The organism is Streptomyces sp. DvalAA-43 (genome assembly GCF_900091725.1).
Taxonomy (GTDB): domain Bacteria; phylum Actinomycetota; class Actinomycetes; order Streptomycetales; family Streptomycetaceae; genus Streptomyces; species Streptomyces pulveraceus.
On record NZ_FMBW01000039.1, the window covers coordinates 1 to 55058 of the forward strand.

The 55058-nt window shown below is 70.9% G+C and carries 52 protein-coding genes and 9 pseudogenes (1 of these 61 running past the window's edge); 33 read left to right on the plus strand and 28 right to left on the minus strand.

Translation table 11 applies throughout. From position 1 onward, the window contains the following. Positions 1-71: 71 nt before the first annotated feature. The 8 genes and pseudogenes from GA0115234_RS11460 to GA0115234_RS11495 form a co-directional block, all read left to right on the plus strand. Positions 72-215 (plus strand): annotated as a pseudogene (locus GA0115234_RS11460) (transposase); the annotation flags it as partial. Positions 216-628: 413 nt separating this feature from the next. Beyond that, on the plus strand, positions 629-2254 hold the full coding sequence (locus GA0115234_RS11465) for a sulfite oxidase (RefSeq protein ID WP_093540802.1): 1626 nt from the start codon (positions 629-631) through the stop codon (positions 2252-2254). Positions 2255-2354: 100 nt separating this feature from the next. Further along, positions 2355-3014 (plus strand): fasciclin domain-containing protein, encoded by a 660-nt coding sequence (locus tag GA0115234_RS11470; protein ID WP_093540803.1) that lies wholly within the window; start codon positions 2355-2357, stop codon positions 3012-3014. 209 nt (positions 3015-3223) lie between these two features. Beyond that, positions 3224-4534: an NAD(P)/FAD-dependent oxidoreductase gene (locus tag GA0115234_RS11475; RefSeq protein ID WP_093540804.1), complete on the plus strand. Its 1311-nt coding sequence runs from the start codon at positions 3224-3226 to the stop codon at positions 4532-4534. Further along, entirely contained in the window at positions 4531-5262 is a 732-nt protein-coding gene (locus tag GA0115234_RS11480; protein WP_093540805.1) for a DUF1365 domain-containing protein, read from the plus strand. The genes GA0115234_RS11475 and GA0115234_RS11480 overlap by 4 nt, the downstream gene beginning before the upstream one ends. Next, positions 5259-6545, plus strand: a complete 1287-nt coding sequence (locus tag GA0115234_RS11485) for a class I SAM-dependent methyltransferase (protein ID WP_093540806.1) — start codon at positions 5259-5261, stop codon at positions 6543-6545. The genes GA0115234_RS11480 and GA0115234_RS11485 overlap by 4 nt, the downstream gene beginning before the upstream one ends. Beyond that, positions 6542-7858 carry an SAM-dependent methyltransferase gene (locus GA0115234_RS11490; protein WP_093540807.1) on the plus strand — a complete coding sequence of 439 codons (1317 nt, stop codon included), beginning with the start codon at positions 6542-6544 and terminating at the stop codon, positions 7856-7858. Before GA0115234_RS11485 ends, GA0115234_RS11490 begins: the two co-directional genes overlap by 4 nt. After that, positions 7855-8664: a DUF1295 domain-containing protein gene (locus GA0115234_RS11495; RefSeq protein WP_093540808.1), complete on the plus strand. Its 810-nt coding sequence runs from the start codon at positions 7855-7857 to the stop codon at positions 8662-8664. The genes GA0115234_RS11490 and GA0115234_RS11495 overlap by 4 nt, the downstream gene beginning before the upstream one ends. A gap of 47 nt (positions 8665-8711) precedes the next feature. Here the strand turns inward: GA0115234_RS11495 and GA0115234_RS11500 are convergent, their stop codons facing one another. Beyond that, entirely contained in the window at positions 8712-9461 is a 750-nt protein-coding gene (locus GA0115234_RS11500) for an anti-sigma factor (protein ID WP_093540809.1), read from the minus strand. Beyond that, positions 9458-10042 carry a sigma-70 family RNA polymerase sigma factor gene (locus GA0115234_RS11505; RefSeq protein WP_093540810.1) on the minus strand — a complete coding sequence of 195 codons (585 nt, stop codon included), beginning with the start codon at positions 10040-10042 and terminating at the stop codon, positions 9458-9460. Before GA0115234_RS11505 ends, GA0115234_RS11500 begins: the two co-directional genes overlap by 4 nt. An 841-nt stretch (positions 10043-10883) precedes the next feature. On the opposite strand from GA0115234_RS11505, the gene GA0115234_RS11510 reads away from it, so the two are divergent. Further along, positions 10884-11213 carry a transposase gene (locus GA0115234_RS11510; protein ID WP_256088707.1) on the plus strand — a complete coding sequence of 110 codons (330 nt, stop codon included), beginning with the start codon at positions 10884-10886 and terminating at the stop codon, positions 11211-11213. 20 nt (positions 11214-11233) lie between these two features. Here the strand turns inward: GA0115234_RS11510 and GA0115234_RS11515 are convergent, their stop codons facing one another. Then, entirely contained in the window at positions 11234-12877 is a 1644-nt protein-coding gene (locus tag GA0115234_RS11515) for an alkaline phosphatase D family protein (protein ID WP_093540811.1), read from the minus strand. A 478-nt stretch (positions 12878-13355) separates the two neighbouring features. On the opposite strand from GA0115234_RS11515, the gene GA0115234_RS11520 reads away from it, so the two are divergent. From GA0115234_RS11520 to GA0115234_RS42785, 6 genes are all read left to right on the plus strand, one after another. Then, a complete protein-coding gene (locus GA0115234_RS11520) occupies positions 13356-13949 on the plus strand; it encodes a PadR family transcriptional regulator (RefSeq protein ID WP_161275585.1) in 594 nt (197 codons plus the stop codon). Next, on the plus strand, positions 13946-15712 hold the full coding sequence (locus GA0115234_RS11525; RefSeq protein ID WP_093540813.1) for a sulfatase: 1767 nt from the start codon (positions 13946-13948) through the stop codon (positions 15710-15712). Before GA0115234_RS11520 ends, GA0115234_RS11525 begins: the two co-directional genes overlap by 4 nt. Positions 15713-15824: 112 nt before the next feature. Then, positions 15825-17165 carry an MFS transporter gene (locus tag GA0115234_RS11530; RefSeq protein WP_093540814.1) on the plus strand — a complete coding sequence of 447 codons (1341 nt, stop codon included), beginning with the start codon at positions 15825-15827 and terminating at the stop codon, positions 17163-17165. 161 nt (positions 17166-17326) lie between these two features. Then, positions 17327-18169 carry a formylglycine-generating enzyme family protein gene (locus GA0115234_RS11535; RefSeq protein WP_237541296.1) on the plus strand — a complete coding sequence of 281 codons (843 nt, stop codon included), beginning with the start codon at positions 17327-17329 and terminating at the stop codon, positions 18167-18169. Between the two features lie 28 nt (positions 18170-18197). Continuing rightward, positions 18198-19040, plus strand: a complete 843-nt coding sequence (locus tag GA0115234_RS11540) for an SGNH/GDSL hydrolase family protein (protein WP_093540816.1) — start codon at positions 18198-18200, stop codon at positions 19038-19040. A 462-nt stretch (positions 19041-19502) separates the two neighbouring features. Continuing rightward, the gene (locus GA0115234_RS42785) at positions 19503-19676 is read left to right on the plus strand and encodes a hypothetical protein (RefSeq protein ID WP_202553610.1); all 174 of its coding nucleotides are present in this window, start codon (positions 19503-19505) and stop codon (positions 19674-19676) included. Positions 19677-19916: 240 nt separating this feature from the next. On the opposite strand, the gene GA0115234_RS11550 is transcribed toward GA0115234_RS42785, so the two are convergent. Next, positions 19917-20846, minus strand: coding sequence for a helix-turn-helix domain-containing protein (locus GA0115234_RS11550; RefSeq protein ID WP_093540817.1), 930 nt, complete (start codon positions 20844-20846; stop codon positions 19917-19919). A gap of 172 nt (positions 20847-21018) precedes the next feature. On the opposite strand from GA0115234_RS11550, the gene GA0115234_RS11555 reads away from it, so the two are divergent. Beyond that, a complete protein-coding gene (locus tag GA0115234_RS11555; protein ID WP_093540818.1) occupies positions 21019-21999 on the plus strand; it encodes an aldo/keto reductase in 981 nt (326 codons plus the stop codon). Positions 22000-22349: 350 nt separating this feature from the next. Here the strand turns inward: GA0115234_RS11555 and GA0115234_RS42790 are convergent, their stop codons facing one another. Then, entirely contained in the window at positions 22350-22541 is a 192-nt protein-coding gene (locus tag GA0115234_RS42790; protein ID WP_093540819.1) for a cyclase family protein, read from the minus strand. A gap of 509 nt (positions 22542-23050) precedes the next feature. Between GA0115234_RS42790 and GA0115234_RS11570 the strand changes: the two genes are divergently transcribed. Beyond that, positions 23051-23428, plus strand: coding sequence for a nuclear transport factor 2 family protein (locus tag GA0115234_RS11570; RefSeq protein ID WP_024757633.1), 378 nt, complete (start codon positions 23051-23053; stop codon positions 23426-23428). 156 nt (positions 23429-23584) lie between these two features. On the opposite strand, the pseudogene GA0115234_RS11575 reads toward GA0115234_RS11570, so the two are convergent. From GA0115234_RS11575 to GA0115234_RS11590, 4 genes and pseudogenes are all read right to left on the minus strand, one after another. Next, positions 23585-24034: pseudogene (locus GA0115234_RS11575) on the minus strand (transposase); the annotation flags it as partial. A 137-nt stretch (positions 24035-24171) separates the two neighbouring features. Continuing rightward, positions 24172-24294, minus strand: a pseudogene (locus GA0115234_RS44305) (transposase); the annotation flags it as partial. Between the two features lie 27 nt (positions 24295-24321). Beyond that, positions 24322-25233: an IS3 family transposase gene (locus GA0115234_RS11585; RefSeq protein WP_093540820.1), complete on the minus strand. Its 912-nt coding sequence runs from the start codon at positions 25231-25233 to the stop codon at positions 24322-24324. Next, positions 25230-25559, minus strand: coding sequence for a transposase (locus tag GA0115234_RS11590; RefSeq protein ID WP_093540821.1), 330 nt, complete (start codon positions 25557-25559; stop codon positions 25230-25232). Before GA0115234_RS11590 ends, GA0115234_RS11585 begins: the two co-directional genes overlap by 4 nt. Before the next feature lie 102 nt (positions 25560-25661). Here GA0115234_RS11590 and GA0115234_RS44310 point away from each other — a divergent pair. Continuing rightward, positions 25662-26197 (plus strand): annotated as a pseudogene (locus GA0115234_RS44310) (hypothetical protein). Positions 26198-26261: 64 nt separating this feature from the next. On the opposite strand, the pseudogene GA0115234_RS44315 reads toward GA0115234_RS44310, so the two are convergent. The 3 genes and pseudogenes from GA0115234_RS44315 to GA0115234_RS11605 form a co-directional block, all read right to left on the minus strand. After that, positions 26262-26699, minus strand: a pseudogene (locus GA0115234_RS44315) (transposase); the annotation flags it as partial. Beyond that, complete coding sequence (locus GA0115234_RS43365) at positions 26645-26941, minus strand: transposase (protein WP_237541278.1); 297 nt, start codon at positions 26939-26941, stop codon at positions 26645-26647. The gene GA0115234_RS43365 and the pseudogene GA0115234_RS44315, both read right to left, overlap by 55 nt. A 266-nt stretch (positions 26942-27207) precedes the next feature. Then, a complete protein-coding gene (locus tag GA0115234_RS11605) occupies positions 27208-27711 on the minus strand; it encodes a GNAT family N-acetyltransferase (protein WP_093540822.1) in 504 nt (167 codons plus the stop codon). A 279-nt stretch (positions 27712-27990) separates the two neighbouring features. On the opposite strand from GA0115234_RS11605, the pseudogene GA0115234_RS43370 reads away from it, so the two are divergent. Further along, positions 27991-28394: pseudogene (locus tag GA0115234_RS43370) on the plus strand (DUF5959 family protein). Here GA0115234_RS43370 and GA0115234_RS42795 read toward each other — a convergent pair. Continuing rightward, positions 28376-28615 (minus strand): annotated as a pseudogene (locus GA0115234_RS42795) (transposase); the annotation flags it as partial. The pseudogenes GA0115234_RS43370 and GA0115234_RS42795 sit on opposite strands and share 19 nt — an antisense overlap. On the opposite strand from GA0115234_RS42795, the gene GA0115234_RS11620 reads away from it, so the two are divergent. From GA0115234_RS11620 to GA0115234_RS42265, 5 genes and pseudogenes are all read left to right on the plus strand, one after another. Beyond that, a complete protein-coding gene (locus GA0115234_RS11620; RefSeq protein ID WP_343335940.1) occupies positions 28613-28921 on the plus strand; it encodes a hypothetical protein in 309 nt (102 codons plus the stop codon). The pseudogene GA0115234_RS42795 and the gene GA0115234_RS11620 overlap by 3 nt on opposite strands. Positions 28922-29131: 210 nt before the next feature. Next, entirely contained in the window at positions 29132-29782 is a 651-nt protein-coding gene (locus GA0115234_RS11625) for an antibiotic biosynthesis monooxygenase (protein WP_093540824.1), read from the plus strand. A 140-nt stretch (positions 29783-29922) separates the two neighbouring features. Next, on the plus strand, positions 29923-30354 hold the full coding sequence (locus GA0115234_RS11630) for a pyridoxamine 5'-phosphate oxidase family protein (RefSeq protein WP_093540825.1): 432 nt from the start codon (positions 29923-29925) through the stop codon (positions 30352-30354). Then, positions 30353-30541, plus strand: a pseudogene (locus GA0115234_RS43375) (hypothetical protein); the annotation flags it as partial. The gene GA0115234_RS11630 and the pseudogene GA0115234_RS43375, both read left to right, overlap by 2 nt. A 122-nt stretch (positions 30542-30663) precedes the next feature. After that, complete coding sequence (locus GA0115234_RS42265) at positions 30664-31392, plus strand: hypothetical protein (protein WP_176729139.1); 729 nt, start codon at positions 30664-30666, stop codon at positions 31390-31392. A 3-nt stretch (positions 31393-31395) separates the two neighbouring features. Here the strand turns inward: GA0115234_RS42265 and GA0115234_RS43380 are convergent. Both GA0115234_RS43380 and GA0115234_RS11645 read right to left on the minus strand, forming a co-directional pair. After that, positions 31396-31889 (minus strand): annotated as a pseudogene (locus GA0115234_RS43380) (energy-coupling factor transporter transmembrane protein EcfT); the annotation flags it as partial. Between the two features lie 7 nt (positions 31890-31896). Next, complete coding sequence (locus GA0115234_RS11645; protein WP_093540826.1) at positions 31897-32220, minus strand: hypothetical protein; 324 nt, start codon at positions 32218-32220, stop codon at positions 31897-31899. Between the two features lie 843 nt (positions 32221-33063). On the opposite strand from GA0115234_RS11645, the gene dhaK reads away from it, so the two are divergent. Genes dhaK through GA0115234_RS11665 form a run of 3 tightly spaced genes read left to right on the plus strand, consistent with a single transcriptional unit; the run spans position 33064 to position 35124 of the window. Then, positions 33064-34056 carry a dihydroxyacetone kinase subunit DhaK gene (gene dhaK / locus GA0115234_RS11655; RefSeq protein WP_093540828.1) on the plus strand — a complete coding sequence of 331 codons (993 nt, stop codon included), beginning with the start codon at positions 33064-33066 and terminating at the stop codon, positions 34054-34056. A gap of 46 nt (positions 34057-34102) precedes the next feature. Next, entirely contained in the window at positions 34103-34717 is a 615-nt protein-coding gene (gene dhaL / locus GA0115234_RS11660) for a dihydroxyacetone kinase subunit DhaL (RefSeq protein ID WP_093540829.1), read from the plus strand. Continuing rightward, positions 34714-35124 (plus strand): PTS-dependent dihydroxyacetone kinase phosphotransferase subunit DhaM, encoded by a 411-nt coding sequence (locus GA0115234_RS11665; RefSeq protein WP_093540830.1) that lies wholly within the window; start codon positions 34714-34716, stop codon positions 35122-35124. Before dhaL ends, GA0115234_RS11665 begins: the two co-directional genes overlap by 4 nt. A 55-nt stretch (positions 35125-35179) precedes the next feature. Here the strand turns inward: GA0115234_RS11665 and GA0115234_RS11670 are convergent, their stop codons facing one another. Continuing rightward, positions 35180-38611 (minus strand): phosphodiester glycosidase family protein, encoded by a 3432-nt coding sequence (locus tag GA0115234_RS11670; RefSeq protein ID WP_093540988.1) that lies wholly within the window; start codon positions 38609-38611, stop codon positions 35180-35182. Between the two features lie 314 nt (positions 38612-38925). On the opposite strand from GA0115234_RS11670, the gene GA0115234_RS11675 reads away from it, so the two are divergent. Further along, on the plus strand, positions 38926-39480 hold the full coding sequence (locus GA0115234_RS11675; RefSeq protein ID WP_093540831.1) for an NUDIX domain-containing protein: 555 nt from the start codon (positions 38926-38928) through the stop codon (positions 39478-39480). 54 nt (positions 39481-39534) lie between these two features. Here GA0115234_RS11675 and GA0115234_RS11680 read toward each other — a convergent pair whose 3' ends face one another. Continuing rightward, on the minus strand, positions 39535-40479 hold the full coding sequence (locus GA0115234_RS11680; protein WP_093540832.1) for a M56 family metallopeptidase: 945 nt from the start codon (positions 40477-40479) through the stop codon (positions 39535-39537). Then, entirely contained in the window at positions 40476-40808 is a 333-nt protein-coding gene (locus GA0115234_RS11685; RefSeq protein WP_237541299.1) for a BlaI/MecI/CopY family transcriptional regulator, read from the minus strand. The genes GA0115234_RS11680 and GA0115234_RS11685 overlap by 4 nt, the downstream gene beginning before the upstream one ends. Before the next feature lie 255 nt (positions 40809-41063). On the opposite strand from GA0115234_RS11685, the gene GA0115234_RS11690 reads away from it, so the two are divergent. Continuing rightward, the gene (locus GA0115234_RS11690; RefSeq protein WP_256088709.1) at positions 41064-41732 is read left to right on the plus strand and encodes a DedA family protein; all 669 of its coding nucleotides are present in this window, start codon (positions 41064-41066) and stop codon (positions 41730-41732) included. After that, positions 41732-42337: a phosphatase PAP2 family protein gene (locus tag GA0115234_RS11695; RefSeq protein ID WP_093540835.1), complete on the plus strand. Its 606-nt coding sequence runs from the start codon at positions 41732-41734 to the stop codon at positions 42335-42337. Before GA0115234_RS11690 ends, GA0115234_RS11695 begins: the two co-directional genes overlap by 1 nt. Before the next feature lie 34 nt (positions 42338-42371). Here GA0115234_RS11695 and GA0115234_RS11700 read toward each other — a convergent pair whose 3' ends face one another. From GA0115234_RS11700 to GA0115234_RS11735, 8 genes are all read right to left on the minus strand, one after another. Next, positions 42372-42695, minus strand: coding sequence for a DUF6191 domain-containing protein (locus GA0115234_RS11700; RefSeq protein WP_093540836.1), 324 nt, complete (start codon positions 42693-42695; stop codon positions 42372-42374). 120 nt (positions 42696-42815) lie between these two features. Further along, positions 42816-43856 carry an NAD(P)-dependent alcohol dehydrogenase gene (locus GA0115234_RS11705; RefSeq protein WP_093540837.1) on the minus strand — a complete coding sequence of 347 codons (1041 nt, stop codon included), beginning with the start codon at positions 43854-43856 and terminating at the stop codon, positions 42816-42818. A 58-nt stretch (positions 43857-43914) separates the two neighbouring features. Further along, positions 43915-44688 carry an SDR family NAD(P)-dependent oxidoreductase gene (locus GA0115234_RS11710; protein ID WP_093540838.1) on the minus strand — a complete coding sequence of 258 codons (774 nt, stop codon included), beginning with the start codon at positions 44686-44688 and terminating at the stop codon, positions 43915-43917. Continuing rightward, entirely contained in the window at positions 44685-45356 is a 672-nt protein-coding gene (locus GA0115234_RS11715) for a TetR family transcriptional regulator (RefSeq protein ID WP_093540839.1), read from the minus strand. The genes GA0115234_RS11710 and GA0115234_RS11715 overlap by 4 nt, the downstream gene beginning before the upstream one ends. Positions 45357-45443: 87 nt before the next feature. Further along, entirely contained in the window at positions 45444-46658 is a 1215-nt protein-coding gene (locus tag GA0115234_RS11720) for a PP2C family protein-serine/threonine phosphatase (protein WP_093540840.1), read from the minus strand. Positions 46659-46833: 175 nt separating this feature from the next. Then, positions 46834-47592, minus strand: coding sequence for a GNAT family N-acetyltransferase (locus tag GA0115234_RS11725; RefSeq protein ID WP_093540841.1), 759 nt, complete (start codon positions 47590-47592; stop codon positions 46834-46836). Beyond that, on the minus strand, positions 47589-48509 hold the full coding sequence (locus tag GA0115234_RS11730; protein ID WP_093540842.1) for an NADP-dependent oxidoreductase: 921 nt from the start codon (positions 48507-48509) through the stop codon (positions 47589-47591). Before GA0115234_RS11730 ends, GA0115234_RS11725 begins: the two co-directional genes overlap by 4 nt. A 212-nt stretch (positions 48510-48721) precedes the next feature. After that, positions 48722-49489: a hypothetical protein gene (locus tag GA0115234_RS11735; RefSeq protein ID WP_202553613.1), complete on the minus strand. Its 768-nt coding sequence runs from the start codon at positions 49487-49489 to the stop codon at positions 48722-48724. A 452-nt stretch (positions 49490-49941) separates the two neighbouring features. Between GA0115234_RS11735 and GA0115234_RS11740 the strand changes: the two genes are divergently transcribed. Both GA0115234_RS11740 and GA0115234_RS11745 read left to right on the plus strand, forming a co-directional pair. Then, entirely contained in the window at positions 49942-50850 is a 909-nt protein-coding gene (locus GA0115234_RS11740) for a SigB/SigF/SigG family RNA polymerase sigma factor (RefSeq protein WP_093540843.1), read from the plus strand. 546 nt (positions 50851-51396) lie between these two features. Further along, positions 51397-52365, plus strand: coding sequence for a TauD/TfdA dioxygenase family protein (locus tag GA0115234_RS11745; RefSeq protein WP_093540844.1), 969 nt, complete (start codon positions 51397-51399; stop codon positions 52363-52365). A gap of 33 nt (positions 52366-52398) precedes the next feature. On the opposite strand, the gene GA0115234_RS11750 is transcribed toward GA0115234_RS11745, so the two are convergent. Then, positions 52399-53307: an NAD(P)-dependent oxidoreductase gene (locus GA0115234_RS11750; RefSeq protein WP_093540845.1), complete on the minus strand. Its 909-nt coding sequence runs from the start codon at positions 53305-53307 to the stop codon at positions 52399-52401. A gap of 55 nt (positions 53308-53362) precedes the next feature. Continuing rightward, the gene (locus GA0115234_RS11755) at positions 53363-54070 is read right to left on the minus strand and encodes an adenosylcobinamide amidohydrolase (RefSeq protein WP_237541280.1); all 708 of its coding nucleotides are present in this window, start codon (positions 54068-54070) and stop codon (positions 53363-53365) included. Positions 54071-54518: 448 nt separating this feature from the next. Between GA0115234_RS11755 and GA0115234_RS11760 the strand changes: the two genes are divergently transcribed. Next, positions 54519-55058 carry the 5' portion of a PRC and DUF2382 domain-containing protein gene (locus tag GA0115234_RS11760; protein WP_093540846.1) on the plus strand. It continues 489 nt past the right edge of the window, so the window shows 540 of its 1029 coding nt (coding positions 1-540); its start codon is at positions 54519-54521; its stop codon lies beyond the right edge, outside the window.

A 55058-nucleotide genomic window follows, 5' to 3' on the forward strand; every position in this document is an offset into this window, starting at 1 on the left:
CATCATCGGGCTGAAACGCTCGGCGATCGGCACCCTGGCCGACCGCACCACCAGGTTCACCATGCTGATCCACCTGGGACCGCGGCAAGGAACTGTCCGCACACGCGGCGTTCAAGGTCGAAACCGGCATTCCCGTCTACTTCGCCGGCCCCCACAGCCCCTGGCAGCGCGGCACCAACGAGAACACGAACGGGCTGTTGCGCCAGTGCTTCCCGACTTGTATTGGGGCTAACTGTGTCGTGATCGGGTTGGCCGCCCGTAACGTGCCGCAGGACGCCGGGCAGGCTGACTCGAGTACTTCCTGCCGCCCTCGCGGGCTGGCTCTCTTTGAGTGTGTCGCCCTGCCCGGCGCCCGTTCGCGGCTTGACTCAACAGAGGCATGACCATCGGCTACCCCACGTTTCTCGAAGTCGGGATGTCAGCTGCGGATTCCACTGACCCGACGTCCGAGGAAGGGGACTGCCGATGCTGATCGGCATCGTTCCCCGTCATGGCAGGGACGGCGAGGTCCGTCGGTGTTCGAACGGGTAATCCGTTGCGGAATGGGGTGGTGGACTGGTCCGAGATCTTTTCTCACCCGATCAGGTCCGAGACCAATCCGCCAGGCAGGCAGAACCGGATTCCCCGCGTGAGGGACGAAAAGAAGGATCAGCGAGCAAGGCCGGGTCTGCCGCGTCTGGCGCTGGGTGCGCTGAGCGGGGCGCTGGCCGGCTTCGCCGCACTCGCGGTGGCCGAACTGGTGGCGGCGGCGGTGCGCCCGCAGGCCAGTCCGGTCATCGCGGTGGGAGGCGCGTCCATCGACGCGACGCCCGCTCCGGTCAAGGACTGGGCGATCCGCCACTTCGGTACCGACGACAAGCTCATACTGCAGCTCGGCATCCTGGCCGTGCTGGCGGTTCTGGCCCTGGTGCTGGGTGCGTCGGCGGTGCGGTTCCGGCGGGTCGGAGCCGCCGGGATCCCTCTCTTCGGGGTCATCGGGGCGGTGGCCGCCGTCAGCCGACCCGACTCCAGCAGCTTCACCGACGCTCTCCCCTCCGTCGTGGGGGCCGTTGCAGGAGCTCTGCTTCTCTACGTCCTGGTGGGCCGCCTCACCGCGCCTGCCCGACCGGAGGCCGCCGGGTCCCGCACCGTGAGCGGGGAAGCGGCAGATCCTGTGTCCGCGAGGTGGGACCGGAGGGGATTCGTTCTCGCCGCCGCGTCTGCCGCAGCGGCCTCCACCGCGGTCGGCGCGGTCGGGCGGTCGCTGAATGGCGCGAGCAGCCGGGGTGTGGTCGCCTCGCGCGCCGAGGTCGTTCTCCCCCTCCCCGGCTCACCGGCCCGACCGGTGCCCAGGAGAGCCGGGCCGCGTGTCGCCGGGATCAGCCCCTTCGTCACCCCGAACAAGGATTTCTACCGTGTGGACACCGCCCTGGTGGTACCCAGGGTCGACGCGACTGGCTGGCGCCTACGGATTCATGGCAAGGGCGTCCACCACCCGGCCACTTACTCCTTCGACGACCTGCTGCGCCGGGAGTTGATCGAGCGGGACATCACTTTGACGTGCGTCTCGAACGAGGTCGGCGGCCCGTATGTGGGCAACGCCCGCTGGATCGGCGTGCGGCTGGCCGATCTGCTCACCGAGTGCGGGGTGAAGGCTCCGTCCCGCGGTGGCCGGGCGGATCAGTTGGTGTCCCGGTCCGTGGATGGTATGACGATCGGTAGCCCGGTCGAGGACATCATGGACGGCCGGGACGCGATGCTCGCGCTCGGCATGAACGGCGAGCCGCTTCCCTTCGAACACGGCTTCCCCGTCCGCATGGTCGTGCCTGGCCTGTACGGCTTCGTCTCGGCCTGCAAGTGGATCGAGGACATCGAGCTCACCACCTTCGATTCCTACGACCCGTACTGGGTCAAGCGCGGCTGGGCCCGCAGGGCTCCGGTCAAGACCGAGTCCCGTATCGACACCCCCAAGCCGTTCGCCCGGCCCAAGGCCGGCACGGTGATGATCGCCGGGGTCGCCTGGGCCCAGCACCGGGGCATCGACAAGGTCGAGGTCCGTATCGACGACGGCGCCTGGCAGGAGGCCCGGCTGGCCGCCGAGGACACCCGGGACACCTGGCGTCAGTGGTCCTTCCCCTGGCAGGCGACCAAGGGCGGTCACACCCTCACGGTGCGCGCCACCGACCGTACCGGTGCCGTGCAGACCGACGAACGCACCCGCACGATCCCCGACGGCGCCAGCGGATGGCACTCGGTCGTCGTGACCGTCGACTGACCGACTCCCTTCCGGCAAAGGCCTCGTGCCCTGTCCGAACCACCTTTCCGCAACACCCCCGAACGCAGCAGAGTGCTGCACCGTTCAACAGGAGAACATGATGAGCACCCGTATCCGCCGTACCGCAGGTCTTCTCGCCGCCGCCGTGCTGCCTCTGGCCCTGACCGCTTGCTCCAACGGCAGCGGTGACTCGGGCAAGTCCGACGCCTCCGGCAAGGCGTCGGCCCCGGCCACCGGGAGCAGTGACGACATGGGCGGCTCGGACAACAGCGCGAGCAGCATGGACCAGCCGTTCGGCGCCGCCTGCTCGGCCGTGCCGAAGAACGGTGCCGGCTCCTTCGACGGCATGGCCAAGGACCCGGTCGCCACCGCCGCCTCCAACAACCCTGCGCTGTCCACCCTCGTGGCGGCGGTGAAGAAGGCCGGTCTGGTCGACACCCTCAACAACGCCCGGAACATCACCGTTTTCGCGCCGACCAACGACGCCTTCGGCAAGATCCCCGAGGCCACCCTGAACAAGGTCCTCAACGACAAGGCCCAGCTGACGAAGATCCTCACCTACCACGTCGTCGGCCAGAAGCTGACCCCGAAGGACCTGGAGCAGGGCTCCTTCGACACGCTGGAGAAGTCGAAGGTGATGACCTCCGGTTCGGCCGAGTCCTACACGGTCAACGACTCCGCCAAGGTCGTCTGCGGCAACGTCAGGACCGCCAACGCCAACGTCTACATCGTCGACACCGTGCTCATGCCCAAGAGCTGACACCTGCGGGGCCTGGGGGGCACGCCCCTGTCCGGTCGCTTCGACAGGAGCGACCGGGCGGCGCGCGTGTCCTTCGCGCCCGTGCATCCGCCAAGGGCCCGACCGGCAGGGCCCGGCGGGTGCCCACCTCAGGGCCGGGCGGGAAGGTGTCGCCGCCTGCCGACCGGCCCTGAGGAGTTCTTCATCCGGCCGGGGAGGGAATCAACACCATGCAACGACCATCCCGCGCGACGTCGGGCGAACCGGCAGCGGGCACCACGAGTCCACGCCGTACGGCCGTCATCGGCAGCGGAGTGGCGGGACTGACCGCCGCACACATCCTGGCCCGCGCCCACCACGTCACCCTCTACGAGGCCGACGACCGGCTCGGCGGCCACGCCCACACCCACGACCTGACCGCCCCCGACGGGCGCACGCACCGCGTCGACTCCGGCTTCATCGTGCACAACCGCCGCACCTACCCGAACCTGCTGCGCCTCTTCTCCGAACTCGGTGTCGCCACGCAGGAGTCGGAGATGAGCATGTCCGTGCGGTGCGAGGGCTGTGGTCTTGAGTACGCCGGCGCTCGGGGGCTGCGCGGACTGTTCGCCCAGCCGCGCAACACCGTGCGCCTGCCTTACCTGCGCATGCTGGCCGAGGTGTCGCGCTTCCACAGGACCGCCCGCCGCCTGCTGCACCGGTCCGGATCCGACGACATGCGCACGCTTGGTGAGTTCCTGGACGAGGAGGGCTTCTCGCCGTACTTCCGAGCCCATTTCATGACGCCGGTGGTGTCCGCCGTGTGGTCCTGTGACGCGGCTACGGCACTGCGGTTTCCGGCTGCCTATCTATTCCGGTTCCTCGCCCACCACGGCATGCTCTCGGTGAGCGGATCACCGGTGTGGCGGACCGTCACGGGCGGGTCGGGAACGTACGTCGACCGGATCGCGGCCGGACTGCACGAGGTACGCGTCGGCACACCCGTACGGTCCGTGCTCCGGCACACGGACAGCGTGGACGTGACCACCGACGACGGGACCACCTCCTACGACCACATCGTCCTCGCCACCCACCCCGATCAGGCGCTACGGCTGCTCGCCGACGCCACCCCGGACGAGAAGGAGGTACTCGGCGCCTTCCGCCACTCCCGCAACGACACGCTCCTGCACACCGACACCACCCTGCTTCCGCGGACGAGCGGAGCCCGCGCCTCCTGGAACTACCTGATGCCCGGCTGCCGGGCGGGCGCCGACCGGGTGCGGGTGAGCTACGACATGAACCGGCTGCAACGCCTGGACGCCACGCAGACCCATGTCGTCACCCTCGGCGGCCAGGACCGCGTCGACCCCGCCCGGGTGCTGGCCCGCATGACCTACGAGCACCCGGTGTACACACCCGAGTCGGTCGCCGCACAGCGCCGGCTGCCGGAGCTGACGACGGCCGTCAACGCCTTCGCGGGTGCCTACCACGGCTGGGGGTTCCACGAGGACGGCTGCCGTTCGGGCGTCGAGGCCGCCGCCGCCCTGGGGGTGAGTTGGTGACCGCTCACTCCGCCCTCTACCCGTGCGCGATCACCCACGTACGCCGGGCACCACAGCGCTACGCGTTGCGGCACCGCACCTATCTGTGGCTGGTCGACATCGATCACCCGCCCGTGCTGCCGCGTCCGCTGAGGCCGCTCGCCCGCTTCCGCGCCAGCGACCACTTCACCGGGCGGGCCCCGTCGATCAGGGCCGCCCTCGACGGTTTCCTGAGCGAGCACGGCATCGACCTGCGGGGCGGCCGGGTGCTGATGCTCGCGCACGCCCGGATCCTCGGGCATGTCTTCAACCCGCTCACCCTGTACTGGTGTCACGGCCCCGACGGCGCCCCGCGCTGTGTGGTGGCCGAGGTCCACAACACCTACGGCGAGCGCCACGCCTATCTGCTGCACACCGACGCGGCCGGCACCGCCGCGGTCGCCAAGGACTTCTACGTGTCGCCCTTCCACCCGGTCGACGGCCACTACGAGATGCGGCTCCCGCCGCCCGATGAGCGCCTGCGTCTGTCCGTCCGCCTCCAGCGGCCCGGCAGCCCGCCCTTCACGGCCGCGGTCCACGGCACGCGCCGCGAAGCGACGGTCCCTGCCCTGCTGTGCCTGGCCCTGCGCCGTCCCTGGTCGACCCTGACGGTGTCGGCCGCCATCCGTTTCCACGGTATCCGCCTGTTTCTGCGGGGCCTGCCGGTGCAGCCCCGCCCAGGCCGCCGCACCCCGGAGAGTGCGTCATGACCACAGTCGGACCTCGTCCCGCCGCCCGCCGCCGCGCCGACGACCGTCGAACCGCCCCCGTCGACGCCGAGCACTGGCCCGATGTGGCCGCCGTGCCGAGGGCGTCCTGGCCGGTGCGAACCGTCACCACGTCCGTGGTGGAACGCGCCCTGCGGCGCCTGCCCCTGCGCGTACGGTTCGCCGACCGCGCCGCCCTCGGTCTGGGCGGACCGCTGATGGAGGTACGCGACCCGAAGGCGTTCTACGCCCGCATCGGCACCCGCGGCCTCATCGGTTTCGGTGAGTCGTACATGGCGCGGGAGTGGGACGCTCCGGATCTGGTCGGTGCGCTCACCGTGCTCGCCGCGCACGCCGCCGACCTGGTTCCGCCCCGGCTGCAGCGGCTGCGGAGCCTGTGGGCACGGCGTCAGCCTCATGCGCAGCGCAACACTCCGAACGGGTCGCGTACCAACATCAGCCGTCACTACGACCTCTCCAATGACCTGTTCGCAGTGTTTCTGGACGAGACGCTCAGCTACTCCTCGGCCATGTTCCGCGGTTTCCCCGCCGATTGGCCCCTGCTGGCGGCCGCCCAGCAGCGCAAAGTGGACCGTCTGCTGGACCTGGCCGAGGTACGCGAGGGCACACGGCTGCTGGAGATCGGCACGGGCTGGGGCGAACTGGCGCTGCGGGCCGCCGCCCGCGGCGCGCACGTCACCTCGCTCACCCTGTCGAAGGAGCAGCGTGAGCTGGCGCTGGAACGCGTGCGGCGGGCCGGGTACGCCGACCGCGTCTCGATCGAGCTGTGCGACTACCGCGAGGCCCGCGGCACCTACGACGCGGTCGTCAGCGTGGAGATGATCGAGGCCGTCGGTGCCGAGTTCTGGCCCGTCTACTTCCGCACCCTGGACGAGCGACTGGCACCGGGCGGCCGGGTGGCCCTTCAGGCCATCACCATGCCCCACGAGCGGATGCTGGCCGCCCGCTACACCCACACCTGGATCCAGAAGTACGTCTTCCCCGGCGGTCTGATCCCCTCGACGCAGGCCATCGAGGAGACGGCGCACGAACACACCTCACTGACCACCGCCCGGCGCGACGGCTTCGGGGCGCACTACGCCGAGACGCTACGCCTGTGGCGCGAAAGGTTCACCGAGCGCACCGACGACATCGCCGCTCTCGGTTTCGACGAGACGTTCCGCCGCCTGTGGACCTTCTACCTGGCCTACTCCGAGGCCGGATTCCGCTCCGGGTACCTCGATGTCCAGCAGTACCTGCTCACCAAGGAGGCCCCACCGCGATGACCACTGCCCGCACCCCAGGCCGTGCCGGTGCCGCGCAGCGGCTCGCCGCCCTCGCCGAGAACGCGCTCGGCGGCCCGCTGCCCGTACGGCTGCGCACCTGGGACAGCAGCGAGACCGGCCCGGCCGGCGCCCCCGTGGTCGTCGTTCGCTCCCGGCGCGCACTGCGCCGCCTGCTGTGGCAACCCGGCGAACTCGGCCTGGCCCAGGCATACGTCACCGGCGAGCTGGACGTGGAAGGAGATCTGGCGCAAGGACTCCGCACGATGCGGGCCGCTGTGCGCGACCGGGGCCCACACGCTCCGAGGCTCTCGGCGGCCGACTGGACACGTGCGATTGCTGAGGCGGTGCGGCTCGGTGCCGTCGGCCCGCGCCTGCCCGCCCCCGCCACTCAGGCGCGCCTGCGGGGCGGCCTGCACAGCAAGACCCGTGACCGAGCGGCCATCAGCCACCACTACGACCTGTCCAACGACTTCTACCGCCTTCTCCTCAACGACACCATGGCCTACTCCTGCGGCTACTGGACCGACGAGGACCCCGGACTCACCCCCGCCGGCGCCCAGCGCGCCAAGCTGGAGCTCATCTGCCGCAAGCTCGGCATCGTCCCCGGCGCCCGCCTGCTCGACATCGGCTGCGGCTGGGGGTCACTCACCCTGTACGCGGCCGAGGAGCACAAGGCGCAGGTCACCGCCGTCACCCTGGCCGGGGAACAAGCCGCGTACGTACGCGAACAGGTCCGTGAACGACGGCTGGAGCACCGGGTCGATGTGGTGTGCCAGGACTACCGGGACATCACCGGCTCCGCCTACGACGCGGTGGCCACCGTCGAGATGGGCGAGCACGTCGGGGACCACGAGTACCCCGCCTTCACCGCTACCCTGCACCGGCTGGTCCGCCCACAGGGACGCGTACTGGTCCAGCAGATGTCCCGCGGCGCCAACGCACCGGGCGGCGGCGCGTTCATCGAGGCGTACATTGCCCCGGACATGCACATGCGGCCGATGGGCGAGACCGTCGGCCTGCTGGAGGCGGCCGGCCTGGAAGTCCGGTCGGTGGAGTCGATGCGCGAGCACTACGTGCGCACCATCGACGCCTGGCACCGCACGCTGGAGGAACGGTGGGCGGAGTTCGTCCTGCTCGTCGGCGAGGAGACGGCCCGCGTGTGGCGCCTGTACCTGGTCGGTGGGGCCCTGGCCTTCGAGGAGCGGCGCATGGGCGTGGACCAGTTCCTCGCCGTACGCCCGAAGGACAGCGGTGACAGCGGCCTGACGGGAGCGGAGGCGGCTGACTGGTACCGGCACCTGGAGGAGCGGTGAGCCCGTTCGCCTGGAGCATGTTCGCCGCCAACCTCGGCTGGGCGGCGGCAACTGCCCTGGTGGTGATGCTCGGCTCGTTCGCGCTCGGACTGAACCTGGGTGTGCACCGTGTCGTCGATGCCACCTGGGGGGTGGCCTTCGCCGCCGTGGCCGTGGCAACCTTCGGCCTCTCGGGGGGCCAAGGTGACCCGGGCAGGCGCGCGCTGGTGGCCGGCCTCACTGTCGTCTGGGGACTGCGACTCGCCGTCCACATCGCGCGCCGGGGCAGCGGCCACGGCGAGGACCCGCGGTACGAGGCGATGCTGGCCCGAGCACGAGGGAACCGGAACCTGTACGCCCTGCGGATGGTCTATCTGTTGCAGGGTGCCCTGGTGTGGCTGGTGTCCCTGCCGGTACAGGCAGCCCAGTACACACCCCGGCCGCTGTCCGCCCTGGCCTGGGCCGGGACAGCCGTCTGGGCTGTCGGCCTGTTCTTCGAGGCCGTCGGAGACGCCCAGCTGGCCCGCTTCAAGGCGGACCCGGCCAACCGTGGCCGCATCATGGACCAGGGACTGTGGCGGCTGACCCGGCACCCCAATTACTTCGGGGACTTCTGCGTGTGGTGGGGGCTGTTCCTCGTCGCCTGCGACGGCGGATGGCAGGCGACGGCGGTGTCCGCCGCCTCACCGGTGGTGATGAGCGTGCTGCTGATCAGCGGAAGCGGGAAACGGCTGCTTGAACGGCATATGGCCGGCCGCCCCGGTTGGGACGCGTACGCGGCACGCACCAGCGCCTTCTTCCCCCGGCCACCGCACCGGCACCCATGAACGAGTGGGGGAGCCCGTCGATGGGCGGTCTCCCCCACGCGTATGGGTCACGTCGGTACGCCGAGCAGGGCGACCGGTGTCGAGGTGGGCTGCTCGGACCCACCGGCCGGCTCCACCGTGATGCCGATACCGGAGGCGCCGTCGACCCCACCTTGCATGAGCACGGCCTGGCTGCTGCGGTCAGGGTCCATCAGACCGGCGGGGCGCATCTTCCCGCCGTCGGCGAACCACAGCTGGTACACCCTGCCGCGCGGCGGTGCCGCCATCTTCGACACGACGAACACGGCCCGGTCCCGGTCGGCGGAGACCACCAGTGTGCCCGCACCGCCCGCCACCTTCGCCGTACGCGACCTGGCGTCGGGCGCAGCCAGCACTCCCGCCACATCCTCGGCGTGCCGCTCCGCTCGCGTCGCCCGGCCCTGAGCGTCCTGCGCGCGTTCGTACTGCCATACGGTGGTGCCGCCGAGGGCAGCAGCAGCGGCCACGCAGGCAGCGAGCGTCCACCGTGTCAGGCCATGTCCGCGCCGCACGCCACGGCGTACCCGCTCCAGGGGCGTGACACCTGGAGGGACCTGCCGCACGGTGGTGATGCGCTGCAGTACCCGCTCCCGCATGACGGGGCGTGTGTGCACCGTGGAGGCCAGGGCCAGGCGTCCGGCAGTGGCCGTGAACTCTGCGACCTCCTGCGCGCAGGCGTGGCACTCGGCCAGGTGACGTTCGAAGGCGGCACGCTCGTCGCCGTGCAGCGCGTGCATCGCGTAGGCACCTGTCAGAGCATGCGGATCGGTCGTGGTCATGCGGTCACCCCCAAGCAGTCACGGAGTCGGATGAGTCCGTCGCGCAGCCGGGTCTTGACCGTGCCGAGCGGCAGCGCGAGTGCCTCGGCAACCTCCCGGTAGGTCAGGCCGCGGTAGTACGCGAGAGTGACCGACTGACGCTGTAGCTCGGTCAAATTGCCCAGGCAGCGCCGTACCTGCTCCTGCTCCAGGCGAGTCTCCACCTGCTCGCTCACCTCGTCGTACGCCGGCTGGTGCTCAAGCAGCGCGGCCTTGGTGTCACGGGCGGCTGCAGCTTCCACCGACCGGACCCGGTCGACCGCCCGCCGGTGAGCGAGGGTGAGGATCCAGTTGATGGCCGTGCCCAGCTCGGGCCGGTAGCGGGGGGCCGTGCGCCACACCTCCACCAGCACCTCCTGCGCCACTTCCTCCGACTGCGCCTGGTCACGCAGGACTGCCCGAGCGACCCCGAGGACGGAGCCGGCCACCGCGTCGTAGACGGCGGCGAACGCCTCCTGATCCCCCAGCGCCACCTCGTGCAGCAAGTGCTGCAGATCAGGTTTCACAGACGGACGCGTGCCGATATGTACTGGTTCCTTCACAATATTTCTCCCGTGAGCGTGGCAGGCCGGAACATCCGTACGTAATCCGGGGCCACGCGAGCAGCGGATTGGTCGCATGCATACGGCGTTCCCTCGGACCTGGAGGATCCGCGCGGCTGCGGGTCCTCGCCGCCCAGACCATGGCAGCGTCGCACGGGAGCGAGCAGGCAGACGCTGTGCCGCCGGAGCAGCGCGCACCCGCCGGCTACCGGGAGCGCCCATGCGGTCCAGCCCCGGCCGGAACGCATTCAGCACACACGAAGCCGGGAAACCCCGTGAACACCTGAGAACCACGGCGGAGGGTTCCCCAGGGCCAGTCCCCTAGCTGGGCGGTCGGGCCCGCCCGACCACAGACCCGGCCACCGCAGGCCAGGGCCGGCACGCTGCTCCTGGACCAGGATGCCGGCCGCCGCACCAAACCCGCTGCAGCGTGAACCCCGGCGGCCGGGGCGGCCGGTGACGCACCACCCGTACGATGACCGCGTGACCGTCCGCCGTGCCCTGTGCGCAGGCCCCCAGCATCCGCGCTGCCCAGGCCGACCTGCTCGGCGCCCTTCCCGGAGAGCGTCTGCGATCTGGACCGGCGCCTGCCCCACCTGTCACCGCGACATGCCAGACCTCGCACGAACATGACCAAGCCCTACTAGCTTGACTCTGTCGGGATTCTTGGAGTTTCCCGGTGCGCCAGCGTGATCAGCGGGCATGCTCGGGGCTGTTTCGAAGACCGATTCAGTTGTCGAGGTGTCCGTTGTCGCTCCGTCCCCGTTCCGGTGAGCAAGTCCCGTTTCCGACCACGCAGATCGCGCGGTCGAGCAACCCAGGCCGTACGACGCCGATGTGGGTGAGAGACCGGCTGGACGGGCTGTGGTGCGACAAGGACTTCGTGGACTGGTACCCGCGCGATGGACGCCCGGGCCTCTCACCCGCCCAGTTGGCCACCGTCTGCGTGCTGCAGTTCCTGCTCGGCCTGTCGGACCGTCAGGCAGCGGAAGCGGTCCGCTGCCGCATCGATTTCGAGTACGCCCTGGCCATGGAGCTGGACGATCCCGGCTTCCACCACAGCGTGCTGGCCGACTTCCGCGAGCGCCTGGCCCAGGACGACCGCGCCGACCGTCTTCTCGTTCTGGCACTCGCGCGCCTCAAGGAGGCCGGCACGCCGATTCATCGTTGACAGGGCTGCTTCAGTGTCCGTCAGACGGGGCGGTAGGTGCGTTCGACCTTCTGCGTGCCGCTGCGGGTTCGGTACGAGCGGGCCCAGGACGAGGTGGCGTTCGGGTTGGTGCGGTCGGACAGGACGTAGTAGTCCATCTGCGCGCGCTCGGTGGTGACGTCCAGGACGCCGTATCCGTGGCCGTCGGGGTCCAGCCAGTGGGCGTGAAGGTTGGTTGCCTGGATGAGGGGCGGAAGGGCCGCGGAGGCGTCGCCGAGGACGTCGCCGACGTTGTCGGAGGTCACGGAGCTGACCACGAACTCCGTGGCGGCCGACGGCGACAGGGGGTAGGTGGCCGCCTTCACGGGGACGTCGTTGGCCCAGGCCATGTGGATGTCGCCGGTCACGAAGACCGTGTTGTGGATCGCGTGGGAGCGCAGGTGGTCCAGCAGCTCGCGACGGTCGTCGGTGTAGCCGTCCCACCCGTCCGTGCCGAGCGAGATGCCTTCCTTGGGCAGGCCGAGCAGCTCGACGAGAGGCTTGAGCAGTTCGGCGGGGAGCGCGCCGATCGCGACCGGCGAGATCATCACCGAGTTGCCCACCAGCTGCCAAGTGGTGTCCGAGGACTTCAGTCCGGCCTTGAGCCAGTCGAGCTGGGCGCGCCCGGTGATCGTACGGTCGGGGTCGTCGACCTCGCCGCTCCCGATACTCGCCTGCTGGGAGCGGTAGGAACGCAGGTCGAGCAGGGAGAGCTCGGCGAGCTTGCCGAAGCGGAGCCTGCGGTAGGTGGTGCCGGCGAGGGCGGGGCGTACCGGCATCCACTCGAAATAGGCCTGCTTGGCGGCGGCCATGCGGGACGTCCAGGTGCCTTCGGCGCCCTCGGTGTGGTTCTCGGCTCCGCCCGGCCAGGCGTTGTTGGCGAACTCGTGGTCGTCCCATATCGCGACGACCGGGGCGGCGGCGTGCAGAGTCTGGAGGTGGGGATCGGTCTTGTACTGGGCGTGCCGTGTGCGGTAGTCGGCGAGGGTGATGATTTCGTGCGGGGGCGCGAACGTCCGTACGGGCCCGTTGGGGGCGCTGACGCCGGTGCCGTACTCGTAGATGTAGTCGCCGAGGTGCAGCCACGCGTCCAGGTCCTTGCGGGCGGCGAGATGCCGGTGCGCGGCGAAGTGTCCCCCCTCCCAGTTGGCGCAGGAGACGACGCCGAAGCGGAGGTTCGGCACCGCCGCGTCGCGAGCGGGCGTGGTGCGGGTGCGGCCGGCCGTTGAGACGGCGCCGCGAGCGGAGAAGCGGAACCAGTAGTCGGTGGCGGGCCTCAGGCCACGTATGTCGGCCTTCACCGTGTGGTCGGAGGCGGAAGTCGCCGTCGTGGAGCCGTTGGCGACGATCCTTTTGAACGTCCGGTCGGTGGCGACGGTCCAGGACACCTCGATGTCCGGGCCGAGTCCGGAGCCAGGGGCGGCCTCGGCGGTGGGAGTCACCCGGGTCCACAACACAACGCCGTCGGGCAGTGGATCGCCGGAGGCGACACCGTGGAGGAAGGCGGGGCCCCGGTCGGCTGCGCGGGCGGGCAGAGCACCGGCCAGCGGGGCGGCAAGGACGGCACCGGCGGCGGCCTTCACGACCGAGCGGCGGCGCGGGGAAGGCGAGCCAACTGCTGAAGGAGAGTCGATGTCGTGGGTCATGCCGGCATGTTACGGACCGGTATGAGCGCGTGTAAGCCTGACGACGGCGATGGACTAAGCGATTCCGCAAGAGTTCCATCGCCCTTGCCCCATCTGTCACTTGGGCGGGTGTCTGCCGGTGGCAGCGAGCGGTCCCGCTGCCCGGGCGAGCGCGGGACCAACAGGACCGCGCTGCGGCACGGCGCCGTGTCAGGGGCGGAAGAAGGTGGCCGGGCTCGGCCGGCGGCCGGCACCTCGCCTCTCACCGGTACCGGCGAGGCGACACCGTGGAGCGCTGCTTCCAGAAGATCAAGACCTGGCGCGGCCTCGCCACCCGCTACGACAAGTCCCCGGAGAACCAGCTCCCAGGGCTCCACGGCTGAGCATGAACGGCGTGATACGGCCTTGATAAGCGCGTGCCGGATCCATTGACGCCCCTCTGCGCAGCGCCTACAACACTAAGCACATAGATGAGAGTGCACATAGGGGTGGTGGGTCGGTGAAGTTCGAGTACGTACTGCTCGCGTTGGTCGCGGGGCGGCCTCGGAGCGGCTTCGACTTGGGCCGTTGGGTCGAGACGGAGGGGCAGTTCCTGCGGTCGCGGGCGCATCACAGCCAGATCTACCGGCTGCTCGGGCGGATGACGGACGACGGCTGGGTGGCGTTCGAGGTCGACCCGCGTGAGGGACGGCCGGATGCGAAGGTGTACCGGCTCACCCCGCGCGGACGAGAGGTCCTGTGGGAGTGGGTGCGTTCGCCGTACGAGCCGACCAGCCGGTTCCAGGATCCGGACTTCCTGGCCCGGTTCGCCTTCACCGCCCCGCTGGACCGGCAGGCCGCGATCGGTCTGATCGAGACCGAACTCGCCTACCGGCGCTCCCAGATCGCCCGCAACCGGGACCGCGACCGCACTCTGCGATTCGAGGACCAGCCGCCCGAGCTGGACCGGGGGCTGGCCCAGGAGGTCTTCGACGAGCTGCACGCGTACGGAGCGTCGGCGGTCGACACCTGGGTGGCCTGGCTGGAGGGCATGCGGGAACGCCTCGAACAACACCGTACGCCGGACACCGAGAGAGGGGATTCCTCCGCGTGAAGGCCATCATGGTCATGTTCGACAGTCTCAACAGGCGCATGCTGCCGCCGTACGGATCCGACTGGACGCACGCGCCGAACTTCGCGCGGCTGGCCGAGCGGTCGGTCACCTTCGACAACGCGTACGCGGGCTCCCTGCCGTGCATGCCGGCCCGCCGGGAACTGCACACCGGCCGGTACAACTTCCTGCACCGCAGCTGGGGGCCGCTGGAGCCGTTCGACGACTCCATGCCCGAACTGCTCACGCAGAACGGCGTCTACACCCATCTCGCGAGCGACCATCCGCACTACTGGGAGGACGGCGGAGCCACCTACCACGGCCGGTACAACACCTGGGAGTTCTTCCGCGGGCAGGAGGGCGATCCATGGAAGGGCCACGTCGCGGACCCCGAAATACCGGAGGGGCTGAAGCGGATGCGCACCCCCGCGTACCGGCAGGACTGGATCAACCGCTCCTACATGGCGACGGAGGACCGGCATCCGCAGACGCTGACTTTCGACGCCGGCCTGGAGTTCGTCCGTACGAACAAGGACGCGGACCAGTGGTTCGTGCAGATCGAGACCTTCGACCCGCACGAGCCGTTCTTCTCCCATCAGCGGTACAAGGACCTCTACCCGCACCAGTACGACGGGCCGCACTTCGACTGGCCCGACTACAAGCGGGTGACCGAGACCGATGGCCAGGTCGCCCACGCCCGCTACGAGTACGCCGCGCTGCTCTCCATGTGCGACCGCTCTCTCGGCCGCGTCCTGGACACCATGGACGAGCTGGAGCTGTGGGACGACACCCTGCTGATCGTCAACACCGACCACGGATTCCTGCTCGGCGAGAAGGGCTGGTGGGCGAAGTGGGTGCAGCCCTGGTACAACGAGCTCGTCCATCTGCCGCTGTTCGTGTGGGACCCGCGTCATCCGGGGACGGCCGGTGAGCGCCGTGAGTCGCTCGTGCAGACGATCGACCTGGCGCCGACGATTCTGGAGTACTTCGGCGTCGGGCGGCCGGCCGACGTCCAGGGCGCACCGCTTCCGGTCGGCGAGGACACGTCCGTACGCGAGGCGGGTCTTTTCGGGGCTCACGGCGGTCATCTCAACGTCACCGACGGGCGGTACGTGTACATGCGGGCGCCCGTCTCGCCCGACAACACGCCCCTGTACGAGCACACGCTGATGCCTACCCACATGCGCGGGCGATTCACGCCGGCCGAACTCGTCGACGCGGAACTGGCCGACCCGTTCGGCTTCACCAAGGGAGTGCCGACCCTGCGCACCCCCGGGCGCAGCCTCCTCAACCCCTTCCTCCACGGCACTCTCCTGTACGACCTGGAGAGCGATCCGGAGCAGCTGGCCCCGCTGGTCGACGACGAGGCCGAGCTGCGGATGGCGGGCCTGCTGGTGGAGCTGATGCGGGCGAACGAGGCGCCGCCGAGCCAGTACGAGCGGCTCGGGCTGCCCGCGGACGGGCCGGTGACCGAGAAGCACCTGCTGGTACGTGCCCAGCGGGAGCAGGCCGAGCGTGCCGTGGAGCCGCTGCCGCGCCTTGAGGAGTTCCCCGTGGGGCGGGTGTCGGTCCGGACACCGATGCGGACGCTGATGTCCGACCCGGTCACCTCCGTCGTACTGCGCCGGCATCTGCCCGGCCTGTTCGACTCCGAGCTCCTCCAGCTCCTGGGACCCATGCCGCTGATCGACGTCGCAGCGGTGGCGGCCGGGGCCATGCCCCGCGACGCGCTCATGGCGGTCGCCGAGGAGCTCGCCGCGCTCTGAGCCGCGACCGGAATGGCCGGTGCCGGGGTTGCCGCCCCGTCACCGGCCGACACACCCCTTTCCCCGTGCATCTCCAGCGAAGAGACCACACACGTAGAGGAAGCGAGGCGCCATGCCCGAGCTTATCCACGATTCCGACAGGACCGGCCAGACCCCGAACACCAGAGTTCCCGGCCGGTGGCGGCAGCTGTCGCTCCTGGGTGGCGCCATGCTCGTCGACAACACCGAAGCCGGCATGATCGGCGGCCTGTTCCCGGTGATCCGGCAGGCCCTCGGGCTCTCGCTCGGCGCCCTGGGCGTCCTGACCGCCGCAGGCAAGCTGATCGGCGTGATCACCGCACCGCTGTGGGTGTGGGCCGCCCACCGCTGGTCCCGCAAGACGGTGCTGGTCGTATGCGCGGGTATGTGGGGTGTCTGGGGTGTGGCTGCGGGCTTCGCCCAGAACTTCACCCAGCTCCTGCTGTTCTCGACGCTGCTCGCCGCGGGATACGCCGGAGCGCACCCGATCATCACCACGTTCGTCGGTGACCTGTTCGACAGCTCGTCCCGGGGCCGGGCCATAGGCATGCTGTTCGGGGCGACGGCGCTCGCGTCCTCGGTCTTCGCCACACTCAAGGGCCAACTGGCCGGCGTCGAGGACGGCTGGCGCTGGGGCCTGTGGGCGATCGGCGCGTTCAGCATCCTCTGCGGCCTGGTGCTCTGGCGGTACCTGCGCGACCCGGGCCGGGGCGCCGCCGAGGCACAGCTCGCCGACCTCGACCGGACCACCCGGGATGCCCCCGGCCTGGTGAACCGACGCCAGGTCGCCTCCCTCCTCAAGATCCCCACCCTGGTGGTCCTGCTGATCTCCAGACTCCTCTCCGGACACCTGCTCGTCTTCTCCTTCGCCGTGGTCTTCCTCGTCGAGGTGTACGGCTTCACCAACCAGACCGCGTCGGTCGTCCTGATGCCGCTCGGCATCGGCTACTTCGCCGGGACGATCCTCGGCGGCCTGGCCGCCGACCGGGCCGCCCGGCTCAGCCCGCGCCACGGTCTGCCCGCCGTGCTCCAGGCCGCCCAGATCCTCTTCGCCGTCCTCGCCTTCTTCGGCACCCAGTTCGACTACGGAGGCATCGGTCCGTACGCGCTGTTCTTCGGCCTCATGGGCGTGGCTCAGGGCGTCAACCCCGGCATCAACCGGCCGGTGATCATGGCTGTGGTCCCTCCCGAGCTCCGTCCGGCGGCCTTCACCCTCTACATCTCCGTCTTCGAGGCGATCGCCTGGGCCCTGTTCGGCCTCGGCGCCGGCTTCCTCGGCGACGCGATCGGGCTGCGCCCCGTCTTCCTGTGGGTCCTGGTCGTCCTGATGCTGGTCAACGGGGCGTTCCTGACCCTGCTGCACCGCTCGTACGCCCGCGACAGCACCCGCATGCAGCACGAGCTCGACCAGCGGCGCGAGCAGGCCCTGTCATGACGCCGGGACCTCTCGCGCGAGAGCAGGGCGACGAGACGGCGGGACACGTCCCCGGCGCGCCCGCCGCCTGCTGCACACCCGCACCGTCGCCCGGCGGGTCCGCCCCACCTCTACGGCTGCTCTCCTCACCGCCGCCCCGCCACGAGAGTCCGGCCGTCGGGATGGCGCTGCTGCCCGGCGGCGAGTTCCTCATGGGCACGGACGACGCGGAAGGCTTTCCCGGCGACGGTGAGGGACCCGTCAGGAGGGTGCGGCTGAAGCCGTTCCTCATCGACACCCGCGCCGTCACCAACGACGCCTTCGCCCGGTTCGTCGCCGACACCGGTCATGTCACCGAAGCCGAACGCTTCGGCTGGTCGTACGTGTTCGCAGGTTTCCTGCCCGCCGCGCTGCGCCGGGGTGCCCAGCGCCCGGAGCGGACGCCGTGGTGGTGCGGGGTGTCCGGGGCCGCCTGGAGCCGGCCCGAGGGGCCCGGCAGCGACGTCGCGGGCCGGGGCGACCACCCGGTCGTCCACGTCTCCTGGAGGGACGCGGCCGCCTACGCCGCCTGGGCCGGCAAACGTCTGCCCACCGAGGCCGAGTGGGAGTACGCCGCCCGCGGGGGCCTGGAGCGCAAGCGCTACCCCTGGGGCGACGAGCTCGACCCGGACGGCACCTACCGCTGCAACATCTGGCGGGGAGCCTTCCCCGCGAGGAACACCGCCGCCGACGGCTTCCGTGGCACCGCGCCGGTCGACGCCTTCGAGCCGAACGGATACGGCCTGTACAACACCTCGGGCAACGTATGGGAGTGGTGTGCCGACTGGTGGACCACCGACCGTCCCGCTCAGCGCCCACTGGTCGATCCGGCCGGCCCCACCACCGGAACCGCGAAGGTCATCCGCGGCGGCTCCCACCTGTGCCACCGCTCGTACTGCAACCGCTACCGCGTCGCCGCCCGCACCGCGAACACCCCCGACAGCACCAGCGGCCACGCCGGATTCCGCTGCGCCCGAAGCGTCTGACCACCCTCGCACCCGACTGGAGACCACCATGCGCAAGAGCCGTTCTCTCGGCCGTTCCCTCGGCATGCCCAGAACTCGCGTCCGCGCCCTCGCCGTCGTCCTCGCCGCGCTGATGACAGCGGCGCTCGGCCTCACCACCACCGGTCACGCCGTCGCTGCCCCCGCCACGGAGGTCCACTACGTGGCCCTCGGCGACTCCTACTCCGCCGGCGGCGGCTCCTCCACCACGTACCTCAACGACTGCAACCAGAGCGTCAACTCCTACCCCTACCTCTACAACCAGCTCACGACCCCCGACACCTTCGCCTTCCAGGCGTGCCGCGCCGCGAAGACCAGCGACGTCCTCGCCGGCCAGCTGACCCCGCTGAGCGACACCACCACCCTGGTCAGCATGACCATCGGCGGCAACGACATCGGTCTCGGCACGGTCATGGCGACCTGCCTGTTCGGCAGCGACAGCGCCTGCTTCGACGCCGTCGCCACCGCCGAAACCACCGCGCACACCGCGCTCCCCGGCAAGCTCGGCACCCTCTACGACGCCGTCCGCGCCCGAGCCCCACAGGCCCGTGTCGTAATCCTCGGCTACCCCAGGTTCTACGACCTCGCCATCACCGCCTGCCCCGGCATCGGCGCCACCAAGCGCACCGCGCTCAACAACGGAGCCGACGCCCTCAACAACGTGATCCGAGACGAGGTCGCCCAGCACAGTGGCTTCGTCTACGAAGACGTCGCCGACCGCTTCACCGGCCACCAGCTGTGCGACCCCGCCCCTTGGCTTCACGCCCTCAACTGGCCCCTCGGACAGTCCTTCCACCCCACGGCGGCCGGGCAGGCAGGCGCCTACCTGCCCGCCCTCCAGACCGCCGCCTGACCCGAGCCTCGCCGTGCCCTCACGCGGTTCGTTCGAGGAAAGCGGGGAGGCGCTTGTCGTAGGTGCCGGAGCCGGCCCCGCCACTTGCCGGACGGCCAACCAGCCAGGCCACCGACTTCCAAAACACGGCTAGGCGCAGGCTCGCCCCGGACGGCTCGCAGGACACCGGCTTCCACGGCCAGGAGCTGACCCGCGACGCGGCGGTCGGAGATCACGCGCTGGCCACCGGAATGCGGCTACAGGAGTTCACCTACCTGCTGCCCTGGGAGATCCCCGCCCCGCCGCCGGATCCGACCGGGGTTCTCATCCCGTTCCCGGTGCCGGCCGGGATCACCAAGGGCGAGAAGCTCCGCACCACGTGGACCTCTTACGAGGCACCGGCCGGGATCCACGGCTATCTCGGACTGGACGGGGCGGCCGCCACGGCGGACGGCTCATCCTGGCGGCCGCCCCGAACCGCTGATGGTGAGCAAGCCCGACGCCCGGGGAGTGCTGGTCAACGGGGTCCGGCGCCGGTGGGAGTCTCTGACGCCGGCCGAGCGGCGTCGCCTGCTCGCCCCGGAGGGCGGTTCGTGCCTGCTGGCGGTGAAGAACGGGGGTGGTCCGGTCGGCCAGATCTCCGGGGCCAACAAGTGAGGGGTGGGCCGGTGCAGCCCTCCTCTCAGGGCACATGTGCAGCCGACAGGGCGGTGGCTGGTACGTGGACACCCTGCCGGGTCGGTCCTGCCGGGCCGTCGAGTGGAGGACAGCTCGTAGAAGTCGAGGCTTTCGGGGTTGGCGAGGGTGCCTTGACTGCCGTGACGGTGGTGGGGTTGGCACCCTGGAGTGGCGGGGACTTCGAGTTCCCTGCCGGCGGCGTACCCGTCTGGCCACTCCTCAGGGAAGACTCGCACCTGATTCATGACACTCCCGAATTACTCCCCCAGCGGGCCGAGTCCCCGGATCCGGGATGGTGCTCCGCTCGATGGTCGCGGCCCAGTCGGCCAGCTGGTTCAGGGCGTCGGATGCGGGGGTGGCGGACTCGACGCTGTAGACCATGATGGTCAGTCCGGTGTCGGCGACGAGGTCCAGTGCTTCGTAGCCGAGGGTGAGTTCGCCGACGACGGGGTGACGGATCTTCTTGACGCCACCGTGGTGCTGGAGGACGTTGTGGGCCGCCCATCGGGTGCGGAACAGGTCGCTTCGGGTGGAGAGTTCTCCGACCAGTTCGATCAGGGCCTGGTCGTGGGGGTCACGTCCGGCTTCGGCGCGCAGGATCGCCACGGTGCCGGAGGCCATGTGTTCCCAGTCGAGGTAGTAGTCGGCTGCCGTGGGATCCAGGAACATGAAGCGGGCCACGTTGGGTGGCCGGCGCGGAGTCGCGAGGATCGGGGCGAGGAGGGCTCTGCCGAGTTGGTTGGTGGCCAGGATGCCCAGGCGGCGGTTGCGCACGAAGGCCGGGGTGGTGGACATGGAGTCCAGAATGCGCTGGACGCGGGGGCGAACGTGGAGCTTGGGGGTACGCGTGGGTGTCCGCGTGCCGGCGCTGACGGCAGCGGCCAGGTCGAGCAGGTAAACGCGCTCTGCCTCGTCCAGGCGCAGGGCACGGGAGAGGGCTTCCAGGACAACGTCGGAGACGCCGCGCGCGTTGCCGCGTTCGAGCTTGATGTAGTAGTCGGCGCTGACGCCTGCCAGTAACGCGACCTCCTCACGGCGCAGACCGCTCACCCGGCGGTTTCCTCCGTGCGCGGACAGACCAGCTTGTTCGGGGGTGATTCTGGCGCGGCGGGAGGTGAGGAAGTCGCGGAACTCGGTGCGGGCATCCATGCCTGCCACGATATGCCCGTTCTACGTGAGCTGAGGGGGCCTGGCAGTACCTGTAACAGCGAGAACCCCCTGGTGGGAGGTAGCCGACGGCAGTTCGTGCCACGGTGGAGCGTGAAGGCGGCCGCTCTCGGGAGCGCAGAGAAACGTCCACGCCGCCACGGAGGAGTGAGTCATGGAGTACACACGACTGGGAACGTCGGGGCTCAAGATCAGTCGGATCGCCCTGGGCTGTATGAGCTTCGGCGATCCCGACAAGAGGACGTCGTGGACGCTCGACGACAGTGCGGCCGAGCCTGTCTTCCGCCAGGCGGTCGAGCTCGGCATCACGTTCTGGGACACCGCGAACATCTACGGGCTGGGCACCTCTGAGGAGATCGTCGGCCGGGCGCTGCGCAAGTACACCCAACGCGAGGACGTCGTGCTGGCCACCAAGTTGTGGGCGCCGATGCACCAGGGCCCAGGCGGGTCGGGGCTGTCCCGCAAGGCCGTCATGGAGCAGATCGACGCCTCCCTGCGGCGCCTGGACACCGACTACGTCGACCTGTACCAGATTCACCGCTTCGACCCGCAGACACCGGTCGAGGAGACGATGGAGGCGCTGCACGATGTGGTCAAAGCCGGCAAGGTCCGCTACATCGGTGCTTCATCGATGTGGGCCTGGCAGTTCGCCACGATGCAGCATGCCGCGCAGGTCCACGGGTGGACCCGGTTCGTTTCCATGCAGGACCAGTACAGCCTGATCCACCGCGAAGAGGAGCGCGAGATGTTCGGCCTGCTCGCCCACCAGGGCGTGGGAAGCATCCCGTGGAGCCCTCTGGGCGGCGGGCTGCTCACCAGGCCGTGGGGGGAACGCTCCACACAGCGCGCAGAGCTCAACCGGACCGTCGACCAGCAGGACCGGCCGATCTTCCTCGACAGTGACCGGGCCATCGTCGAGGCCGTACAGCGCATCGCCCTGGCCCGCGATGTGCCGATGGCGCAGGTCGCGATGGCCTGGGTGTTGAAGAACCCGGTGGTCTCCGCCCCGATCGTGGGCGCGACCAAGCCGCACCACCTTGCCGACGCCGTCGCCGCGCTCGACGTCGAGCTCACCGCCGAGGAGATCGACTCCCTCGAAGAGCCCTACGTCACGCGTCGGCCCACGTTCTTCTGACCCTGTCCCCGCCACTGATCTACACAGGAGGTGTGGCCGCAGGATCGCTGTCGCAGTACAACGGGACCGGCGGAGTCGTCCCGGGTGGCGGTCATTTGATGGCCACCGCCCCGACCGGGGAACCGACCGCTCTGGCGATCAGCAGGGGTGAGGCGGCGAGCATGAACCTCGTAGCGTCCGTCCTGTGCGCAGGGGGGTGGCGAGGGCGTCGAGATCGAACACCTCGCCGAAGCCAGTCCCATGTGGACCAGGGCGACGAGTTGTAGCGGCTGGAACGCCTCGATCTTGTTGGGCCGGACCTCCACGCCCCAAGTGTCGGTGACGATCGCGGCGACCTCCCGTTCGTACTGTCATGGTGCGGTGTGCAGGGACAGGCCGGGAGCGGCTCCGCCGGCATAGTCGCCCCACCGGCCTCGCCGCACGCTCATCTGCCCGGTCCCTACCAGTAGTGCGTCACCGGATCGGATCATGCTGCCCTGCCGGGTGAGGGCGTCCCCCAGGTCGTCGACGGTGATCGCGTATCCCGGGTCGAGGCTGGGCATTCCAGTCTCCTTACTGCTGACTTGCTGGCCCCTTCCCCATGTGGCCGGCTCTCCCGGCCTCCGAGTACTACGGAGCCTCCGTCCTGCCCGACGGCCATCAGCCGACGATGGGCCTGCCCTCGACCGGACTGGAGGTCCGGTCCTGGGGCGACCGCAGGCAGTTCCCACGTTCACCACGGAATCGATCGACGGGTGGGGTGCCCAGCTATACCCCGGCAGCATCGCCACGCCTACGCCGCAGGCTTTCGGCGTAGCCTCCCCACCGATACGTGGAATCGGCTTCGGAGCCGACCACCGGCCAGCGATGGTCGTGCACTGCGTCCGGCCCATATCCGCCAGGTTCAAAATCCGCCAGGTTCAAACCGGTGTCGTAATTACGGGGCGTCAAACACTGATTCCTCGCGTGCACATTCCCGTCTCGCTAGTGCTGTGACCGAGATGGTTCACCGTGGTCGGGAGACGGCTCACGGGACGAGCGCGGTCCGCGAGGCAACTGGTATTACTGGTGCATGCAGGAAGAAACCGCGCGATCCGCGATCGACACATTCATCTCCGCGTTCAACGCCTCGGACGACAGCTATGTGACTGCGCTGCTCTCCCAGGCCCTAACCTCGGACGTGGTCTTCTGGGGACCGTTGGGCCGCAGTGAGGGGATCGAGGCGGTCGAGCGGTTCGTGCTGGACATCCGGCGCCACCCCGCGGGGACCGGCACGATGGTGCGCTGTTCGGCGGTGGACATGCCGGACGAGTGGGCCCGGTACCAGTGGGTCTTCACGACGCCGGATGGAGGCCCCCGCCTGGCGGGAACGGACGTCGTCCATCTGCGGCGGAGCCTCATCGACCAGGTCATCGTCTTCGCGGGGGAGATCGAGCCGTCCGCCTCCTGAGTCATTCTCCTCTGGCGCCGGCCTTCTCCTGAACCGGCCCCGTTCGTGGCTCCGGGTCTGCCCAGCCGAGATCGTCATCACAACGCTTCGGTCGTCCGCGCTTGGCCACGAGCGGACCGATGATGCGCTGTGACTGTGTAAGTTCGCGGTTGGCCAGGCTGCGGTGTTGAGGGGACGTCCGCCCCAACGGATGCCCTTCTCGCTTCGGATGCGGGCGCGTTCCTTGCGTTCGGCGACCAGGACGTCGCAGTGGCGGGCGCTGGCGTTGCGCCAGCGTAGATAGGCGTCCAGGGCTCGTGTCTGCACGGGGTGGTTGGGGTGGTTGGAGTTGGCGACGGTGAACTGCCTCAGCGGTCCGAAGCGGGCCTCGATGGGGTTGGCCCAAGAGGCGTAGGTCGGGGTGAAGCACAGCTCGACCTTGTGCTTTGTAGCCCAGCGGCGGATGTCGGTGCCTTTGTGGGCGGACACGTTGTCCAGGATCACGTAGATGGGGGCACCGTCGGGCCGGGCGGCGCGGATCGACTTGAGCGCGGCCAGCGTGTTCGCGGCACCTTTCTAGCGGCGGTTGACGCCCCACAACATGTCGTCGCCGACCGAGTAGCCGCCCCTACCCTTCAAGCAGGCTCGATCGGGCATGAGCGGCAGCCCCGGAACACCGGTGCCACTGCTCGCCCTCGCTGCTAATTGACGAGTTGGTGCGTGATAGCGGGTGAGGCTGTGGTGGCCTGGTCCCGTGTGGTCGTTCAGGTGGTGGCGGTGCGGTCGGAGACGAGGCCGGCGATGGCGCGGTAGGTGTCGGGCAGCCGGTCTCGACGGTGGGTCCAGCGGATGAGTTGTCTCCATCGTTCGTGGTCGGCGAGGGCGTGTCAATCCCCTCGTTCTGTGGAGATCTTCTATGCGGCCAGCCCCAAGGCGGAGTTGGCTCGGTGGTCGTGTTCGTAGTCGATCGGGCTGTGGTATCCGCACACGCTGTGCAGTCGGTGGGTGTTGTAGAAGCCGGTGATCCAGGTGGCGATTCTCAGCCGGGCCTCGGCCCGGGTAGCGAAGGTGTGCCGGTAGACGTACTCAACCTTGAGCACGCTGTTGAACGCCTCGCTGACGGCGTTGTCGAAACATGACCCGACCCGGCCCATGGACTGCGTCACGCCCAGGCGCCGGCAGGCGCGCTTGAACCGCCGGGACACACGTTCGCTGCCGCGATCCGAGTGGAAGAGCACGCCCTTCACGTCGCCACCGCGGGTGGCGGCAGCCATGTTCATGGACGCGACGACGAGCTCGGCGTCGTGTCGTTCGCCCATCACATAGCCGAGCAGGCGCCGCGAGAACAGATCGATCACGGTGGCCAGATACAGCTTGCCCTCACCGGTGACGATCTCCGTCATATCGCCGGCCCACACCTGGTCCGGTGCGTCCGCGGTGAAGTCCCGGCGCACGAAGTCCGGAGCCGCGGCCCGTTTGCCGGGCCTGGTCAGCCCGCGGCGCCGACGGATCTTGCGTCCGGCCAGGCCGAGCTCGGCCATGATCTTGGCGACGGTGTTCACCGAGACGCGCCATCCTTCCCGCAGGAGCCTGGTCCAGACCTTCGGTGAGCCATAGGTGCCGCCCGCGCCCTCGAAGATCTGCTTGATGGCCTCGGCCTGCTTCCCGCGCCGGACCTCGCGGGTTGTCATGGGCTTGCCGCGCCACTTGTAGAACCAGGACTCCGACACCCCAAGAACCCGGCAGGCCAGGCGGTGCGGGACGTGGTGCCCGGCCCTCTGGTTACCGATGAACGCGGCCAGTGCCGCGGGATCGGACTCGGTCATTTCACCCAGAGGGCCATGCATCGCTTGAAGACATCACGCTCCATCGCCAGCTCCCGGATGCGCTTGTTCTTCTCGCCCATCTCCCGCCGCATCCGCTCCAGTTCCGCGCGCTCGCTCTCCCGCACCCGCCCGCCACTCTCCGCGGCCGCGGGCCGGTCGGACGATGCCGACCCGTTGCGGCGCCACCGCGAGACCCAGCTGTGCAGCGTGCCCGGATGGACACCGAGCTCCTCAGCGACCTGCGGGATCGGCTTCCCCGTCTCGATCACGATGCGTACAGCACCCTCACGGAACTCGGCGTCGTACGTCCACTTGTCGGTTCCCATGAACCTCAACTTCCCCTGCAATCACGGACTCCACGCTACGAGGGGAGGGACAACCCGTGGGAGTAGTGGCCTGTCAGGTCGTCGTTCCCCGGGAGGTCTCGAATGTCGTCAGTCGTTGGACTACTGGAACAGCACGAGCTTGTTGCTCGGCGTCGGGTCGATGGCCTGCGTGAGGAGGCCGACCGTATTCAGGCCGAGTTGGCCGCGGCCGAGGAGGAACGGCAGGAGTGGGTGATCGCCCGGCGGCGGGTCGATACGGTTCTGGCTCCGGACAGCGCCGCTGACGCCAGCCCCCGAGCCGCCGCCGGGCCTCGGGAGACGGACAGGCAGCTGGCGTCCCGTGATGCGGCCAACCCGAAATCGCAGGTGCCGGTGTGGCGTGAGGAGGTCGCCTCTTCGGTGCTGTCGGTCGACTACCAGCGCATCCTTCAAGCCGTCGCAGACCATGTCCGTCTCGGCCAGGGGCCGCTGACCTGCCAGGAAATGGCCGCAGTTCGGCATGGACCTGGTGCCGGCGCGGGTGGAGGCATTCCGGTCGAAGGCGAAACGCCTGGTCGCCCGAGGCTGGCTGGCCGAGCCCGCACCTGGCCGGTTCAGGCTCGGGCCCCGGTGTGGCCGGGCCAGGCGACGGGGCATGAGGGCGACCATCGACCAGTAGATCACCGCCTCGGCACTGGCGATACGACGCTCAAAGTCGCGGGCCAGGCGGCGGCTTCGCATCAGGTGCACGAAGAGGCGCTCGACGATCCACCGCTTGGGCAGCACCACGAATTCCTTCATGTCGCTGCGCTTGACGATCGCCAGGACCAGAGCGAACGCGGCCAGGCAGTGCTCGATCAGACTGCCGGTGTAGCCGCCGTCGGCCCAGACCAGGGCCAGACGGTGGTGGGCGGTGGCCACCTGTTCCAGCAGGACGTAGGCGGCGGCGCGATCGCCCACATCCGCTGCGGTGACCATCACGCCCAGCAGCAGGCCGAGGGTGTCGACCACGACGTGCCGCTTGCGTCCGTTGACCAGCTTGCCGCCGTCGAAGCCACGGGTGCCGGCGCCGACCACGGCATCCGCCTTGACCGACTGCGAATCAATCACCCCAGCGTCGGCAGGGCATCGTGCCCCGCCCTCTCCCGGACCTGCCCGCACACCCGGTCATGGAACTCCCGGACCATGCCGCGATCGCGCCAGCGGCGGAAGAACGCATAGACCCGGTGCCACGGCGGGAAGTCCGCCGGCATCGCCCGCCACTTGATGCCGTTGTCCACGAGATAGCCGATCGCGTCCGGCATCGCCCGGTGGCAGTACGCTTCTGGCTGCCCGCCCTGGCCCTGCATCCAACCCGGCACCGGCAGCAGCGGCCGCACCACCACCCACTCCGCGTCCGTCATGTCGTTCGGATACCGACGCTCTCTCAGGCGATTGTCGGCAGCGTTTCCGAACCGGTGAGCCAGACAGTCGCACTCCCGAGTACCCGCGGTGGACCGCACGGGCATCGGCACGCAAGACTGCGACACCAGGGCCTCCTGATGCTCGGTGATTCGACACCAACGAGCTGTTCAGGAGGCCCTCCTCGCATGCGCCGAGCACCCGACGACCACCCAATCGGGACGGCCGTTCGAGCACCAAGTCCCCAGAGCATTACGACAAAAGCTACTTACGCGTCGGGGTGCTCCGGCAGGGCGAGCCAGTCCGACCAGGAGATCTCGCGGCCGAGGAAGCGCGGCTGCTCGAACGGCCAGTCGGCGGCGATCCACTGCGGCACCAGCTCGTCGAAGGCCTGCTCGACCTTGCTGCCCACCAGCTCGTCCACCACCCACCAGGAGATCTCGCCGTCCGCGCCGGCCCTCTCCGGTGGGTCGATGTAGACGCAGCCGAGCAGGGCTTTCTCCGCCGCGTCGAACAGCGCGTAGTTGAAAGACTGGTGTGCGGCGATCTCCTTCTCGTGCCGCAACAGGTCGGCCTGGTCTGCCTCGTAGGTCATGGTGGCCGCGGGCCAGCCCCAGGCTGGGCCGAAGATGGTCCACAGCCGCTCGCGCGAACCCATCACAGCCGGATAGTCGAGCGGGGTGTCCACCTCCCGGATCGGCCGCAGGTGATGACCACTGCCCGGCAGCGGTACCAGGACGGGATGGACGAAGTCATCGGGGAGCCAGCTCATAGCGCCCGACCGTAGCAGCGCGCGGCCGTCCGCTCCCCTGGATTTTCCCCGTATACCGCCAGGCCCCGCTCTCATGCCGGGCAGTGCCCGCGATCACCCGATCAAGACTCCCTTTCGATCGACAGACTCCATGATCGGTATGGCAACGTCAGGCAGCCTGGTTGTGCCTGAAGATCCGTTTCAGCACTATGAGCCCTGACAGGAGTAGGCGGCCAAAGACGAGGGTGCACGGTGGAACTGATCAGCCTTTCGGATGGCGACAACGGCTTCCGGGTGCGCGTGTTGGGGCGCAGGTCGCCGGGCGTGCTGCACCTTCATGACCTGCTCGACGCGGAGGTCCTCGTCACGAACGCTTCGTCAGCGGTCGGCTGGCCATGGCCCTGCGGCCCTCCGACTTGGCGAGCTGGGCTCGCGCTCTGGACCGACTTTCCACAGGTCAGGACATCTGCTGGAGGGACGACGACCACAGTCCCGAGATCAGGATCCAGCCCCACAACGAAGAGCATGAGACAGTCACTGTCCGTGTGGAGGACCTGGGCAGTTCGTGTGTTTCCGTGTTCATCCCGTTGTGCCTCGAAGAGGGATGGATCGACGAACAGCGGAGGCTGCTCGCGCAGGTACGACAGGAGTGGCCGAGCGAGGTCCTCGAATCCTCATGGGGTGTCTACGAGTGGCGGCGCTGAGCTTCCGACAGCCGGCGCCAGCAGATAAGTGCGCATCCGAGGGCCAGGAAGGCTTCGTGGATGTCGTCGCGGACCTCCCAGCGGAACCGAAGGCGGCGGAACCAGTGGAGATGAGCGAAGGCGCTCTCGACGACCCAGCGTTGAGTTCCCAGGCCGGAGCCGTGCGCAGTGCCCCGGCGGGCGATCATTGTCTGCGCGCGTCCACCGAGGGGTTGGGGATGGCCGTGCCCGATACCACGCCGCGCCGGCTCCGTGCCGTCGCCACCTCCATGAGGGAGCGGCCCGTCTGGGACGCGGAGATCCCGCTGGAGGCGATCCGGGGCGCCGCCCCGCCGGTCCTGGTGATCCGCGGGACCTGGGAGAGCGCACCGGCCGCGTACCGCGAACACGTGGGGCTGCCTCTCATGGCCGTGGCCGAGTCCCTCACGGACTCCCTCGGGCGCCGCCTCCTGCGGGTGCCCGGTTACTACCCGCACGCCCAGGAGCCCGCCGCCGTCAACGCCGCCCTGCGGGAGTTCTGGGGTTGACCAGGGTTCGACACACCGGCATCGGCGGTGGGCCGGGGCTTGGCGGTCGAGTTCCCAAGTCCTTCGGGCGTTGACTTCGGAGCCGATTGGAGCGCGTCCGCGGTGAGGTGGCGAGGCAGAGGCGACAACTCGGTTTACGGGCCGCGACTTGACCTCAACCACGCTTGATGTTCGATGCTGCTGAACACACGGCGACAACAGGAGGTTCGTGTGACAATACCTCAGCTCCCGGATCTGGCCCGGCCCGACGCCGGGACCACGCTGATCAGCGAGTGGCTCGTGGACGGGCCGGACCTGCAGGACCGGGCGGGCCGCGCGCTGCTCGGGGAGTGGGACGAGCTGTCGGCCAGGTTTCACCCCGGGGCTTTCCTGCGACTCAGCTGCTTCGCAAGTACGGACGGGCGTGTGCTGCTCAGCGTCGCGCAGTGGGCGAGCGACGAGGCCCACCTCGCCTTCGTCCGTGAGCACAGGTCCGAGATGGTCGGCCGCATCGACCGCGAGATCCCGGGGATCCGGCGCCCCGGGCTGGTCCGCTACCGGTTGGCGCACACCGTCGTGGCGGACGGCGCCGACAGCACGACCGACGTGATCGTGGTCGCGCACGCCGAGACCGGGCCGACGCCCCCTGCCACGCGATGGGCCGAGGCCACCGCCGGCCGGCTACGGTCGGCTCCGCCCCCGGGCATGGGCACCGCGCATGTGTTCGTGAGCGAGGACGGTACGCGTGGCCTGCTCTACGCACCGGTGACACAGGCGAACGACGTTGCCGGTGCGCGGCCCTACCGGCTGCTCGGAGCCGTCGCAGGGCCGGGTGCCGGTGCGAACGGCACGGGGCTCCTTCACCGAGCACCGGACCTGTGACCGCTGCTCGCCTCCTCCTCCCCGGGGGAGTGGGCGCGTGCGATTCACTCCCGCGTGAGGTGAATCAATTCACATGCAATGAGGTTGCCGGGACCGCGTGAGCGCGACCGGCAGAGGCCCACGAGCGGCATGATCAAAGCATGACAGAGCGGGAGTTCGACGTGGAAGCCTTCCTCGCCCAGCCGCTCACCGCGCGGGTGGCGACCGCTGGGCCGACCGTGCGGTCGACGTGGTTCCTCTGGGAGGAAGGGGCCTTCTGGATTCTGACCGGCCCCTGGGCAAGGCTGCTGAGCCGCGTCCGGACCGACCCCGTGATCGCCCTCGTCGTTGACGTGTGTGATGTCGGAACGGGTCTGGTCAGGCAGGTAATCGCCCGCGGGCAGGCCGAGATCCTGCCGTTCGACGTGCCTCGGGGCCGACGCAAGCTCAGCCGGTATCTCGGGGCGGACGACGCGAAGTGGGACAACCGCTTCCGGCACTATCTGCTCGACGACCCGGCCGAACAAGGAACCGTCTGGCTGCGGTTGCGACCGGACTCCCTGGTCGCGAAGGACCTCAGCTACTCCGTCTGAGGAAGCCCACAACACCTCCCACCGCACGGTCCGCGCCCGAGTCGAGCACGTCTCGGCCCGCATGAAGATCTGGAGGATCCTCCGCGTCTGCCGCCCGAAGGGCGACGGCGTCCACCGCGCAGTCCGCGGCATCACCCGCCTCCACGACCTCGCCCCGACCGGGGAGGGGAGCCATGCCCACAACTGATGAGGAGCGCGGCTGATATCAATTGCGGGACACACATGAAGAGTTGACGAAGTCACGCATGGCTCAAGCGGTGGACATGTCACTCAGTGTGTTTTCATGTGCAGCATGAAAACGAGGCGTCGATGAGTACCACTCGATTCTCCGCGTTCGTCGGGGTCGTCTGCGCGGCCGTTCTCTGTGTCGGCTGCGGCTCGCAGGCGGAGGAGCAGCCGAAGGCCGCCGCGCCGACCGCCGACAGCCCGCCGCCGTCGGCACCCGCTGCGCCGACCGCCGACCCGCACGTGGTGCCGGGTTCGGTCCTGAAGACCTATCTGCCGACCAACCGCACCCTGCCCGAGGGGTGGAAGGTTTCCACCGTGTTCGAGGAGCACGACAGCGGCCCGAAGCCGGTGCCGCCGTCCGCCGATCCCAGCCCGACGGTGAACTTCGGCTGCGACCAACTGGTCCGGAGCGGTACGGAGGCGACCCTCGGCGGCTGGGGCTCGTACGCCAACCTGGGGGTCACCGACCCGTCCGCCCATGAGGTCGGGATCATGGTGCGCGCCTACTCCACCGGCCAGGCGTCGGAGGTGTTCGGCCGGCTGAGGTCGCTGGAAGGTGTCTGCGGAACGACCTACGAGCCCAATTCGGCGGGGCTGTTGAACAACCCGGTCACGATCACCGTCAGCGCCGTCGACGGTGTCGGGGACGAGGGCGTGCGCGTCACGATCGACCGGAAGGCGTACGTCGGCCTGGATCTCGTCGTCATGCGAGTCGGCGACCGGCTGCTGTCCGTGACCTCCGACAACGACGGCGGGAAGTTCGCCGACGTCACGGCACTGACGAAGGCCATCGCACCCCGGGTGAAGTGAACCGCGTTCCAGCGCGTCTTCCAGGACGGGGACGCCGATGCCGCGCAGCGCCCGCGGTTCCCGCATACACCCGGCACGCAGCTTCCGGACCCGCGCCACCCACTGCACGCTCTGCACCAGTTGGGGGCAACGCTGATCGCGACGGTGACGGCGACACCCAGCTCGTACAGTGCGCCGGGCAGCACGCGCAGGCCCGCTTCGGGTTGGCGAGGGTGTTCGCGGCGCCGATGCAGCACAGCATCCAGGCCAGCCGTTGCCCGTCGGTGGCCGACGACAGCACGGCCTCCAGCGACACCGGCCCGCCGTGCTGGATGCCCGCGTACCAGTCGGGGGTGGGGATGTGCGGCAGGGATAAGAGGAAATGGTTCGTGCGGGGTGATGCCGGTGGCGAACACCACGCGGAAGACCACCCGGATCGTCACGACCGTCAGCGCCAGGTACAGGTAGTACGCGAAACCGCGCGCCCAAAGGGCTGCGGTGCGGCGGGCGGTGACGACCTGCGGCTCAGGACTGAACATCAACCCGCTTCCGGCCGCCCACCTGCGAAATCGGCTCTACGCACCGAATAGCGGAGTCCACCAGGTCGGGAGCATCGAGGAAGTACAGCTCAAGGAACAGCCGTTCTCTCCGGATCAGATCCTCTTCTCTCAAGGGGGTCTTCGTATCCCCGTTCCGGTAGCCGGTTCCGGCGCCCCGCAGAGCTGAGTCCAGACCGGCGAGCCGCCGCCTCCGGGCGCCCTCGCCCTCGCTGTCCTCCCAGTGCACAGACATCACGCCCGCCTTCGTCTCGCAGGGGAAGAGGACGACCGGGCCGTCCGGTTCCTGCATCCACGGCGCCAGCGCGTCCAGGCATCGTGCAGCAGCTTCCGCCCCTCGTTGACAAGACGGCCTGATTGATGATCTCGTCTTCGCCGTTGCCGGCGCGGTAGTCCCGGACCATGCCCGCGCCCAGCTCTCTTGGCGTCCTGGAACGCTTTGGCGGCGATCCAGGGTGTGCCGCCCCCCGCTCGCCCCTGCCGAACCCAAAAAAACGCTGCCGGCTCCCGCACGTCGCCGCTTGGATCACCCGGGGCAGCCACTGCCTCCACCTCCGGATATCGGCGACCCGGCCCTGGAGGCATGAGCTCGCGGCCGCATTCCACCGTCTGACCACACTGCCCCGCCCCGCCAGCCGACTCGCCGCCCCCGCCCGCCTCGGCTCAAGGACCTTGGAGAACCCGACCCCGCGTCGGGCCCTCACCATGCTCACCGGCCGACGCCGCCTCTGAAACGCCGAGGTTGGCCATGAAGGGACGGCAGTCTGCAGGAAGTGGCCTCCCCGGTCCGAGCAGTACCGGCCCGGTGTCCTCGGGGGTTGAACGGGCGGACTAGCCACCTCCCTGGCACACGGTCATGGCGGAAGCGGGATCACCTGCATCCGACAAGTGGCGCACTGGCGCGCACCCGCACCCTCGCGTCGATAATTGCGGCATGATGCACATTCGCAAAGGCCGCCACTCACCGACCCCACCTGGTGCTCCGTCAGAAAACTCAGCAAAGAGTCAGCATCAATACCGCGCGGAACCACTCCGAAGCGCCATGAACCGCCAAGATCAATAATCCGACCCGCCCATCCTGATCTGTGAAAACCGTGTTCAACAACTTACCTGCCAAGCTCACCAGGAGGTACCCGTGAGGATGCTGATCAACGTCCCCGAAACCGTTGTCGCGGACGCACTGCGCGGTATGGCCGCCGCCCACCCCGAGCTGACCGTGGACGTCGAGAACCGTGTCGTCGTCCGCCGCGACGCCCCGGTCGCCGGAAAGGTGGCGCTGGTCTCCGGCGGCGGTTCCGGGCACGAGCCGTTGCACGCGGGATTCGTCGGACCCGGAATGCTCTCCGCGGCCTGCCCCGGCGAGGTGTTCACGTCGCCCGTGCCGGATCAGATGGTGCGGGCCGCGGCCGCGGTCGACAGCGGCGCGGGGGTGCTGTTCGTCGTCAAGAACTACACCGGTGACGTGCTGAACTTCGAGATGGCCGCCGAGCTCGCCGAGGACGAGGGCCTCCAGGTCTCCCAGGTACTGGTCAATGACGACGTGGCGGTGACGGACAGTCTCTTCACGGCGGGGCGGCGGGGTACGGGCGCCACCCTCTTCGTCGAGAAGATCGCCGGGGCCGCGGCCGACGAGGGCGCGACGCTGGAGCGGGTGACCGCCGTCGCCCGGCAGGTCAACGAGGCCTCGCGGAGTTTCGGCGTGGCGCTCGGCGCGGTCACCACACCGGCCAAGGGCTCCCCCACGTTCGATCTGCCGCCCGGTGAGCTGGAGCTGGGGATCGGCATCCACGGCGAGCCGGGGCGGGAGCGGCGGCCGATGATGACCTCGCGGGAGATCGCGGACTTCGCGGTGGGCGCCGTCCTCGACGACCTGCGGCCGACCGGACCGGTGATCGTGCTGGTCAACGGCATGGGCGCGACACCGCTGCTGGAGCTGTACGGGTTCAATGCCGAGGTCCAGCGGGTGCTGTCCGAGCGGGGCGTCGTGGCAGCTCGTACGCTCGTGGGGAACTATGTGACCTCGCTCGACATGGCGGGCTGTTCGGTGACGCTCTGCCAGGTGGACGAGGAGCTGCTGCGGCTCTGGGACGCGCCGGTGGAGACGCCGGCGCTGCGCTGGGGCCGTTGATCCGCCCGTACCGCACCCCGTCATGCTGGAGCGACAAGGAGATCATGTGCTCGACGCCGACTTCTTCCACCGTTGGATGGCCGCGGCCGCGGCTCTGGTGAGCCGTGAGGCGGACCACCTCACCGACCTCGACTCCGCGATCGGGGACGCCGATCACGGCAGCAACATGCAGCGCGGTTTCGCGGCGGTGACCGCGGTCCTGGACAAGGAGCCGCCACAGACCCCGGGAGCCGTACTGACTCTCGCCGGACGGCAGTTGATCTCGACGGTCGGCGGTGCCTCCGGCCCGCTGTACGGGACGCTGCTGCGGCGTACGGGCAAGGCCCTGGGCGACGCCCCCGCCGTGACCCCGCAGCAGTTGACGGAGGCGTTCGGGGCGGGGGTCGCGGCCGTGGCGCAGCTCGGTGGGGCGCAGGCCGGGGACAAGACGATGCTCGACGCGCTGCTGCCGGCCGCCGAGGCGCTCGGCACCTCGTTCGGAGCGGCCCGGGACGCGGCCGAGGAGGGGGCGCGGGCGACGGTGCCGATGCAGGCCCGCAAGGGCAGGGCGAGCTATCTGGGTGAGCGCAGCATCGGGCATCAGGATCCCGGGGCGACGTCCTCGGCCCTGCTGGTCGCCGCGCTGGCCGATACCGCGGCGGCAAACGGGAGCGGCTCATGAGCGACGGCGGTCAGGTGGGGATCGTGCTGGTCTCGCACAGCGGCCCGGTGGCCGAGTCCGTCGCCGAGCTGGCCAAGGGCCTTGCCGCGGGCGGCGCCACCGCCCCGGTGGCCGCCGCCGGCGGCACCCCGGCGGGCGGCCTCGGCACGAGTGCGGAGCTGATCGCCGAGGCAGCCAGGTCGGTGGACTCGGGCGCGGGTGTCGCGCTCCTGGTCGACCTGGGCAGCGCGGTGCTCACCGTCAAGTCGATGCTGGCCGAGGGCGACGAGCTGCCGGACGGCTCCCGGCTGGTGGACGCGCCGTTCGTGGAGGGCGCCGTGGCGGCCGTGGTCACCGCTTCGGCGGGCGGCGACATCGCGGCGGTGGAGGCCGCGGCGTCGGAGGCGTACAGGTACCGCAAGCTGTAGGCGGTGGGGCCGCCCCGCACCGTGTGGTGGGTGCGGGGCGGCACGCTTCGGCCCGTCAGGCCGCCGACGCGGATCCGGCGGCCGCGATCCTGATCCGTACGTTCTGGGTGGTGCCGTTGACCGTCACGGCGAGGGTGACCGCGCCCGGCCGCAGCGCGGTGAGGGTGCCGGTGACCGGGTCGAAGACCGCCGTGTGGCGGTGGCGGGCACCGCTCCGGTCGCCGATGTGGACGTTCGGGGAGCCGGTCCAGTCCGCGGCGAGCGGGAAGCCGACCGGGACGTCGCGGGTCCCCTGGATGACCGTCGCGGTGACCTTCGTACGGCCTCCGGCGCCGAGCACCGCGGGCGCGTCGATCCGCAGCGCGTCCACGTGCGCGCGGGTCTGGACGGAGACCCAGTCGGGCCCGCCCTGCCACGGCCGTTGCCGCGCGGCGGCCTGTGCTCCGTGGCCGACGCGGTCGGCGCCGACCAGCGACCAGCCGGTGAAGCCGCCGTCGTCCGCGGGCCCGGCCGGCGCCTTTCCGGAGTTGCCGTTGATCAGATAGGGCACCCCGTCGACGTGCGAGGCATGGAAGACCCCGACGTGGCTGCCGATGAAGGCCGCGCCCTTGCCCGTCGTACGGCGGAAGTCGGCGAGCCACTGTTCGACCAGGGCCGCTTCCTTGCGGTCCCCGAGCTGGCTGCCCTTCTGCACGGTCGGATCGCGCGGCGGCACGTGCTCGATCAGCATCAGCGAATCGACGGTCCGGTCCTCGGCCGCCGCGTCCAGCTGGGCGCGGAACTCCTTGATCTGGGCGAAGCCGCCGCCGCGCAGGCTGAGGCTGGAGGTGTCGAGCGTGACGAAGCGGGTGCCCTTGTGGTCGAACGTCCGCTGGGCGGGCCCGAATTCGGTGACGAAGTTGTCGATCCTGCCGCCCATCACCTCATGGTTGCCCGGTACGTAGTACCAGGGCAGGGAGTCGCCGAGCTCCTCGGTGAGGATGTGGCGGGCGAAGGCCAGGTCCGCGGGCGATCCCTCGTCGACGAGGTCCCCGTTGACGACCAGGAAGTCCGGGGCCGCCGCCTTGATCTCGCGCAGGGTGCGCCGTGCCTGGGCGACGATCGCGCTGTCCGGGTCGCGGGCGACGAACTGGGCGTCGGACATCACCGCGAACCGCCAGTCCCGGCGCCCGGTCACGGCCGCCGGGTCGATCAGCGGGTCGGCGGGCGCGGCCTGTTCGGGGAGCTCGACGGTGGGCGGCACCTGGGCGGTGAGGTCGTCGATCACGATCTCGCCCGTGTACTGCTGGGCCGCGCCGGTCTCCGCGAGGTAGAAGCGCGAGACCGAGAGCGGCATGGCGGCTCCCGGCGGCACGTCGAAGGTGACCTGCCGCCAGCCGTTCCAGGTGACGTACGGTCCGCGCAGCAGTTGGTCGGAGCCGGCCGCGTCCTTGAGGTGCAGGGTCGGCCAGGCGCCCCGGCCGTCGCCCTTGATCCACAGCTTGAACGACTGGGGCTGGCCGGGCACGGGGACCGGCTGGGGCGGGGCGGCGTAGGCGGCGCGGGTCGCGGTGGACCGGGTGAAGTCGTAGCTGAGCCTCAGTCCGGTGCCGGTGTGGCCGTCGGACGTGGCCTCCAGCGATCCGGCCGCCCGCGCCTGGCTGAACTTCCAGGCCCCTGCGTCGTCGAAGGAGGAGACGGCCTGTTCGGTGAGACCGACGCTGACGGCGAGGACGGTACTGGTGCCGCCGACGGTCGCCGTGATCCGTCCGGCGCCGGAACCGGTGCGCGAGGCGACGGTGAACGAGCCCCGGCCGTCGTCGCGGACGTCGAAGAGCGTGCGGTCGTAGTCGAGCGCGATGTCGCGCGGCTCGACGGGGGCGCTGGTGCCGTGGGCGTCGAGCCCGACGATGCCGAAGGTGCCGGTGGCCCCGGCGTCGGCGAGGCCCACCCGCTGGGTGGTGGGCTCGATCCGGGCCAGCTTGTCGAGAACGGTCAGGGACGTGCTCCCGCGCGCCGGTCCGTGCTCGGCCCGTACGTCGGTGGTGCCGCTGCGGCGCGCGGTGAAGAGGCCGTCGCCGTCGACCGTGCCGACGGAGCCGTGAGCGGTGTGCCAGCGCGGGGTGCCCTGCGCGGGGCCGTACGTCTCGTCGTATCCGGTCGCGCTGAGGGGCCGGGTGAGGCCGGGGAAGACCCGGTCGGGGTGGCCGCCCTTGACAGGGTCGACGCCCGGGGCGGAGCCGGCGGGGGTACGGGGCTGGACCCAGTAGCCCTTCAGCCGTCCGCTGCCGTCGGGGGCGGTGAGGGCGAGACCGTTGGGAACGGTGCGTTCACTGCCGTCGGAGGGGCTGTTCTCCACCCGGAGCGCGTCGCTGCCGGGTGAGCGGGCGACGAGGGTCGACGATCCGCCGCCGTCGAGGTTCAGCGCGCTGTACGAGCCGGCGCGCCGCATCATCAGGGCGAGTTCGGTGAGGGTGACGCCGCCGCTGTCGGCCTGCCGTCCGTCGACGGTGAGGATCTGCATGGTCCGGCCGTCCTGGGAGAACCCGACGGCGGTGCGGGGCGCGGCGGTGTTGTTGCCCTCGCCGTCGTGGTTCTGCGCGACTCCGTCGACGACGAGGAGTTCCCGGCCGCCGACGGCGGTGCGCGGCACGGCCCCGCTGTCGGTGCGTGCCCGGTAGGTCAGGGACACCGGGTCGCCGGGCTTCAGGGCGTCGAGCGCGGCGGCCCCGGCCTCGCGTCCGACCAGGACGGTGGTGCCGTCGGGGACGGCCCCCGATCCGGGGGTGCGGGAGACGGAGACGACCTTGCCGTCACGTACCGCCGCTTCGGCGACCGGGGTCGCGTTGTCGACGGTCAGGGCGCGGTCGGCGGTTCCCCAGGCGGAGGTGTACGCGCCGACCCCGCCGGCCGGCACATTGGCGGCGTTGTACGCGTCGAGGGGTCGCTGCCCGGCCGGCAGGGTGAGCGTTCCCTCGAAGTAGAGGTTCAGGATGCGGCCAGCGCTGTCGGGGCCGATGCCGACGGCCCGGTCGACCCCGGGCGCGGGCGACTGGACGGTGGCCCCGTCCTTGATGCCGATCCCCTCGGGCGCGCCGGTCTGGTTGATGTCGAAGAAGTCGGCGTTGATCGCGGCGACGGTGCGGCGGCCGCGGCCCGCGTCATGTGCGGCGGCGAGTTCGGAGACGGTGTGCCGCTCGGAGACCTTGCCGGAGGAGAGGTAGTCGGCGCGTACGCCGCTGCCTGCGAGATCGACCGAGAGGCTGTCGACACGCAGCCACTTGTCGGACTCCAGCCGGTCGTACGAGCTGAGGCGGACCCCGGGGGCGATCGGGCGGTCCGCACGCGCGGTCTCGATCCCGTCGCCGTCCACGACCGATCGGGGCGCCGCGCCCGCCGCGTTGCTCGCGGGTGGTGGCGCGACCGGTCTGAGGATCTCGGCGGAGGTGCGGGGACGTGGGTCGGGGGTCGAGTCCGCGAGTGCGGGAGAGACCATGCCGACGGTCATGGCGGCCACCGTCGCGAGCAGCACGAGCGGGCGCGTGGCCGTCGCGTCCCGCCGCGCCGCCCTCCCGTGCGGTCGAGTCGTCCTGCCGACTGTGCCAAGGCCCACAAGTCCTCCTGGAATCCCGATGGTTGCGCGGCCCGGTACGGGCAACAGGCGCTGTCGGCGGACAGCATGGCCGCGCGCGCGACCGCGCACCAGGGGGCATCGGGAACCTCGCGGCGAACAGGACGCGTCGGCTCGACGACGGCAATGATCATCGGGAAGGGGGTGTCGTGCGCGGCGCCGCGCCCCGGCCGGGGCGCAGACTTGACGGCATGCCATCCCAGAAGCGCGCCAGGCGCAGTGCGGGCCTGCTCCTGTTCCGTCGGCCGGACGGACGGTCGGACGGAACCGTGGATGATGGAGCCGTGGACGACGGGGCCGGTTTCGAGGTGCTCATCGGGCACATGGGCGGCCCGTTCTGGGCGGGCCGGAGGAGCGCGGCATGGTCGATCCCCAAGGGGGAGTACGGCCCCGAGGAGGAGCCCGCGGCCGCCGCGCGCCGTGAGTTCGAGGAGGAGTTCGGCCGTCCGGCGCCGGAGGGCGAGTGGGTGCCGCTGGGCGAGGCACGTCAGTCCGGCGGCAAGACCGTGACGGTGTGGGCGCTGGAGGCGGATATCGACGCCGCCTCGGCGGTCCCGGGGACGTTCACCCTGGAGTGGCCGAGGAGGTCGGGCGTGCTGCGGGAGTTCCCGGAGGTCGACGAGTTCGCCTGGTGCACACCCCGGGAGGCGGCGGAACGGCTCGTCACGGGCCAGCGGGTCTTCCTCGACCGGCTGCGGGAACACCTGGCCGACGGGCGGGTGACGCCCGGTCGGGACGGGCCCTGAGCGGGCCGTTCGCCGACCGGGCTACCGGCCTTGGGACCGACGGGGCCGGAGGGGTCAGTGGTGCGGGCTCTCGCCCTGGGCCGCCTCGATGCTGCTGTGCAGATCGCTCGTCGCGTCGAGCGCGGCGGCCCCGGAGACGACCAGGCAGGCCAGCAGCACCGCGGCCGCGGCACGGCCGACCCGTGGCCGGGCGGTGCTCCGGCCGAGCAGTGCGGCGACACGGCGCGGTACGGGCCCGGTCGCGGCGGCGAGCGCCACGCGTGGGCGGGGCTGCGGAACGCCTTCGGCGGAGCGTGCGGCGAGGGCGGCCCGGCCGATGGCCCGCGCGGCGACGCGTCGGTCGCCGACGGCGGTGGCGGCCGCCTCGTCGGCGCAGCGTTCCAGGGCGTAGCCCATCGGGCCACGCAGGGAACGCAGAGCCGGATGGCAGAGCGCGGCGACTTCGGCGGCGGCGAGGAAGAGGTGGTGACGGCCTTCGAGATGGGCGCGTTCGTGTGCCAGCAGCGCATCGCGCTCGGCGGGACCGAGGGCGCGCAGCATTCCCGTGGTGACGACGATCCGGCCGGGAGTCCCGGGGCGGCCCGGGAGCGCATAGGCGTCGGGGCGGCTGTCCCGCAGGACCGCCAGCTCGCCCTCGGCGCGCCCGTCGGACCGCCCGGCCCGGCACAGCTCCGCCCAGTGGCGGCGGGCGGCGCGGGCCACGGCGGCGGCGCAGCCCACGAGGAGCGCCAGTGCGGCGGCCGCGAGGGGGATGGTGGCGGCCGGGGCGGCGTCGGAGAGCGGCCGGACGAGTTCGCCGAGGGCGGAGACCGTGGAGAACCGGGTCGCGCCGGGCACCACGAGCAGAACCAGGGCGAGGACGCTGCACAGGGCGAGGCCGACGCCCGTCGCGGCGAGCAGCCGTACGGCACGCACCGGCGAGAGCGCGTCCGCCAGTCGGCGGGCGGCGGGTACCGCCAGGAACGGCATCAGCAGCGGAACCCACACGGCGTAGATCATGGGGCCTCCCCGTCCAGCAGGTCCCGGAGCAGTTGCTCGTCCTCGTCGGTGAGCTGCGAGACGAACCGGGCCAGGACGGTGCTGCGGTCCTCCTGCTTCCGCAGCTCGCTGTGCATGCGGCGGGCGGTCAGACCGGGGGCGTCCTCGGTGGGCGTGTAGGCGAATCCGCGACCGGCCCGGGTGCGGGCGACCGTGCCCTTCTCGTACAGGCGCGACAGGATCGTCGTGACGGTGGTGCGGGCGAGTTCCGTGCCGAGCGCGCCCTGGACCTGCCCGGGGGTGAGTGGCGTTCCGGCCGCCCAGAGCGCCGCCAGGATCGTGGACTCCAGCTCTCCTGCGGGCCGACGGTCCGATGCGGCGGTGGGCCGCGACGGGGGCTGCGGGGCGGTGTCCGGCGCCGGTCGCGATGCCGGTTCGCGGTGCGGGCGGGAGTCGGGTTCTCCGCTCGATATCCCCTTCACCTGGGACATGGGAACTCTCCTCCCCGTTCGGGCGTCTACAGTGATGTAGACCGTCTACATCACTGTAGTCAGTCCGGGCGTTCCAACGGGCCGCCCGCTCACCATTATGGGAGACCCTCCACCGTGTCCGTATTCCCACTGGCGTCCGCGCCACAGGCGGTGAACCTGCTGGACGCGGGGTCACTGCTCGGAGCGTTCGGCGCGCTCGGCATCGCGGTCGTGCTCTTCGCCGAGACGGGACTGCTCGTCGGCTTCTTCCTCCCCGGCGATTCCCTGCTGTTCACCGCGGGCCTTCTCTGTGTGTCCGGCACCCATGGTCCGGTGCGGCTGTCGTTGCCGCAGGTGCTGATCGCCGCCGTGGCCGGTGCGCTGCTCGGCGCCCAGGCGGGGTACTGGATCGGCAGACGGGGCGGCCGGGCCCTGCTCGCCCGCAGCCGCGCCAGGCGGTTGCACGAGGGCGCCGCCCGCGCCGAGGAGCTCCTCGGCAGATACGGCTACGCGCGCGCGATCGTGCTGGCCCGCTTCGTGCCCGTCGTACGTACGGTGCTCAACCCGCTGGCCGGGGCGCTCAACGTCCCGGCCCGGCTGTTCACGCTCTGGCAGGCCGTCGGCGGGCTGGTCTGGACCGTCGGGCTGGTCCTCGCGGGGTACGGGCTGGGGTCCTCGGTGCCGAACGTCGACCGCTATCTGCTGCCGATCGTCGCCCTCGTGGTCGTGGTCTCCCTCGTCCCGCTCGCCGCCGAACTGCTCCGTTCCCGGGGTCGGCGCACCGCGGAAGGGGAGAACAGCTGATGCCGCTCGCCTCCACCGCCACCTCGATCGACGGTGGCCTGTACACCTGGATCACGGAGCTGGCCCAGCGCTCCCCCGCCGCGCTGGACTCCGTCATCCGCCTCTGGTCCGACTACGGGCTCGCCCTGTTCGCCGTGCTGATGCTCGCGTCCTGGTGGCGCTCCCGCTCCGCCGCCGACCCCGTTCGCACCGCCATGGCGCTCTGCGCCCCGCTCGTCGTGGTGGCCGGCTATCTCGCCAACGATCTGGTGAAGTCGCTCTTCCACGAGCAACGGCCGTGCCAGACCCTCCATGTCGTGACGGTGGAGGCGTGCCCGGCGCTCGGGGACTGGTCCTTCCCGAGCAACCACGCCGCCATCGCGGCGGCCGCGGCGACGGCGGTCTGGCTGACCGACCGGCGGCTCGGCGCCATCGCGGTGCCCGCCGCCGTGCTGATGGCCGCGTCCCGGGTGTGGATCGGTGTGCACTACCCGCACGATGTGCTGATCGGGCTGGTGACCGGCACGCTCGTCGCCTGGCTGCTGACGATCGCGGCCCGGCGCTGCGCCCCGGCGGTGATCCGGCTGCGCGACACACCGCTGCGCCCCTTGGTCGCCGCGCGGTGAGCCCGGAGGGCCGGGCCGCGGCCGGAGCGGCGCCCTACCGGGTGGTGCCGCCGGGCAGGCGGATGACGGCGCGGCCGCCGTCGAGGTCGACGGTGGAGCGGTGCGGCGGGGCACCGTCCTCCTCGTCGTCGCGCATCAGCAGGGCACTCTGGCGCTCCTTCAGCTCGCTCTGCTTCCCGGGCGAGAAGCTCGCGTGCAGTTGCTCGAACCCCGTCGCCGACACCTGCCCCTGCCGCGCGCCGTTGCGCCAGGGAAGCAGACCGGCCCGCCCCGCGCGCAGCATCAGCTGATCGAGGAAGGCGACGACGGTCAGACCGATCACCAGTCCGGGCAGTGTCATCAGCGCGACGAATTCCATCCGCCCAGTCTGACCGCGGGCGGCGCGGTGTCCATCGGTCGCGGGTATGAGAATGCGGGCCGTCGCACCGTGCGACGGCCCGCATCTGCCATGCGTGAGGATCCCGGCGAAGGGGGCCGGTCAGCCGTTGGGGAGGATGACGGCGCGGCCGTTGATCTTGCCGTGGTGCAGTCGCTCGTACGCCAGCGGCGCCTCGTCCAGGGTGTACGTCTCCACATGGACCTCGACCGAACCGGCGCGGGCGAGGTCGAGTACCTCGGCGAGCTCGGCGCGCGATCCCCAGTACGGGGAGGTCACCGTGGTGTTGTAGGGCAGGGAGCCGAAGCCGACCGGCAGCGCACCGCCGCCGAGGCCGACGATGGTGACGTCGGAGTCGATGGCGGCAGCGGCCCCGGCGGTGGCGACGGTGGGCGGCGCCCCGACGAAGTCGAGGACGACCTGTGCCCCGATCCCACCGGTGAGTTCCCGGATCCTCGCCGCGGCGGCCTTGTCGGACAGGACGGTCTCGTGGGCGCCGACGGCACGGGCGAGGGCGAGCTTGTCCTCGGTGACGTCCAGGGCGATGACCCGGACGGCCGTCATGGCGCGCAGCAGCTGGATCGCGACATGGCCGAGGCCGCCGGTGCCGATGACCACGGCGGTGGCGCCCGGCACCAGCTTGTGCAGCGACCGCTTGATCGCGTGGTACGGGGTCAGGCCCGCGTCGGTGAGCGGCACGGCCTGGACCGGGTCGAGGCCGTCGAGCGGCACCAGGTGGCGCGGATCGTCCACGATCATGTACTCGGCCATGGCGCCGGGCGAGCCGAGTCCGGGCGGGGTGATGCCGAGCTCCTTGGCGCGCAGGCAGTAGTTCTCCTTGCCTTCGGCGCACTTGACGCACGTACCGCAGCCCCAGGGGCCGTAGACCGCGACGGGATCGCCGACCGAGAGCCCGTTCACCCCGTCGCCGAGGGCGGCGACGGTGCCCACGCCCTCATGGCCGAGGGTGAGCGGCAGCGGGAACGGGATCTGCTCCGCGGGCCAGCTCATCACGGCGATGTCGGAGTGACAGACGCCTGCGGCGATGACCTTGAGCAGCACCTGGCCGGGGCCGGGCTGCGGGTCGGGCACGGTGACGACCTCGGGGGCCGCACCCACGGTGCGGTACTGAACGGCCTTCATGGAATTCTCCTCACGTTCGCTGCTTCCTCGACTCGCCCCCGTTCCCCCCGTTCGCCGCTCAGGAGGCGGAGTAGCCGCCGTCCACCAGGTGGTAGCTGCCGTGGATGAAGGAGGCGCGGTCGGAGAGCAGGAAGGCGGCGAGTTCGGCGACTTCCTCCGCCGTGCCGAGCCGTCCGGCCGGGTGCAACGAGACCAGGTGGTCGCGGGCCGCGCTGTCGGTGTTGCGCAGCAGCGGTGTGTCGATGAAGCCGGGGCCGACGGCGTTGATCCGGACGTCCCGGGCCGCGTATTCGAGAGCCGCGGTCTTGGTGAGGCCGACGACACCGTGCTTGGCGGCCACGTAGGCGGGCGAGCCGGCGAAGCCGTTGGTGCCGAGGATCGACGACATGTTGACGACGGCGCCGCCGCCCGCCGCGACGATGGCGGGAAGCTCGTAGCGCATCGAGTAGAAGACGCCGCTGAGGTTGGTGGCGACGACCCGGTTCCAGTCCTCGACCGCGTACTCGCCGGTGGGGCTGCTGGGGCCGCCGATACCCGCGTTGTTGACGGCGAGGTGCAGGGCGCCGAAGGTGTCGACGGCGAACCGCACGCCCGCTTCGACGGAGGCGGGGTCGGTGACGTCCATGGCCACGGCGGCGGCCTTGGCGCCTGCGCTCTCCAGCTCGGCTACCGCCTTGCGGGCACCGGCCTCGTCGTAGTCGGCGACGACGACGGAGGCGCCGCCCGCGGCCAGTCGGTGGGCCAGGGCCAGTCCGATGCCGGAGGCTCCGCCGGTGATGAGGGCGGTCCTGCCCGCGAACTCCTGGTCGGCGGGGGTGGGGGTGGTGCTCATGAGTCTGTGCTTCCTTCCGTGGTGCTGTGCGGCGCCTGCCCGGCGGGAGGCTGCGCGAGCAGTTCCCCGGCGAGGGCGTCGAAGGCCTGCCCGATCAGTCGGGGCAGGTCGTCCGGTTGCCCGGCGCGTGCCCAGGCGGCCTGGGCCGCGAGGAGTGCCCCGGCGCCCGCGGCGACCGTGACGGCGGGGCGGATGTCCCGTCGCGGGTCGACCCCGAGCCGGTCCGCGACGATGGCGACCGAGTCCTCCTGGGCGTCCACCCGGATGTGGTGGAACGCCGCGTAGAGGGTCGGCTCCTGTTCGGCGAGGACCAGCAGGTCGAAGATCCGCTCGCGCCGGTGCCAGGCCTGCGCGCCGGGGTGTTCGAGCCAGTCCTCGACGGCCCTGCGGTAGGCGATGAGCGGGGGCTCGTCGGCGGGGCGGGCCCGCAGGGCGTCGTTGATCCGGTCGCCGTCGCCCCGGAGCGAGTCCAGGACCGCGGCTTCCTTGCTCGTGAAGTACCGGCTGAAGGTGCGCCGGTCGACGTCCGCGTGTTCCGCGATCTCCTCGACCGTCACCTGCTTCAGACCCCGGTCGAGCACCAGCTCGAACGCGGCCTGCGCCAGTGTGTCCCGGGTCTTGCGGGCCTTGCGGCTCCGCCGCTCCGGGATCTTCCGTTCCGGATTCATAAGTGCACCGTACACCTGAAAATGTCCCACCGCGACATAAGTCGCGACGGGACATTCGATCGCCATGCGGTGGCCCTCCTCGGCGCGCTACCGGCCGCTGAACGCCTCCGCCGCCCTGCGGGCGCCGTGGCCGCCGCCCGAGGGCCGGCCGAGGTCATCGGCCGCTGCCCGGCGCAGGGCGAGCGCGGCGATGTCGTCGCGCCGTACGCCTCCGGAGAAGGAATCGAGGTCGGCGTCGAGCGCTTCCAGCACCTCGTACGGCGCCCGCTCCGCCCAGCGGCCCAGCCGGGCGTCCAGCGGATAGAAGGCACCGGAGGCGTCGCGCGCCTCGGTGACCCCGTCGGTACAGAGCAGCAGCGTGCCGCCGGGCGGGAAGTCCAGCCATTCGGCGGCCCTCGGCTCACAGCTGAGTTCCGCCATGCCCAGCGGCACGAAGGTGCGGCGCAGCGGAACGGCGTCGGCCATGCCGTCGTGCAGCAGCCGGGGCGGCAGATGGCCGCAGTTGACGGCCTGGACCCGGTCGCTTCCGTCGAAGCCGAGCACCAGGGCGGTGACGAAGCGTTCGGTCTCCCCGGTCTGGGCGGAGAACACGTTGTGCCGGGCGACCGCGTCCTCCAGGGCGTCGACCACACCGGTCAGGGCGGGTTCGCGAATGGCCGCTTCCCGGAACGCTCCGAGCACGGCGAAGCCCGCCCCGATCGCGGCGAGGCCCTTGCCCTGGACATCCCCGATGATCACCCGGGTTCCGTAGGGCGACTGGACGACCTCGTAGATGTCGCCGCCGACCAGCCGGTCCTCCTCGATCGGCGTATAGATGCCATGGGCGAGGACCTGATCGGTCAGGATGGGCAGCGGGCGCAGGATCTGGCGCTGGAGCGCGACGGCGGCGGACCGCAGCCGGGCTATCTCCGTGGCGTGGCGGATCCGCAGCGCGCAGGCGCCGATCCCCAGGCAACAGGCCAGCACGGTGACGACGATGCCGGTGGTGACGTCCCAGAACGTGCCGTCCGTCGTCAGATGCGATCCGACGACGACAATCATGATCAGGGTGGACACGCCCACGGTCTGCCGGATCGTTCCGAAGACCGAGACGAGTGCGGGCACGACCACCAGCAGCGGTACGAGGCGCAGGTCCTCGCCGGTCCGGAAGTCCAGCACGACGACCAGGGCCGTCAGCAGGGCGAGCCCGCCGAACAGTGCGCGGTTCCCGACCCGTGGCGCGCGAACGGCCGCCTCCCCCGCATCCGTCACCGGGAGCGTCGCTCCACGTGCGGCAAGCAGGCGCTGAAGCCCGATCGTCACGGCCGGCTCCTCCCGGGACCTGCCGGCCCGGTGCCGGCGTTCCCTTCCAGTCCACCCGGCTCCGAGGGACGGCACACGAGTCCTACGGCCCCTCGGGGCGAGTCGAAGGTCCCGACGCGCGCCACGGTGTGACCTTCAGCCCGGAGCTTTCGGGCCGAAGGTCCCGTGCCACGGGTCAGCGCACGGCTGCCGCGCGGGCGTCGCGGTCGCCGCCGGGCGTCGGCAGCGGATCCGGCACCAGCGCCGAGAGGAAGGACGTCCGGCGGCGGAGCGCGAATCCCATGGCTTCGTAGAGCCGGACGGCGTTGGTGTTGGCGGCGGCGGCGTGCAGGAACGGCGTTTCGCCGCGCTGCCGGATCTCGTGGGCGACGGCGCGCACGAGCCCGGTGCCGAGCCCCTGCCCGCGCACCGACTCGTCGGTGCAGACGGCGCTGATCTCGCTCCAGCCCGACGGGCGCATCCGTTCGCCGGCCATGGCGACCAGCACCCCGTCGCGCCGTACGCCTAGGTAGGTGCCGAGCTCGACGGTCCGGGGCAGGAACGGGCCCGGCCGGGTGCGCTCGACCAGGGCGAGCATGTCGGGCACATCGGCGGGTCCGAGCCGTACGGCCTCGGGGAAGGGCTCCGTCGCTACCCCGGCGTCGACGAGCTGGACGCCCTCGGCGTGGAAGACGACCTCCCAGTCGTCCGGCGGCGGCTCGCGGAAGGCGGTGATGGTGACGGCGCCGCCGGGTCCGGCGAGTGCCGCCGCGTCGTCCCAGTCCCGGGCCTCCGGGGCCTCCGGCATCGCGACCCAGGGGGCGACGTCCGCCGGGTAGCGCAGGATTCGGCCACGGCGCTCGGTGAAATGGGCGTGCGGGCCGGTCAGCGCGGAGCGGACGGGGCTGTCCAGCGGGTGCGCACCGTCGGCGGGGGTGGCGTGGGGCGTGCTCACGCGCCCACCTCGATCACGATCTTGCCGAGCGTGTGTCCGTCCTCGACGACGCGCAGCGCGTCCGCCGCCCCGTCGAGCGGGAAGGTCCGGTTCACATGGGTCCGCAGGGCGCCGGTGACGACGAGGTTCGCCACCTCGTCGAGGACGGCCGCGGTGCGGGCCCGCTCGACGGCCGCCCCGCCCAGCTCCTCGGCCAGCGGCTTGCCACCGGCGCTGATCAGTGCGGCCGGGTCCCCGAGCAGCGTGGCCGCGGCTCTCAGGGTGTCGCCGCCGACCAGGTCGAAGACCGCGTCCACACCGTCGGGGGCCGCTGCCCGCACCCGGTCGGCGATTCCGGGGCCGGATGCGACGTGCACCGCGCCGAGCGATTCGACGAACTCCTTCTTGGCCGCGCTCGCGACGCCGATGACATGGACGCCGCCGTGCCGGGCGAGCTGGACGGCCGCGGTTCCGACACCGCCCCCGGCCCCGGTGATCAGCAGGGTCGAGCCGGGGGCGAGGCCGAGCTGGCGGATGCCGTCGTACGCGGTGGCGGCCGCGACCGGCAGCACCGCCGCGTCGGTGAACGACAGCCCGGCCGGCTTGTGCGCGGTCACGGCGACGGGCAGCAGGGTGTACTCGGCGTAGCCGCCGGTCAGCGGATTACCGAAGACCTCGTCCCCGATCGCGAACCCTTCGACGTCCGGGCCGATGCCCTCGACGACTCCGGCGGCCTCGCTGCCGAAGACGGTGGGAAAGGGCCGCGGCGCGCTGCCGGGCCTGAGGTATCCCGTGCGCAGCTTCCAGTCGACCGGGTTGACCCCGGCCGCCCGGACCGCGACGAGCAGTTCGCCGGGGCCCGGCACCGGCACGTCCTGATCGATGAGGGCCTCCACCTCCGGTCCGCCGTTGCGGGTGAACACGTACGCCTTGGACATGGACTTCCTCTCTCCTGTTCACGGCAGCGGCGGCCGGGCCGCCCGCCGATCTCCACAGCAGCAGGAATGCCTCCGTCCGGGCACGTATTCCCCTCGGGGCGGAGTGTTCACGGGACCGCAACGATGCAAGGGGCACCGACCGTGACCGGATCCCCGGCCCCGGTCACGAGGGAGTTCGCGCGGCACGTAGGAAATGCCGGACGGCGACGGCGTCAGTGCTTGAGTCTCGCCATCAGATCACGCATGTCGCTGATCATCGCGGACTGGTACGGGGACAGATCGGAGGTGTCCGGCCCTTCGCCGGACGGGACTTCGCCGTTGTCACTGTTGAACTGGGAGTAGGCGGAGAGGCTCAGCGAGAAGACCGCGCCGCCCTCCACCACCCGCAGTTCCATGACGCCGTCGTCCTGCGTCAGCATGTACGCGCTGTCGCCGAGGTTCGGAACGCTCTCCACCTTCACATCGGTGCCGATACCGGAATCGGCCACTCCGCGCGTCGCCTCGAATTCGGCCGCGGGGTCGGTCTTCTTGTGCAGCACCACCCTGGCCCCGACGGAGTAGTCGATGGACCAGCGGTTGCTGAACGGCTTCTTCGCGGCCGGTGACCGAAGGGAGAGGTAGCACTCGGCCCGGTCCAGGACCGGGTCGTTGAGGAGTTCCGGATCGAGCCCGGGTGTGTCGTCCTTCGGCGCTATCGCCGCGCCGACCGCCTTCAGCCGGACGGACGGGCACAGGTCTCCGGCCAGCCGGTAGCCGTGCATGTCCGGTTTCCGGTCGCCGGAGGGATACAGGTACACCGCACCCGCCCATACGGCCGAAGCCACCACGGCTCCGCTCAGTGCCCACAGCCACGGGCGGCGCGTACGGGGTTCCCTCGCGGGTCTCGGGTCGAGGCCGCCCACCACGTCGCCCGCCCCGGCCTCACCGAACTCGCCCACCAACTCCGGCTCGGAGATCACCTGTGCCCCCCCCTCGGCCATGTCATCCGTCCTCCCCATGATGGCCCACCGCGCACCGCAGGACCGGCGGTGCCGTGGTGTCCGGGCACATCGCACGGAGGTGGGGTGCTGTTTCGTGCGGACGTACTCTCCGGACGCGGCGGCCGAAGTTACCGTCTTCCTTCCCGAACCTGCGCCGTCGATGTCGCGACACCGTCGATTTCAACTCAACTACCGCTGGATATGCGCCGGTCGGTCCCCCCTGCCCGTCGGCTGTGGCAGTCTGTTGAGCGACCGCCCCACCGGGCTCCCCCGTACCGGTGGGGCGGTTCCGCTGTCCGCGTGGCCGCTCCGCGGGCATATGACGGGTCATCACGACGTTTTCTGGCCATAGATGCCGTGTGACCTGATCAACTTCCACTCTCCCGCATGGGTTCTCCATCCGGGGGCAGGCGCATACACCTCATGGGCTACGACCAGGGGAGCGTGACGAGATGACGGCGCACACTGCGCGGAACACCGGTGCGGAGCGAGTGGAGAGTGCCCGCCCGGCACCGGAGGCCGCGTCGGCCGGGGAGATCGGCGACCTGCCGTGGATCGAGGACGCGGGGAAGATCGCGCCTTGTGACGCACGCGAGTTGTCCAGGCTGTTCTTCGGCCGCCTCCAGGTCCTGGAGGAAGGGACCCCCGCCCACCAGTACGCGCGGAACACCCTGATCGAGATGAACCTCTCCCTCGTACGGTTCGCCGCGAGACGGTTCCGCAACCGGGCCGGCGGCGACATGGAGGACATCGTCCAGGTCGGCACGATCGGTCTGATCAAGGCCATCGACCGGTTCGAGCTCTCCCGCGAGGTCGAGTTCACCTCCTTCGCGGTCCCGTACATCACCGGGGAGATCAAACGGTTCTTCCGCGACACCACCTGGGCCGTGCATGTCCCGCGCCGACTGCAGGAGCTGCGGGTCGACCTCGCCAAGACCAAGGAGTCGCTCGTCACGGAACTCGACCGCGAACCCACGGTCCCCGAGCTCGCCGAGCACATGGGGCTGAGCGAGGAGGAGATCACCGAGGGCATCGTGGCGGCCAATGGGTACGCGGCGGGCTCGCTGGACATGCCGGCCGATCCGTCGGAAGCGGGACGGCGCCACGCACCGGGCCGCACCTTCGCCGATGTCCTCGGCGGTCCGGACCCCGCCCTGGAGACGGTCGAGAACCTGCATGTGCTCGCGCCGCTGCTGGGCTGTCTCGACGCGCGCGAACGCCGCATCATCGACATGCGTTTCGGCCAGGAGATGACACAGTCCTCGATCGGCGCGGAGCTCGGGATCTCGCAGATGCATGTGTCGCGGCTGATCAGCAGAATTCTGCGGAAGCTCCGCAGCGGGATGTTCGTGGAGGAGTGACCCCGGTGGCCGGTGCGACGGCCAGGGGGCCTGCGGCCGTCGCACCGGCCGGGCTCCCGGTCGCCCCGATCGCCCGGAGCCCTCGCCGCCGGGCTCCGGGGCGTCCCGCGTGCCCGTACGTTGCGGCCGGATGAAATCCCGGCGCGGCCACCGGGCCGCCCCGCCGGACCGGCCCCGTACCGCTGGGCGGAGGCCCCGGCGCAGGTCGGAAGCGGTCCTGAGGGACGGCGGCCGGTCCCGCGCGCCCGTGGCGGGCCCCGCGCCCGTACGGAAGCGCGGTTGACGTCTCTCGGGAGCCGCTGCGACGCTCACCGCCATGCCCGCGCCCCTGGTTCTCGTCCCGCGGCGCCACGTCGGTCCGGGACGCCTCGCGTCCACCGCGTGTCGCCGCGGCCACCGCCGCGCCCCGCTCCGTTGAGCAGCTGAGCCGCGGCGGTCTCCGCTCCCGGCACGGCCGTCCCGCCGCGCCGCCGTGTCCGACCGCACCGCCAGGACGCACACTCCCACGCACTCCCCGGAATCGCTCCGCACGGAAAGGCCTCCGCCATGCCCTCCGCACCCGTCGTCGAGCCCGCCTCCTCCCCCACGTCCACCGAACCGGCCGTCACGGTCCGGAAGCTGGGCGGCCGCATCGGCGCCGTGATCTCCGGCGTCCGCCTGGGCGGCACGCTCACCCCGGCCGTGGTCGCCGCCGTACGCGCCGCGGCCCTGGAACACAAGGTCGTCTTCTTCCGGGACCAGGACCATCTGGACGAGGAGGGCCACGAAGCGTTCGGCCGGCTGCTCGGCACGCCGGTCGCCCACCCGACCGTCCCGTCCGCGGACGGCCGCTACGCGCTCGGCATCGACTCCGGCCACGGCGGCCGGGCCAACCAGTGGCACACCGATGTCACCTTCGTGCCCGCCTACCCCGCCTTCTCCGTCCTGCGGGCCGTGGCCGTCCCGCCGTACGGCGGGAACACCCTGTGGTCCAACACCGCGGCCGCCTACGCCGGACTGCCCGCGCCGCTGCGCGCACTCGCCGACGCGCTGCGCGCCGTCCATTCCAACGACTACGACTACGCGGCGCTGCGCCCGGACGCCCGGCCCGAGGAGTTCGCCCAGTACCGCGAGGTGTTCACCTCCACCGCGTTCCGCACCGAGCACCCGGTGGTCCGCGTCCACCCCGAGACGGGTGAACGGGCGCTGCTCCTCGGCAGTTTCGTCCAGCGGATCGAGGGGCTCACCGGCCATGACTCCCGGGTCCTGATCGATCTGTTCCAGTCGCACATCGAGCGCCCGGAGCACACCACGCGCTGGCAGTGGCGAACCGGCGACGTCGCCCTCTGGGACAACCGCGCGACCCAGCACTACGGCGTGGACGACTCCGACGACCACGACCGCAGGCTGCGCCGGGTCACGATCGACGGCGACGTCCCCGTCGGCACGGACGGCCGCCGCTCCGTGCTGCTCAGCCCGGACGAGGTCCCGGCGCCGGGGTTCGGCATCGCCTCGGGTGCCTCCACCGCCGCCTGAGACCGGCGCCGTACCGCCCGAGAGGGCTCGGTCTCAGTCGCCGTCCTTCTCCGGGACGCGGCCCGCGTAGTAGGTGGCGATCATGTCCTCGCCTCCGTGCCCCGCCGCCTCGGCGCGCACGAAACGGTCGGCCGACGCCTCGACCAGGTCCAGCCGTACCCCGGCCGACCGCGCGGCGTCCAGGATGAGGCGGGTGTCCTTGAGTGCGGTGGACAGGGTGAAGCTCGGGGTGAGGTCGCCCGAGAGGACCGCGGCGGACTTGCCGTGGAGATAGGAGGAGTCCAGCGGGCCGCCCTTCACCGCGTCGAGGAACGCCTGCGGATCGACGCCCAGCCCTTCCGCGAGGTTGAGGCACTCCGCGATGTTGTTGACCATGGTGATCACCCAGGTGTTGACCACGAGCTTCAGTCGCGAGGCCGCTCCCGGGACCTCACCTACCCAGACCGTGCGCTGTCCGATCGCGTCCAGCACGGGGTCGACCGTCGCGCGGGCGGCGGGGGGACCGGAGACGAAGACCGTCAACGCGCCCTGCTCCGCGGGCTGTTTGGTACCGGAGACCGGTGCGTCGAGATAGACCAGGCCCAGGTCGGCGGCGCGCTGGGCGAGATCGGCGCCGGCGTCGGGCCCGACCGTCGAGCTCTGGAGCAGGATCTGTCCGGCGTGCACTCCCCCGGACGCGGCGGCGAGCGCGGCGGCGACGGCGGGGCCGTCGTTGAGCATGGTGAGGACGACATCGGCGCCACGTACGGCCTCCTCGGCCGTCTCCGTGACCGTGGCGCCGTCGGCGGCGAGCGGGGCGGCCTTGGACCCCGTACGGTTCCAGGCGCGTACGTCGAGTCCGGCTCGCAGAAGGCTCCTGGCCATTCCCGATCCCATGATTCCGGTACCGAGAACGGCGACGACCGGCCGCTCCGGGGTGGCTCCGGTAACGCTCGATGTCATGAGGGGGGCTCCCTTCGTCGGCCGCACCGGGGTCGGCTCGCGGCACTGTGGTGTCTCAGGATTGCCGGAGCGCGCCTTCGAGCACGGCAGCGTGCACGGCCCTGGCGAGTCGCGCGCCCCAGCGCGAGCGCGGCCCCGCGAAGGGTTCGGCGGGGGCGGGTCCCGGAGTGGGGGCGGCGATGCAGACGGCGTCCGTGGGCGTGCCCGAGCAGTCGAGACCCGCGTCCAGAAGTGCCTGGACCTTGGCCTCGGTGGCCGTGGCGACGGCGTTGACGAGTGCGGCGTCGGAGAGCGGCACGGGGAGGTTGACGACGATGTTGACCGTGCCCGGACGCGGTGGCCCGTCGCTTCCCTCCGCCGGGGCGGCGGCCCAGCCGCGTACGCCGAGTCCGCAGGTGGCGGTCGCCGTCACCCCCTCGTCGGCCGCGACCGTGTACGCGGTCACGTCGGCGGCCGTCATCAGCCCGGCGCCGGGGCCGGTGAGGCGTTCGGCGGCGGCGATCTCGGCGAGGTGCCGGTCGGGGTCCAGACGGGGATAGCCGCCGGGCACCTGGGCGTTGAGTATCCAGTCGCGCGGGCCGATCCCGCCCCCGAGCACGGCGCTGCCGCAGACCCGCCACCCCGGCCCGAGCCGCCACACCAGATGGTGCAGTTCCGCACCGTCCTCCTGCCGGGCCAGCAGTTCACCGCGCTGTTCGGGCAGCCGGCTGCGTACGGAACGGATGGGGCACCCCCGGTGGCGCGGCAGGACGACGGTCGGCATAGGGCATATGGCCCGTCGATCATATGTGCCCGGAAGTGCGGCCCCGCGCGCCCGGGGGCGCGACCCCTTGCGCCCGGAGGCCGCGGCCACGGGCGGGGCAGCCCCGGGGGCCGTCCCGTGCTGTCGTCGGCGGAGCCCGCGGGGCTGATCGGCCGCCGACCGGTGAGCGAAGCCGACGGCGGTCGCCGGACCGGCGCCGGCGACCAGCGCGGAGGCATCCGGTCGAGTGTCCGCACCACCTCCCCACCTCACCCGAATGGCCTAATGCACGAACGGGGCGCCCACCGCCGCGACAGGCGGTAACCGCCGGAACCGCCGGGCATACGGCCGTCGGCCACCACGGCCCCGGCGGTTGCAGCGTCCATCCGGGTGAGGCGCGATGGAATGCGGACGCGCCTCGTCTGATGGCCCCAGCCACAGGACGCGCCCGGACGAGGAGGAATCGGTCATGGGAGCCGCTGACGGATTCACGGATTCCGGAGAGCTCGACGGCCTCACGGTGTACGACACCGATGGCGAGAAGGTCGGCAGTGTGGGCCGGGTGTATGTCGACGACAACACCGGCCGCCCGGACTGGATCACGGTGAAGACCGGCCTGTTCGGCATGAAGGAGAGTTTCGTTCCGCTTGCCGGGGCCCGCCGCGTGGGATCCGATCTACACATTTCGCATCCGAAGGACCGTGTCAAGGAAGCCCCCCGGGTGGACGCGGACGCGCATCTGTCCGTGGCGGAGGAGGAGGAGCTCTACAAGCACTACGGCCTCGCCAGGAACACCAACGCCAAGCTCGGCGGCCGTGCGGACACGACGTCCGGCACGGGCACCACGGCCATGGGGGCGGCGGGAGCCGCCGGCGCCATGGGTGCGGCCGGCACCGGACGCACCACCGGGTCCGACAAGTCGGCCATGACCGGCACCACCGCCTCCGGCACGGCCCGTACCACCTCGTCCGGCACGGCCGGCACCACCGGCATGGGCAAGCACCGCGAC

Bases quoted from the DNA above. Each gene is read 5' to 3' on its own strand.
- GA0115234_RS42785 (WP_202553610.1), top strand. From the start codon at position 19,503: ATGGTGAGCAAGCCCGACGCCCGGGGAGTGCTGGTCAACGGGGTCCGG.
- GA0115234_RS11675 (WP_093540831.1), top strand. From the start codon at position 38,926: ATGCCATCCCAGAAGCGCGCCAGGCGCAGTGCGGGCCTGCTCCTGTTC.
- GA0115234_RS11535 (WP_237541296.1), top strand. From the start codon at position 17,327: ATGGCGCTGCTGCCCGGCGGCGAGTTCCTCATGGGCACGGACGACGCG.
- GA0115234_RS42790 (WP_093540819.1), bottom strand. From the start codon at position 22,541: ATGCCCAGCCTCGACCCGGGATACGCGATCACCGTCGACGACCTGGGG.
- GA0115234_RS11540 (WP_093540816.1), top strand. From the start codon at position 18,198: ATGCGCAAGAGCCGTTCTCTCGGCCGTTCCCTCGGCATGCCCAGAACT.
- GA0115234_RS43365 (WP_237541278.1), bottom strand. From the start codon at position 26,941: ATGACGGACGCGGAGTGGGTGGTGGTGCGGCCGCTGCTGCCGGTGCCG.
- GA0115234_RS11735 (WP_202553613.1), bottom strand. From the start codon at position 49,489: ATGGCCGAGGGGGGGGCACAGGTGATCTCCGAGCCGGAGTTGGTGGGC.
- GA0115234_RS11670 (WP_093540988.1), bottom strand. From the start codon at position 38,611: ATGACCGTCGGCATGGTCTCTCCCGCACTCGCGGACTCGACCCCCGAC.
- GA0115234_RS11555 (WP_093540818.1), top strand. From the start codon at position 21,019: ATGGAGTACACACGACTGGGAACGTCGGGGCTCAAGATCAGTCGGATC.
- GA0115234_RS11695 (WP_093540835.1), top strand. From the start codon at position 41,732: ATGCCGCTCGCCTCCACCGCCACCTCGATCGACGGTGGCCTGTACACC.
- GA0115234_RS11730 (WP_093540842.1), bottom strand. From the start codon at position 48,509: ATGTCCAAGGCGTACGTGTTCACCCGCAACGGCGGACCGGAGGTGGAG.
- GA0115234_RS11490 (WP_093540807.1), top strand. From the start codon at position 6,542: ATGACCACTGCCCGCACCCCAGGCCGTGCCGGTGCCGCGCAGCGGCTC.
- GA0115234_RS11665 (WP_093540830.1), top strand. From the start codon at position 34,714: ATGAGCGACGGCGGTCAGGTGGGGATCGTGCTGGTCTCGCACAGCGGC.
- GA0115234_RS11710 (WP_093540838.1), bottom strand. From the start codon at position 44,688: ATGAGCACCACCCCCACCCCCGCCGACCAGGAGTTCGCGGGCAGGACC.
- GA0115234_RS11645 (WP_093540826.1), bottom strand. From the start codon at position 32,220: ATGCAGGAACCGGACGGCCCGGTCGTCCTCTTCCCCTGCGAGACGAAG.
- GA0115234_RS11745 (WP_093540844.1), top strand. From the start codon at position 51,397: ATGCCCTCCGCACCCGTCGTCGAGCCCGCCTCCTCCCCCACGTCCACC.
- GA0115234_RS11750 (WP_093540845.1), bottom strand. From the start codon at position 53,307: ATGACATCGAGCGTTACCGGAGCCACCCCGGAGCGGCCGGTCGTCGCC.
- GA0115234_RS11570 (WP_024757633.1), top strand. From the start codon at position 23,051: ATGCAGGAAGAAACCGCGCGATCCGCGATCGACACATTCATCTCCGCG.
- GA0115234_RS11530 (WP_093540814.1), top strand. From the start codon at position 15,825: ATGCCCGAGCTTATCCACGATTCCGACAGGACCGGCCAGACCCCGAAC.
- GA0115234_RS11620 (WP_343335940.1), top strand. From the start codon at position 28,613: ATGGCCGTGCCCGATACCACGCCGCGCCGGCTCCGTGCCGTCGCCACC.
- GA0115234_RS11585 (WP_093540820.1), bottom strand. From the start codon at position 25,233: ATGACCGAGTCCGATCCCGCGGCACTGGCCGCGTTCATCGGTAACCAG.
- GA0115234_RS11485 (WP_093540806.1), top strand. From the start codon at position 5,259: ATGACCACAGTCGGACCTCGTCCCGCCGCCCGCCGCCGCGCCGACGAC.
- GA0115234_RS11515 (WP_093540811.1), bottom strand. From the start codon at position 12,877: ATGACCCACGACATCGACTCTCCTTCAGCAGTTGGCTCGCCTTCCCCG.
- GA0115234_RS11590 (WP_093540821.1), bottom strand. From the start codon at position 25,559: ATGGGAACCGACAAGTGGACGTACGACGCCGAGTTCCGTGAGGGTGCT.
- GA0115234_RS11475 (WP_093540804.1), top strand. From the start codon at position 3,224: ATGCAACGACCATCCCGCGCGACGTCGGGCGAACCGGCAGCGGGCACC.
- GA0115234_RS11500 (WP_093540809.1), bottom strand. From the start codon at position 9,461: ATGACCACGACCGATCCGCATGCTCTGACAGGTGCCTACGCGATGCAC.
- GA0115234_RS11680 (WP_093540832.1), bottom strand. From the start codon at position 40,479: ATGATCTACGCCGTGTGGGTTCCGCTGCTGATGCCGTTCCTGGCGGTA.
- GA0115234_RS11740 (WP_093540843.1), top strand. From the start codon at position 49,942: ATGACGGCGCACACTGCGCGGAACACCGGTGCGGAGCGAGTGGAGAGT.
- GA0115234_RS11705 (WP_093540837.1), bottom strand. From the start codon at position 43,856: ATGAAGGCCGTTCAGTACCGCACCGTGGGTGCGGCCCCCGAGGTCGTC.
- GA0115234_RS42265 (WP_176729139.1), top strand. From the start codon at position 30,664: ATGAGTACCACTCGATTCTCCGCGTTCGTCGGGGTCGTCTGCGCGGCC.
- GA0115234_RS11755 (WP_237541280.1), bottom strand. From the start codon at position 54,070: ATGCCGACCGTCGTCCTGCCGCGCCACCGGGGGTGCCCCATCCGTTCC.
- GA0115234_RS11700 (WP_093540836.1), bottom strand. From the start codon at position 42,695: ATGGAATTCGTCGCGCTGATGACACTGCCCGGACTGGTGATCGGTCTG.
- GA0115234_RS11470 (WP_093540803.1), top strand. From the start codon at position 2,355: ATGAGCACCCGTATCCGCCGTACCGCAGGTCTTCTCGCCGCCGCCGTG.
- GA0115234_RS11605 (WP_093540822.1), bottom strand. From the start codon at position 27,711: ATGAGCTGGCTCCCCGATGACTTCGTCCATCCCGTCCTGGTACCGCTG.
- GA0115234_RS11550 (WP_093540817.1), bottom strand. From the start codon at position 20,846: ATGGATGCCCGCACCGAGTTCCGCGACTTCCTCACCTCCCGCCGCGCC.
- GA0115234_RS11630 (WP_093540825.1), top strand. From the start codon at position 29,923: ATGACAGAGCGGGAGTTCGACGTGGAAGCCTTCCTCGCCCAGCCGCTC.
- GA0115234_RS11715 (WP_093540839.1), bottom strand. From the start codon at position 45,356: ATGAATCCGGAACGGAAGATCCCGGAGCGGCGGAGCCGCAAGGCCCGC.